This is a genomic window from Gordonia sp. SGD-V-85 (assembly GCF_001456905.1).
In the GTDB taxonomy this organism is placed as follows: domain Bacteria; phylum Actinomycetota; class Actinomycetes; order Mycobacteriales; family Mycobacteriaceae; genus Gordonia; species Gordonia hongkongensis.
In genome coordinates this window covers 1-56,892 of sequence record NZ_LNQO01000017.1, presented here as the reverse complement: position 1 = coordinate 56,892, position 56,892 = coordinate 1, and the positions used below count along the sequence as shown (strand labels likewise).

Sequence of the window (56,892 nt, the reverse complement as noted above, 5' to 3'; positions counted from 1 at the left end):
GTGTGCCGTTGGCCTGTCCACCCCGACCGCGATCAGCGGGGCCATCGGGAATGGCGCGCGGCGCGGAATCCTCATCAAGGGCGGATCGCATCTCGAGGCTTCGGGACGGATCTCGGCGGTGGTGTTCGACAAGACCGGCACGCTGACCGTCGGGCGCCCGGTCGTGACCAACGTCGTGTCCTTCTCCGACGACTGGCAGCCCGAACAGATCCTCGCCTACGCGGCCAGCTCCGAGATCCATTCGCGTCATCCGCTCGCCGAAGCGGTCATCCGGTCCACGGAGGAACGTCGCATCGAGATCCCGACGCATGCGGAATGCGAGGTCATCGTCGGACTCGGCATGCGCACCCGCGCCGAAGACGGGCGCGTGCTCCTGCTGGGCAACCCGTCGCTTCTCGACCGGCACGGCGTCGCGATCTCCGACGACGCCCTCGACTGGGTCGACAGGTTGCGGCAGGCGAGCGAGACACCGCTGCTGTTGGCCGTCGACCGCACGCTGGTCGGTCTGGTGAGTCTGTCCGACGAGCTGCGCCCCGAGGCGCGCGAGGTGCTCGACGCCCTGCGGGCCGACGGGGTCACCGAGATCGCCATGCTGACCGGCGATCACCCGGTCACCGCGGCGACCATCGCCGCGGAACTCGGCATCGAGCGGTGGGCTGCCGAGGTCACGCCCGACGACAAGCTCGCGGTGGTACGGGAACTCCAGGCGCTCGGCCACGTGGTCGCGGTGGTTGGTGACGGTGTCAACGACGCCCCTGCGCTGGCCGCCGCCGACATCGGCATCGCGATGGGGCTGGCGGGCACCGACGTCGCGGTCGAGACCGCCGACGTCGCACTGGCCGGCGACGATCTGCGCAAGCTGCTCGACATCCGGGATCTGGGCTCGCATACCGTCGAGGTGATCCGCCAGAACTACGGGATGTCGATCGCCGTCAACGCGCTGGGGCTGGTGATCGGCGCCGGCGGTGCGCTCTCGCCGGTCCTGGCTGCGGTGTTGCACAACGCCTCGTCGGTTGCCGTGGTGCTCAACAGCTCTCGACTCATCCGCTACCAGGTCGACGCGACCCCCGCGTCGGCCGCCGGAAAGACCGGCCCATGACCGAGGTGCCCACGACGACCGCGACCTTCGAGTGTCCCGCCGGGACGATCATCGCTCGTACCGACGGACAGGTCGTGCGCGCCACCGGTATTCGTTACGCACGGGCGGCACGCTTCGAGGTTCCGTCCCCGCAACCGCCGGCCGACGAGCCGATCGATGCGACCTCGTGGTCGCCCGCCTGTCCCCAGCGCAATGGCGAGGGGATCGTCCACGACACCTTCGGCGATGCCGCGCTGGGCGAGATGGTCGGCGACGAGCGCGCCCAGTACGTGTCGGTCACGGTGCCGGTCGAGCGTCGACCCGACGAGGCCCTCCCGGTGATGGTCTGGATTCACGGCGGGTCCTACATCATCGGCGCCGCCGACGCGCCCTGCCACGATCCGGCGGCGCTGGTCGCCGAGCAGCGGGTGATCGTCGTGTCGGTGACCTACCGACTGGGATTGTTCGGGTTCCTCGGCGACGGCATCAACCGTCCGGCGAACCTGGGCCTGCTCGACATGATCGAGGCCCTGCGCTGGGTTCAGCGGAACATCGCGTGCTTCGGCGGCGATCCCGACGCCGTCACCGTCTTCGGCGAGTCAGCCGGCGGCGACGCGGTTGCACAGTTGATGGCGGCCGACGGCGTGACGGGCCTGTTCCGCCGCGCCATCATCCAGAGTGCGCCGCTCGGCATCACCCGACGCCGCGAGCGGTTGCATGCGGACATGTTCGCTGCGTCGCACCACGTGTCGGCGTCGGCGACCGTCGACGAGGTCCTGGCCGTCCAGGAGTCGATGATGGGACTCAAAGCGGTTCTGCAACATGGCTTTCCGGCCTTCATGTCCTTTGGGCCACAGTATGGTCACCACCCGCTGCCACCCGAGAACGAGGTGGACGGGGTCTGGGAGAGTCGAGCGCGGGACGTCGAGGTCCTCATCGGCTGGTGCAGCCGCGAGGCCGCGTTCTTCACCGCGGCGATCGACGGGGTGTCGTCGCTCCCCGCGGTTCCGGTGGTCGGCACCCGCCTGTACGAATGTCTTGTCCAGCAACTCACCCGTGCCATCTACACGTCGGCAGCCGACCGCTTCGCCCGACGCCACCGACGCGCCGGAGGAAAGGCCGCGCAGTACGTCATCGACTGGGGCGCAGCAGATCACCCGCTGCGCGCCGTGCACACCGTCGACATCCCGTTGCTGTTCGGGACTCCGGAGATCTGGGCCGGTGCCCCGATCCTGGCCGGCCACGACGCCGCTCGGGCTGCCGAGGACGGCCGCACGTTGCGACGGATCTGGGCGGACTTCGCGCGAGACGGATGGACCGCGCCGGCTGATGTGCCGGGCCTGATCCGCTTCACCTGACCGCGGGATCGCGTAGCGCGAATGCGACTGTACCCGCGGTCACACCACGGATTGGGCGTCTGCAGCCGAATCGCGCGAAGCCGTCGACGCCCGGCGGTGGAAGCGCCGCGAGGTCAGTCGGCCGGTCGTTCGCCCACGGCAATCAGTGTGTCGCAGTCGACTTCGGTGATCCCCTCGTTCGCCAGCCGCTGTAGGAACCCGACTCGCACGTCCTCGACGGCGTCGGCGTCCAGGTCGGCGAGTGCGCCGCGCAACCCGCTGCCGAGGACCATCGACCAGGAGAACTCGTCGGTCCGTGGTACGCGCAGGTCGAGAACCGAAGCGGACACCTCTTCTGCGCCAAGCGATTCGAGCCACCTGACGATCTTCTCCTCGGTGTCGATCCGCGTGATGGGGTGAGGCGATCCGTCGGACGGGGCGCGCGGGCCGGGGGGCGGCGGCGTGTTCGTCACGCGGGCGACCTCGGCGAAGTAGGCGCCGGTGAAGTCGTAGAGTGCGTCGTCGTGCCACACCGCGACGGCGAGACGGCCCCCCGGGCGCAGCAGGGGCAGCAGATTGCGCACCGAGTCGTCCATGTCCGGCAGGAAGAACACGCCGAAACCGCATGTGATCACGTCGTATTCGCCGTGCCCTCGGCCGGGTAGCGCGGTCACGTCGTCGACCCGGAAGTCGATGTTGCGCAGACCGGCCGCATAGGCGCTGGTTCGGCCACGCTCCACCAGATCGGCGGCGAAGTCGACTGCCGTGACGTGCCCGTCGGGTCCGACGACCCGCGCGGCGGCGAGCGCGCTGGCACCGGTGCCGGAACAGATGTCGAGAACCTCATCGCCCAGCGAAACCCGTGCCCGAGCAACGAGGGTCTCGCCCGCCGGACCCCAGACGAGGGGAGTCACCAGGTCGAAATCGGGACTGGTCGAATTGAAGATCTCGGCGATGCTCGGTCCTGGCATGGATTCAGCGTAGACGTGTTGACAACGGTTCCCGATAAAGTGGCGGACGTCTCACCCTTCGCCTATAGAACGGAGCCGTCCTGATGGAACGCCTCGTCGCCGTCGGGATCTCCGTCGCAGGTGGGGTGCTGTTGCTGTGGGTGATCCTGGTGATCGTTCTCCTCGTCGCTCGCCCACCCGGTTTGCGGGCCAAAGACCTCCTTCGTCTACTGCCCGACACCGTCGTACTGCTGCGACGGCTGGCCGCTGACCGAGAACTCCCCCGCGGTGTCCGCGTCCGGTTCGTGCTGCTTTTGGTCTACTTGGTGCTTCCCATCGACCTGATTCCCGACTTCATCCCTGTCCTCGGTTACGCCGACGACGCGATCATCGTGGTGTTGGCGCTGCGCTCGGTCGTCCGCCGTGCCGGCCAAGATGCGCTCCGGCGCCACTGGCCCGGCAGCGACGACGGTCTGGTCGCGGTGCGCCGCCTGGCGGGCATCGACGACCCCACCAAGCCGATGGGCCCATAGCTCGCGTCGGCTGCCTCGGACGCGCTGGTGCATGTCCGACCCTCATGCGAACATGTGTTCTATGCGCATCGAGCGGCGGGAACGGCGGGATCCGTCGATCCTGCATGCCGATCTCGACTCGTTCTATGCCTCGGTCGAGCAGCGGGACGACCCTTCGCTTCGCGGCCGTCCGGTTCTCGTCGGCGGCGGCGTCGTCCTCGCGGCGAGCTATGAGGCCAAGGCCCGCGGGGTGCGATCGCCGATGCCGGGCCACGAGGCGCGGGCACTCTGTCCCGACGCGATCGTCGTCCGGCCGCGGTTCGAGGCCTACATGGAGGCGAGTCGGGAGGTCTTCGACATCTTCCACGACACCACTCCGGTGGTCGAGGGGATCTCGGTCGACGAGGCCTTCCTCGACGTCGGGGGGCTCGGCCGGATCAGCGGTACGCCGCACGACGTCGCATCGACGATCCGACGCCGCGTCCGCGAGCAGGTCGGTCTCCCCATCACGGTCGGCGGAGCACGCAGCAAGTTCCTCGCCAAGGTCGCCAGCGCCGTCGGCAAGCCGGACGGCCTGCTCATCGTCGAGCCGGGAACCGAACTCGACTTCCTGCATCCGCTCCCGGTCCGTCGACTCTGGGGGGTCGGTCCGGTCACCGAGGCCAAGCTGCACGACGCAGGAGTCGAGACCGTCGGCCAGCTGGCCGCCCTCGGGGAGCGGTCGTTGCGCGGCATCGTCGGGTCGGGTGCCGGCCGGCACCTCTTCGCGCTGTCACTCGCCCAGGACCCGCGTCGGGTGGAGACCGGCAAACGACGCAGCTCGATCGGTTCACAACGCGCGCTCGGCCGACGCCCGAAGTCCGAGGCCGACCTCGAGGCGACCATCACCGCGATCGTCGAACGATTGGGCAAACGACTCCGAACGGCCGAACGGGTCTGTCGGACAATCGTTCTGCGGTTGCGCTTCGACGACTTCACCCGCGCCACCCGGTCCCGCACCCTGCTGGAGTCCACCGACCGCACCGACCTCATCATGGCGTCGGCGCGCGGCCTCCTCGCCGACGCGATGCCGATCATCCGCGAACGGGGATGCACCCTGGTCGGGTTGTCGCTGACGAACCTCGACGACCACGACAGCATCCAGCTGACCCTGCCGTTCGACACCGATCACGCCGGCGCCGGGAGCCGAGCGAGCGGGCCGACAGCAACTGGAGCAGAACTCGACGCGACGATGGATCTGCTGCGGGACCGGTTCGGCCGCGACTCGGTCACCCGCGCGGTGCTCATCGGACGCAACCACGGCGACGACGCACCGATGCTGCCCGACTAGCGCGAAAAGCGCGAAACGCTACTTATGCGCTCAAGCGTGACTGTGATGCCGGTGACCCCAACACTTCTGATGTGACCACCCGATGTGGTCGCCCTCACATCCGCTGCAGAATCGAGTAAGACAATGTTGGTAGCCCTCGGCCTCGGGATGGTCGCCACCTTCATGGTGCTGATCATCACCAAGCGGGCCACGCCCGTGGTGGCGCTGATCCTCGTGCCCGTCGCCTTCGGCCTCTTCGCCGGTGCCGGCCTCGGCATCAGCGACATGATCACCGACGGCATCAAAGACCTCGCACCCACCGCGGCGATGCTGTTCTTCGCGATCATCTTCTTCGGCATCATGATCGACGTCGGACTCTTCGATCCGGTGGTCCGGGCGGTCGTCCGCGCGGTGCACGACGACCCGGCACGCCTGGTGGTCGGAACCGCGGTGCTCGCCGGCGTCGTGTCGCTCGACGGCGATGGTTCCACGACCTTCATCATCACGACGGCCGCACTGCTGCCGCTGTACCTGAAGCTCGGCGTCAGCCCGGTCGTCCTCACGGTCGTCGCCGGACTCACCAACGGCACGATGAACATCCTGCCGTGGGGCGGTCCCACCGCCCGCGCCGCAAGTGCGCTGAACATCGACACCAACGACGTCTTCGTCCCGATGGTCCCCGCGCTGGTGGCGGCGCTGGTCGTCGTGCTGCTCTTCGCCTATCACCTCGGTGTGCTCGAACGCCGGCGAATCGGCAAGCTGGAGATCCGGGATTCGATCCTCGCTCCGAAGGAAGAGGTGCTGGTCGGCGCCGGTGGCGGAACCGGCCTGCCGCCGAAGGGTCGTCGGGCAAGCAGTTCGGGTTCGAGGGGAACGGGCCCGGGCGCCTACGACGACGCTCCCACCGGCGATCACGATCTCAGCCGCCCCGTGGCGGGCGCCGATGACGACGACCGCGACGCATCCTTCTCGGGCGTCCTCGACCCCAATCGGGAAACCCTGCGCCCCAAGCTCTTCTGGGTGAATGCCGGACTCACCGTGGCCCTGCTGGCCATCCTCGGTGCCGACATCGTCGCCATCCCGGTGCTGTTCATGATCTTCGCCGGCATCGCCCTGGCCATCAACTTCCCGCACATCAAGCAGCAGCAGGAGGCCATCACCCGGCACAGCTCGAGCATCGTGTCGGTGGTCGCCATGGTCCTCGCCGCCGCCGTCCTCACCGGCGTGTTCAACGGCACCGGGATGGTCGACGCCATCGCGCACTGGCTGGCCGATGGCATCCCCGACTGGATGGGCCCCCACATGGCCATCGTGATCGGCGTGCTCTCGATCCCGCTCACCTTCCTGATGAGCAACGACGCCTTCTACTACGGGGTGCTGCCGGTCCTGTCCGAGACCGCGACCCGCTACGGCATCGACCCCACCGAGATGGCGCGGGCATCGATCACCGGCCAGACCGTGCACATGCAGAGCCCGCTGGTCCCGGCGATCCTGCTGCTGGTCGCACTGGCCGGGGTCACCCTGGCCGACCACCACAAGAAGGTTCTGTGGCGCGCCACGGTCGTCTCGCTGGTGATGCTCGCCGTCGGCGTCCTGGTCGGGGCCATCCCGTTCTGATCCGGCATCGATGACCGCGATCCAGGAGCGCAGGTGTCGGACACCCTTCGTGACGGCCCTCCGCAAGCTCCGGGCCTCCTCAGGGAGCGGGGCCCGGATCGCCGCGTCGGCGTGCCTGCCCCACAGCGAGCATTAGGCTGACGTCATGCGTTTGCGGACGCAGGTGCTGCTCCTGCAGCTGGCGGTGATAGCGGTCAGCCTCGCGGTCGGGTTCGGTCTGGTCATCGCCGGAGCCGACGACCGGGTGCGCGACGAGTACGCGCAGCGCGCGCTCGCCATCGCGCAGTCGGTCGCCGCCGACGCCGAGGTCCGCAGCGAGGTCGCCGCCCATCCCGGTGACCGGGTGGACGCGGCGGACCTGGTCGACGGCCCGCTGCAGCGGCAGGCGGCGGCAGTACGAGCCCGGACCGGAGCCCTGTTCGTCGTCATCGGCAACGACCGCGGCATCCGTCTGGCACACCCCGAGGTGACGGAGCTCGCCAGGACGGTCTCCACCGACCCGTCGAAGGTGCTGTCCGGATCGAACGAGGTGAACACCGACCGGGGCACCCTCGGCGAGTCGGTCCGCGCGAAGGTCCCGGTCCTGAACGCCGACGGCGCAGTCGTCGGGTTCGTGAGCGTCGGTGTCTCCACCGAACGCCTGGGCTCCGAGACCCGCACCGACATCGTCGCGATCGCGCTCCTCGCGCTTACGGCACTGGGTATCGGCGCGGTGGGTTCGGTGCTGCTGGCCCGTCGTTGGCGCCGACTCACCCTGGGTTTGGAGCCCGACGAACTGGCCGAGCTCGTCCGGGAACAGGGGGCCGTGCTGCACTCGATGGCCGACGGGGTGCTCGCCGTCGACGCCGACGGCATCGTGCGCGTCGTCAACGACCGGGCGCGTGCGCTGCTCGACATCGACGCCCCGGTCGGCACCCCCGCCGGCGACCTCGGCCTGACCCCGCGGGTGGCGACGGTCCTGGCGACGCCGACCGACGAACCCCTCGCCGCCGGTGTCGGCGAACGGGTGGTCCTGGTGAGTTCCCATCGGGTGCGGGCCGACGGTCGCGACCTCGGCATGGTCCTGTCGGTGATCGATCGCACCGACGTCGAAGCACTCAGCCGCGAGGTGGATTCGATCAGGTCGATGAGCACCGCCCTTCGCGCACAGCGCCACGAAACCGCCAACCGGATGCACGTACTCGCCGGCCTACTCCGGCACGGGCACGCCGACGAAGCGCTCGCCTACCTGGACGAGGTCACCGGAACCGGACCGGGAGGGGCGCTCCTCGGTGGACTCGACAATGTGCGCGAACCACACCTCCACGCGTTTCTCGACGCGAAGGCGGCTCAGGCGCGCGAGCGCCGGGTGGTGCTGCGACTCGGCGACCAGACCTGGATTCAGGGCGTACTCACCGAACCCGTCGTCGTCACCACCGTGGTCGGCAACCTCGTCGACAACGGGATCGATGCCGCGTCCGGACCGGACGGTGCACAGCCCGGTGAGGTCGAGGTCGAGGTCATCGCCGACGGCGACACGGTCCTGGTCACCGTCGGGGATTCTGGACCCGGCATCGCTTTCGACGACCCCGACGACGTCTTCGCCGAGGGCGCCACGACCAAATCCGGCGCGCACGTACCCGGCGGCCGCGGTATGGGACTCGCCCTGGCCCGGCAGATCGCGCGCCGGGTCGGCGGCGACGTGTGGGTCGCCGATGCGGGGGGTCGCGGCTCCGCGGATGATGACGAACCGGGCGGGGCCGTGTTCGTCGCCCGCCTGCCCGGCGTGCTCGCGCCGACGGACGAGGCCGAAGACGACTCGTACAGCCAGACCGACGAACCGGGAGTGACCCCATGACCGAGGACCACGGCGTCCTGATCGTCGACGACGACTTCCGGGTCGCGGCGCTGCACTCCGCGATCGTCGACGCCGTCCGGGGCTTCACCGTGCGAGCCCGGGCGGGCAGCATCAGTGCGGCACGTCAAGCCATCGCCGAACATCCCGACATCGATCTCGCACTCCTCGACGTCTACCTGCCGGACGGTTCGGGCATCGAACTGGTCGCCGAACTCGACTGCGACTGCTTCATCGTCGGTGCCGAGACCGACGCCTCGGCGGTACGAAGCGCGATGCGTGCCGGTGCGCTCGCCTACCTGATCAAACCCTTCGACGACGCCGACCTCGCGCGTCGGTTGGCCGGCTACGCCCAGTACCGGCGGATGCTGGCGGGCGAGAACGTCGACCAGCACGCCGTCGACGCAGCGCTGTCGGCACTGCGGTTCGGCACCCGCGCCGCGGACCGGGCCGAGGGGGGCTCGCCGACCGAACAGCGCATCCTGGCGTTGTTCGCCGAGGGCGCTCCGCTGTTCGCCGACGATGTGTCGCGGGAGATCGGCATCGCGGCACCGACCGCGCGGCGGCACCTCGCGAACCTCGTGGCGGCCGGACGGTTGACGATGTCGCTGCAGTACGGCGCCACCGGCCGGCCCCGGCAGGAGTACCGGCTGCCCGGGGCGTGACAGCGGGATCGGTCGGCACGGGACGCGGGGACCGGCCCGAGGATTAGAGTGGTGATCCATGACGATGCATGTCGAGACCGGGAATCCGGATCTGATCACAGTGGATGTCCCGACCCATTGGTACAACCTCGCCGCCGAGCTCGACTCGCCGATCCCGCCGCACCTGCATCCGGGCACCAAGGAACCGGTCGGGCCGGACGATCTCGCCGCGTTGTTCCCGAGCGGCCTCATCGCGCAAGAGGTGTCCACCGAGCCCTACATCGAGATCCCCGAACCGGTGCGCGAGATCTACCGGATGTGGCGGCCGTCGCCGCTGATCCGCGCGCGTCGTTTCGAGGAGGCGCTCAACACCAGGGCGCGGATCTACGTGAAGTACGAGGGTGTCAGCCCGGTCGGCAGCCACAAGACGAATTCGGCTGTCGCGCAGGCGTACTACAACAGCCTCGACGGTGTCACCAAGCTGACGACGGAGACCGGAGCCGGTCAGTGGGGAAGCGCACTGGCGTTCGCGGGTGCGCAGTTCGGCATCGACGTCGAAGTGTGGCAGGTCCGTGCGTCGTACAGCTCGAAGCCCTACCGGGGGTTCCTCATCCGCACCTACGGCGGGACCATCCACCCCAGTCCGTCGGAGCTGACCGAGTCGGGTCGAGCGATGCTCGCCAAGGATCCGAACACCACGGGCAGCCTGGGCATGGCCGTCAGCGAGGCCGTCGAGGTCGCGGCCGCGAACCCCGACACCCGTTACGCGCTGGGCAGCGTGCTCAATCACGTGGTGCTGCACCAGAGTGTCATCGGGCAGGAGGCCGTCGACCAGCTCAACGCGGTGGAACCGGGTGGTGCCGACGTTGTGTTCGGTTGTGCCGGAGGCGGTTCGAACCTCGCGGGGTTGTCGTTCCCGTTCCTGCGGGAGAAGCTGCACGGCCGCTCGGACCCGCGCGTCATCGCCGCCGAGCCCGCCGCGTGCCCGTCGATCACGCAGGGGGAGTACCGCTACGACCACGGTGACGTCGCCGGACTCACCCCGTTGCTCAAGATGCACACGCTCGGTATGGATTTCGTGCCCGACCCGATCCACGCCGGTGGTCTGCGCTATCACGGCATGGCGCCGGCGCTGAGCCACACGGTGGAGCTCGGTCTGGTGCAGGGTGTCGCCATCTCCCAGCACGACGCGTTCTCCGCGGGCGTGCAGTTCGCCCGGACCCAGGGCATCGTCCCGGCTCCCGAGTCGACGCATGCGATCGCGGCCTGCGCCTCGCACGTCGCCGACAGCGACAAGGACGAGGTCGTCGTGATCGGACTGTCGGGCCACGGGCAACTCGATCTGCCCGCGTATGCCGAGTTCCTCGAGGGCAACTTCTGACTCGACCCGGAACCGTGATCCCGGCGATGCGGACGGTCGGCATCGACCTGTCCGCATCGCCAGCGAAAACTGCTGTCGCATGCGTCGATTGGGATGCCGACAAGGCCGTGCTCACCGATCTCGTCGTGGGCGCGGACGACACCGCCGTCCGGCGCCTCGTCGAGGGGTCGACCCGCATCGGGATCGATTCGCCCTTCGGCTGGCCCGACGAGTTCGTCGACTTCGTCGTCGCGCATCATCGCAACGACTTGTCGAAGGGGCGAGAACTCGACGACATCGCCCGTCGACGACCACTTGCATTACGTCGCACCGATCTGCGGATCGTCGACGCCGGTGTCGGTCGCCCGCTCAGCGTGTCGGCAGACCAGATCGCGCACGTCGCGTTCCGATGCGCCGGCCTGCTCGCGGACCTGGGAGTCGACGACCGCGTCGACGGGTGGGCGGTCGAGGCGTACCCCGCTGGGGCACTCAAACGATGGGGACTGACCTCGCGCGGATACAAACGGGCCGCCAACGTTTCGGTGCTCGCCGGACTCGTCGTGGCATTCGAAGAAGCTGCGCCATGGTTGGATCTCGGCGATCATGCCGAGACCATGGCCCGTGACGACGACGCGTTCGACGCCGTGATCACCGCACTGATCGCGCGTGCCGCCGAGCTCGGCCGGACCATCTTGCCCGATGCCACCGACCGGCCGGTCGCCGCGCGGGAGGGTTGGATCCACGTACCCACCGCCGAACTGGCGGAACTGATCTGAGTCGTGGTCTCGATCAGTCCAGCGACAACCGCATGAGCACGCGTGGGAATCCGGCGAGGACGGACGAGGTGTCGGCCGCCTTGGTGAAACCGGCCTTCTCGAACAGGCCGCGGGTCCCGACGTAGGCCATCGTCAGATCGACCTTGGCGCCCTGATTGTCGACGGGGTAACCCTCGATCGCCGGCGCGCCGTTCGACCGCGCATAGTCGACGGCCCCGGCCAGCAGTGCGTGCGAGATCCCCTGCTTGCGATGACCGGGGCGGACACGGATGCACCACACCGACCACACCGGCAGGTCGTCCACGTGCGGGATCTTCCGGTTGCGTGCGAAGGTCGTGTCCGCGCGCGGCGAGACGGCTGCCCAGCCGACGACCTCGCCAGCGTCGTCGTAGGTGAGGACCCCCAGCGGAATGCCGCTGTCGCACAGCTCTTTCACGAACTCCCCGCGCTGCTCGCGGACCAGCTCCTGGTTCTGCTTGCTCGGGATGCGGTAGCTCAGGCACCAGCAGACGTTCGACGTCGGCTCCTTCGGACCGACCATCGTGGCGATGTCGTCGAAGATCGTCGCGGGCCGGACCTCGATGGGCATGCGTCCCATCGTCGTCGGCTCGGTCCGGGACGGCAAGGGGGTTGTGGTCAGTCCGCCAGTCCGGACCCGAAGACGGTCCGGTACCAGATCGCGGTGAGGATCTCGATGGCCGTGTCGTCGTCGGGTACGGGCCCGGCGGCGTCACCGCGGACCGCAAGCCAGGTCCAACAGGTGGATTCGAGGGTTGCGACCAGTGCGGACGCCAGCGGTTCGAGCGGCAGGCCGATGGAGTACCCAGCCCGCTCGGCACTGTGCAGACCCGACAGCACCTGCTTCACACCGGATACCCGGTTGGCCAGCCAGCGGTTGCGGAAATCGTCGTCGGTCATCGATATCTGGAACAGGCCGATGATCTCGGGCAGGTACTTCTTGTACGTCGTCCAATACGCGGTCACGGCCGCGCGGACGCTCGCCTCCGGCTCGGAGTGCCGGGTCGCGAGCGACTGCTCCACCACTTCGTCCGAGAACTGATCCAGCAGGGCTTCGAGCAGCCGGTCCTTGCTGTCGTAGTAGTTGTAGAACGAACCCGTCGAGCGGCCGGCAGCGGCCGAGATGTCCGAGATCTTGGTGTTCAGGTAGCCCTTTTCGGCGAACGTCCGGCGCGCGGCGTCGAGAAACGCGGCCTCGGTCTGGCGTCCTTTGTTCGTCGGCGGCACCGTGAGCTCCTTCCGCGGACCGATTCCTCATCGAACCACGTGGACGGTCGAAGACCGCACTCGGATCGATCGGAAGTGTGACCCTTGTCATCTTCTGAACCTGAATCTAGCATCAGAAAAACGCAGAGACAGGAGTTGGGCATGGAATCGTTCGTCCAGCACCGCAAGGGGCGCACGCCTCGGCAGGTGCACCGAGATGTCGCCGATCTGAAAGACGATGAACTCGGACGCTACGGTTTCACCGGCCGCACGGCACATCTGTATCGACGCAATGACCCGACGCAGTTCCGGGCGGTGGGCACCCACACCGGCGTCGATCGAATCGTCACCGACCTCGCGCCCACCGACCAGAACGACCCCGCGGGCGAGCCGCTGCTGATGTTCCATAACGAGGACTGCCGGATTTCTTTGAGTCGTCGGAAAGGGGCCGCTCCGTTCTGGTTTCGCCCGGTCGACGGCGACGAACTCGTCTTCGTCCACGAGGGCACCGGGTATTTCGAGACCGAGTTCGGTCGATTGCCCTACCGGCCCGGCGATTACGTATATCTCCCCAAGGGGTGCACCTATCGTCAGGTGCCCGACGGTGCGTCGTTGCTGCTCGTCATCGAGGCGGTCGACGAGTTCCGGGTGCCCGAGCCGGGCGTGCTGGGCAGGTTCTTCCCCTTCGACTCCTCGCTCGTCGTCGTTCCCGAGGCGGAGGCGTTCGACGGTGACGGCCGAGACGAGTACGAGGTGCGGTTCCGGCAGCGAGAGGGGCAGACATCGCTGTTCTACCCGTTCCACCCGCTCGACGTAGAGGGCTGGCGTGGAGACAATTTCCCGTTCACGTTCAACATCGAGGACTACGACGTCATCACCTCCGAGACGGTGCATCTGCCGCCCACGGTGCATCTGTTCATGCAGGCGACCGGGGTGTACGTGATGAACTTCCTGCCGCGCCCCGCCGAGGCGCGCAGAGGTGCCGAACGGCTGCCGTGGTACCACCGGAACACCGACTTCGACGAGATCGCGTTCTTCCACGGCGGCAGCATGTTCGGAGTCGGCATGCCGCCGGGCCTGATCTCCCACGCACCCCAGGGGATGCATCACGGCATCCCGGAGCGGGCGCGAGAGCGTTCCCGGCGCAAGTTCGACGAGTTCGACCGCGTGGAATGGCAGGTGATCTCGATCGACACTCGTCGACGGCTCATCGCCGCACCCGCACTACTCGAACCCGGGGTCGCGGACTCCGCACAGGCCGACGCCGGGTCACGAGTATGAGCGACCGGGGGGACGTGCCCCGTCACGACTACGACCGCATTCCCTATCTCGTCGTCTTCGACGATCTCTCGACATACCAGGACACCTACGGCGGGGTCACCGAGAGTGTGGTGCTCGAAAGCTATCTGCTTCGCCCCCGTGGCGTGCCGTCGAAGAACGTCATCGTCTTCATGCACCCGATCGGGGGCGGCGCCTACTTGCCGATGACCAATGCCCTCGCCCGCGCCGGCCACCATGTCATCTACTGCAACAGCCGGTATCGCGGCGTCGACAGTGCGTTGATCATGGAGAAGGTGGTGCAGGATCTCGGTGCGTGCGTAAAGGATGCGCGCGAACGCCTCGGTTACGAGAAGGTCATCCTGGCCGGGTGGAGCGGCGGCGGCGCCCTGTCGCTGTACTACCAGCAGCAGGCACAGCACGCCACGGTCACCGCGACCCCCGCCTGTGAGCCGCCGGACCTGACCGCCCTCGACCTCCCCGCCGCGGACGGCATGATGCTGCTTGCGGCGCACGTCTCGCGGCACGGGACCCTGACCGAGTGGATGGACCCGTCGATCCTCGACGAGTCGGATCCCGACAACCGCGATCCGGAGCTGGACCTCTACAACGCTTCGAACCCGAACCAGCCGCCGTACTCGGCGGAGTTCCTCGACCGTTACCGCGCGGCGCAGATCGACCGCAACCGGCGGATCACCGCCTGGGTGAAAGAGCGACTCGTCGATCTGCGCGGGCGTGGCGAACCGCTGATGGAGCGCGGTTTCATCGTGCACGGAACGATGGCCGATCCGCGCTGGCTCGACCTGACCGTCGACCCCAGCGATCGCAAGCTCGGTTGCTATCTGGGTGATCCGCGGATCGTGAACATGGGCCCGGTCGGGCTCGCCCGGTTCACCACCCTCCGAAGCTGGTTGTCGCAGTGGAGCTTCGACGACGCCAACGGCGACGGTCCCCGGTGTGCGGCCGATCTCGCGGTCCCGACACTGGTCATCGGCAACTCCGCCGACAACGCGTGCACGCCCAGTCACACGCTCCGCCTCTTCGACGCGGTCGGTCATCCCGACAAGACCCTGCACACCATCGTCGGTGCGACGCACTACTACTCGGGCCGAGACCAGATCCCACGCCTGAGTCAAGCGGTCGGGACCATCACCGAGTGGCTGGCCGAGCGGGGGTGGGCCAACTGACGGCCTGGGTTCGCTGAAAACCGCCCGGTGGAAAGTGCTCGGGGACGTAGCGTTCGGTGTCCATTTCTGGTGGGCGGTTATCAGCTGGGCTTTCTCCAGGCAGGCGACCGGCTGCGGTGGTACCCGTGAGCGATGATCTCGGCAATGTCCGCATAGGTGTTGGCCCAATCACCGAAAATCTGCGCATAGGTGACTCGCAACGGAAAGTAACCGCGTGAGATCAGCTTTCGGTCTCGAGTGCGATCCTCCTCGTACTTCTCGATCCCGGTGTGGTGTTCGACGCTGTCCAGCTCGAGCGCGAGCCGTTCTCCGACCAGCAGATCGACCCACCCGACACCGGATACGTGGTGCTGGACCGTGACTCGCAACCCGGCGCTCCGGAGACGTAGGCGGGCTGCTGTCTCGGTTCCGGACGCGGCGAGTTGGTGAGTCTTCTCGATGGCACGCTTGATGAACATCGGCGCGTCATCGAACTCGGTGCGGAGTCGTGCGGGCGTGATCTTGCCGGTGTTGAGTGCGGAGTCGCACAGGATGACGAATCCCTCGACGTCGAAGCACCGGGCGGCGTACTGCAATGCTGTCGCGACATCGTCGACGGCGCCGTTGGCCGGGGTCGGCCGGCCGTACCGTCGGCACCTGTCGTGGGATCGGCGTCGCTCGTGGCGCGTCACGCGCGAGTGCACTTGTTCGGGATGTTCAGGTATCCAGAGTCCGTGGCGTCGTAGCGCGGTCGCACAGGAGACAACGCCATGATCGGCGACTGCCCCGACCACTTCTGGATCGGCGGCCTCGGTCCGGTACCACCCGTGGCGTATCGACGAGAGCGTGCCGGAACGGCACGCTTCCCGGATCGATGCGGCGGTCTCGCCGGCGGCCAGGAGTTGATGGGTGGCGACGACGCCGCCGAACCGCTCGGTGAGCTCGTCGAAGGTCATGCGGGACAGTGTCTATCGTGGCGGTGGGCAGAACCCGGCGTCCGAGACGTCTGTGGATTACTACGTCAGCAGTGTGAAAACCGCCCGTGGAAAACGGACAGCCGGCAGACCGTCGTCGGGTCAGCTCCACCGGGCGGTCTTCAGACGACGGTCATTCCAACTGCTTCTTCTGCACCTTGCCTATGGCATTGCGCGGGAGGGACTCGACGAACCGGATCTCGCGCGGCCGCTTGTGATTCGACAGCTCGCCGGCGACGAATTCGATGAGCTCGGTGTCGGCGACCTGGTCGCCGACGACGTAGGCGACGATGCGTTGGCCCAGGTAGTCGTCGGGGACGCCGATCACCGCCACCTCGCGGACCGCCGGGTGGGCGAGCAGGACGGTCTCGATTTCACCGGCCCCGATGCGGAACCCGCCGGACTTGATGAGGTCGGTGGCTCGTCGGCCGACGATGCGGTGCATCCCGTCTCCGTCGATGACCGCGACGTCACCGGTCGCGAAAAAGCCGTCCGGAAGCCAGGATTCGGCAGTCGCTTCCGGACGATTCAGATACCCGGACGCCATCATCGGGCCGCGGACGTGGAGATCGCCCACGCTCTCGCCGTCGTGGGGTAGCGGCTCGCCGTTTTCCACCAGCCTTGTCTCCACGTGGGCGAGCGGGAGACCCACCCATCCGGGCCGGCGCTGTCCGTCGACGCGCGTGCTGACGGTGATCAGTGTTTCGGTCATGCCGTAGCGCTCGACGATCTCGTGGCCGGTGAGCTCGTGGATCCGCTCGAAGACCGGCACGGGAAGCGGGGCGCTGCCCGACACCAGGACTCGCGCCGACGACAGCGTCTGTGCCGCAGCCGGGTCGGCGGCGACGCGGTTCCACACCGTCGGGACGCCGAAGAACATGGTCGCGCCGGATCCGGCGGCACCGGCGTAGGTGTCCGCGGTCGGGGTGACGGTGTGGATCAGTCGCCCGCCCCGTCGCAGGGGACCCAGGACCCCCAGGATCAACCCGTGGACATGGAACAGCGGAAGGCCATGCGCCAGAGTGTCGTCGGCGGTCCACAGCCACGCATCGGCGAGTGCGTCGAGACCCTCGGCGATGCTCTGCCTGGTGATCGGAACACCTTTGGGGAGGCCGGTCGTGCCGGAGGTATAGAGGATCAGTGCGGTCGAATCGGCGTGCGGTTCCGGGTGACGGTGCCACGATTTCGCGTAGCGGCGGACCGGTATGACAGGAATGGTGGGTTCGGCGGGGGCCTGTCCGAGCCACGCCTGTGCCCCCGAGTCCGCGAGGATGTGCTCGAACTCGCGCGGCCCGGAGTCGGGCGGAACGGGGACGACCGGCACCCCGGCGATCAGCGCGCCCACCACCGCCAGCACCGTCTCCACCGTCGGCGTGGCCAGTACCGCGACGGTTCGGGCACCGGCGATCCGTTCGGCGACCGCCGTCGCGGCCCCGACGAGGTCCTCGCGCGACAGCTTGTCGTCGCCGACACGGATCACGGCGGGATCGTCCGGTGCGGTGGGGGTCAGGGTGGGCAGCAGCACGTGTTCACTGTGCCACGACGGGTCCATCCCGCCCGTCACCTGCGCAGATCGCCGAGGTCACACGGCGTGCGCCCCGCACGCCGACCGCCGTCGGCGGTGGGACACCCCAACCCGCACTCCTGAGCGCATGCCCTCGGCGCCGATGGCATGATCTCGTGACACGCAGCGACCGATCGGGGGCAACGATGTCTGAGCGCTTTCACCTGAGCACCGTGCGCCTACGAGACCCGGCCGAACCGGGCCGGACGGCCAGCACGCTCGAGCTCTTCTTCGATCTGGTCTTCGTGGTCGCGGTCAGCATCGCAGCCGTCCAGCTCCATCACGCACTCACCGAGAACCACATCGTCGACGGGGTCGTGTCGTACGCCTTCATCTTCTTCGCCATCTGGTGGGCGTGGATGAACTTCACCTGGTTCGCGACATCGTTCGGCACCGACGACTGGCTCTACCGGGTGCTCACCTTCGTCCAGATGGCGGGTGTGCTGGTGCTGGCCGCCGGGATCGAGCCCGCCTTCGTCGACCACGAGTTCACCCTGGTCGTGTTCGGCTACGTGGTCATGCGCGTCGCGATGGTCGCCCAGTGGTTGCGCGCTTCGGGCTCTGCCGGAGACCGCCGCCGGACGACCCGGCTCTACGCCGCCGGGATCGCCGTCGTCCAGATCCTGTGGCTGCTATGGCTCCTCGTACCGTCGGGAGCAGCCGCAACCATCGGGTTCGTGGTGCTCGTCGGTGCCGAGCTCGCGGTGCCGGTGATCGCCGAGAAGCAGGGGAACACTCCGTGGCATCCGCATCACATCACCGAACGGTACGGACTGTTCACGCTGATCCTGCTCGGCGAGAGCCTGTTGGCGTCGTCGAACGCCATCATCGAGGCCCTGCACAACGAACAGGAGCTCGCCCCGCTGATCTCGATCGCGATCCTCACGTTCATCGCGACCGCCGCGCTGTGGTGGATCTACTTCTGGCCGCCGCACCACCGGGCCATCGGGTCGCTCGCCGACTCCCTTCGATACGGATACGTCCACTACTTCGTCTTCGCCGCCGCTGGTGCCTTCTCGGCCGGTATCGAGGTCGAGATCGACGTCCTGACCCACCACAGCGAGCTGACGGAAACCCAGGCGTCGTTCACGGTCACGATCCCCATTGCCGTCTTCATCTTGGGCATCTGGTGGATTGCTCTGCGCGCCAACGCCGATCGCGTGGTGAACACCGTGGTACCGGTCGGTGCGCTCCTGGTCCTGCTCGACCCGGTCATCCCGGTTCCGTTCGCCTTGACCGCCGTCTTCCTCGTCGCGATCGTCGTCGTCCTGGTCCTTCGACCACCACTCACCACAACCGGTGACCCGCACGTGTGACTACCGCATCGCCGCCCTGATGCCGGTGAGCAGCCAGCTGCGTAATCGCGGGGTGCTCCAGTTCCGTTCGACGGTGAAGTAGCGATGGGTCGCCGGGCCGGTGAGATAGCTCAGGATGTCGGCGAATTCGTCGACCCGGGTGTCGGAGATCAGGCCCCGGTGGACGAACCAGTGGCAGCCGGTGTGCACGTCGTCGAGCCGGCGGAGCTCAGACCGCTCGAGCTGTTCGCCGATGGCCGGGTCGGTGTCGGCCGCCAGCGTCGCGGCATGCCATAGATCGGCGATCCGGCTGTTCGCGGCGACGACGTGGTCGACGTAACGCCCGATGGCGCGATCGGTGTCGGTGTCGTTCATGATCGCGATGAACTCGGGTCGCTCGAGCAGCGAGACGAACTTCTCGTCACCGGTGAAGGCGCGTTCGAGGACGGCCGTCATGAGGGACGCTTTCGACCCCGCCTGATGCACGGTGCCGACGGACACCCCGGCCTGCTGCGCGATCTGCTGCACGGTGGTCCGCGAATATCCCTGCTGGACGAACAGCGCCTGGGCGGCGTCGAGGATGCGTGTCCGCGTCTGCGCGGCGCTGATCGCGCGCTTACGCGGTGTGTAGGGGCGTCTGCTCACGCCGGCCTCCGGTCGGGTCGGACTCCAACGACAACGATAGTAGTGGCGTTGCTGGGTTTCACCCAAAGGTCGATCACGGTCCCCGAATTCACTTAGCCCGCTGAAGTGCAAAGATGGGACCGATCGCGCGAGAGCGCTCATCCGTCGTCCAATTTGGTTAGAGTCGAGCTCTATCCAAATGGAGGATCGATGTCGACCATTCTGTTGTGCGCCACGCCGCTGGCCGGACACGTCGGTCCGCTAACCGCTGTCGGACGTGTGCTCGCGGATCGGGGTCACGAGGTGATCATGCTGACCGGCTCGCGTTTCGCCGACCGGGTTGGCGACGCCGGGCTGACCGTCGAATCGCTGACCGGAGTCGCCGATCTGGACGAACGTGACCCCGACAGCTTCACCCCCGACCGGCATCGGTACCGCGGACTGGCGCTCTCGCGCTATCAGGTCGAGCGGACGTTCATCGCGCCGCTGCCGGAGCAGGCGACGGCGGTGACATCGGTCCTCGGCCGCCGGAGTGTCGACGTGATCGTGTGCGACGGAACCTTCGCCGGGATCATCCCCCTGTTGTCCCGGCCCTCGGGCCGGCGGCCTCCGGTGATCGGTGTCGGCACCATGCCGCTCGCTCAGTCCAGTCCCGACGTCGCCCCCTTCAACAGCGGCTTGCCGCCGATGTCCGGTCCACTGGGTCGGCTTCGTAACCGGTTGGCTCACATGGCAGTACGACGGGTGTTGTTCGCGTCCACGCAGTCCTCGGCGCGTGACCTGGTCCGACGGGCCGGGGGCTCGCTTGATCATTTCGTCCTCGACCTGTCCAGGGCGTTCGACCGTTTCGTCCAGTTGGGCCCGGCCGAATTCGAGTATTCGCGATCAGATCTCGCGCCGAACACGGTGTTCGCGGGGCCGGTGTTCCCTGGCGGTGCTGTTCCCCCGCCGCCGTGGTGGTCGGAGATGGTCGACGACGACCGCCCGATCGTCCACGTCACCCAGGGCACGCTCGACAACGACGACTTCTCCCAACTGATCGAACCCGCCGTCGCCGGGCTGGCCGAGATGGACGTCCAGGTCGTCGTGACAACCGGCGGTGCGGACCCGGATCCCGTGCCGCGGAACGACAACACGCGGGTCGCGCGGTTCCTCGACTACGAGGCACTGTTGCCGCGCACATCGGTGCTGATCACCAACGGCGGCTACGGCGGAGTGCTGCAGGCACTGCGCCACGGCGTGCCCGTCGTCGTCGCACCAGGGGGTGAGGACAAGCCCGAAGTCGCGGCTCGGGTGGCGTACTTCGGGGTCGGCGCAGATCTGGGGACCCGGCGACCCGCTCCTGCGGACCTCGCCGCGACGGTACGCCGCATCCTGGCCGACGACGACGTTGCCGTTCGGTGCCGGCAGATGGCGCATGCGATCGCCGGTTACGACTCGACCCAGACGATCGTGACCGAAGTCGATCGGGCGGTTCGTCGATCGACCCGCTCATCCTGACCCGCCGCGCGGTCTGTGTCATCCGGATAGCCGAATGTCGGCGCACCTGCCGACGACAACCGAGAAAGAGAGCCCGACATGAGTGATGCACGAGCAGTCATCGACGCGCACATCGATGCCTTCAACGACCGCGCACCGGAGAACGAACCATGGTCCGCCGATGCGGAATTGGTCTCGCCGGGTGGGGTGTTCACGGGACGGGAGGGCGTACTGGGTTTCCTGTCCGTCTTCCAGGGCGCCTTCTCCGACGGTCGCCTCACCGTCGGTTCGTATGTCGTCGACGGCGACAACGCCTCGGTGGAGGGCACGTTCGACGGTGTCCACGACGGAGTGTTGCAGAGTCCGTCGGGTCCGGTCGAACCCACCGGACGGCCTGTCTCGTTCCGATGGAGTGCGACCTACCGGATCGACGGCTCGGAGCTGATGTCCGAGCACCTGTACTTCGATCAGCTCGACTTCCTCGGACAACTGGGCGTGCTACCCGGATGAGTCGTGCTCGGCGCCGGTTGACCAGGGTCTTCGCGGCCGCGCTCGTCGCCGGTCCGATCGTCTCGGGTACGCAGGGAATCGTCTTGGCGGCACCGGTATCCGCGTCGGCGTCGGTGATCAGCAGTGTGGCGGTCGGGCCGCAGCGGCACGATCTGGTGATCCGTTCGGCTGCGATGGGCCGGAACGTGCCGGTGAGCGTGTTGCACCCGGCGCACTCCCGGTCGCGCGGGACGCTGTATCTCCTCGACGGGGGCGGCCACAAGACGGCGATCAGCGACTGGATTCGGGAAGCCCGCGCGGACAGGTATTTTCGTGACAAGGACGTCAATGCGGTGCTGCCCGGCGGCCAGGGGGCGTTCTACACGAACTGGCAGCACGACGACGCGACGTTCGGGCGTCCGCAGTGGGAGACGTTCCTGACCGTCGAACTGCCGTCGCTGATCGACGGCCGGTTCCACGGCAACGGGCGGAACGCGATCGCGGGCCTGTCCATGGGCGGCCAGGCCGCGTTCACACTCGCGACGCGCCGGCCGGGCCTGTACACGGGCGTCGGTTCCATCAGCGGTTGCCCGTTCACGACCGGCCCGGTGCACGAAGGGCAGATCCGAGCCGCGATCATCCGGGACGGTGGGGATCCCACCAATATGTGGGGTCCGTGGAACGCGCCGGGATGGGCCGACCACGACCCGGGTCGCCGCCTGCCGGCCCTCGTCGGGAAGCGCGTCTTCATCGCGTCCGGGACCGGCGCGCCCGGCCCCCTCGATCAACGCACCCGGCTCGACCCGGGCCGGCACCGTGGGGAGAAGATCGCGACGGGAGCGGTACTCGAGAACTCGGTCAACGCGTGCTCGAACGAGTTCGCCCGCCGGATGAGGTCCGAGGGGCTGCAGCCGGTCGTCCATTTCCGTGCGATCGGAACGCACGCATGGCCCTACTGGGCCGACGATCTGCCCGTGATGTTCGCCGCACTCGCACCCGGTCTCTGACAGCCCACGAGTGACTTCGCGCCATTCCGGGTACACCGCCCGTATGGCTGACAACGATCCCGCCCGCAAACCGTTCAACCCGCAGAACCCCGACCCGTCCAGCACGGCGGGACTCGAGCCCGGCGGCGGAGTGGCGCCCGGTGACACACCGCCGGCGGAATCCGCGGTCGGTGGAGAGGAGCACGAACCGCCGCAACGCAGGCGTGCCGGCGGCGTGATCGTCATCGCCGTCGCGGCGATCATCTTTCTCATCGTCGCGCTCGGTCTGATCGGCCGCGCCGTGGGGCTCTTCTAGGGTTCAGCGCCGTCACCCGGCGTCGACGGGCAGCGGACGCGCCGCCAGCGGATCGCCAGCGCGATCTCACCGATGCCGACGACGAAGAGCACGGGTTGTAGGAAGAAGAACACCTGCAGCAGCGCGATCTGGATGATGATCCAGACCATCAGCGACGACCCGGCAAGCAGGCCGCCGATTATGCCCAACCGCGCGGGCACGGACGGGACGGCGGCGACCACGGCAGCCACCAGGTGGGGTAACGCGACTACGGCGATCAGTGCGACACCGGGAGCGGTCCAGGTCTCGAACGGCGTGTGGGTGAGCCACTCCCGCGGCATCGACCACTGATCGGTCATGAGAGCCGAGCCGCCGGCGAGTGCCGACAACGACACGAACAGCTCCATCCCGGCGAGCGTCCACGCCGTGCCGGTCCGTCGGTTCCCGATCCCCCGTTCGTCGAGGGAGTCGGCAGGCGCGGTCATGGTCGGAAGTCTGCACCGTCCGAGAGCCTCTGTCGTGAGGCAAAGGACACCAACTGAGCCGCACGTCGGCCACGGCGGCGGTGTCAGGGGCGCACCCAGCCGTCGGCGATGAGCTCGACCAGCAACTGGGCCTTGTTCCCGATCGGCCGGCCGGCTTCCTCGTAGCGTCGGGCGACACGCCGATAGTGCTCGCGCACCGTGCTCTCGGCGATCTCGTGGACACGCGACGTCTGACGCAGCGTCGCACCCAATGTGTAGGTCTGGAGGATCTCCAGCTCCCGCTGGGTGATGCGTACCCGGTTCGCAAGTGTGGGTGCGGACGGCGGGGTCGGCGGCCCCACCGCAGTCTCGAGCGCCCGCTGCAGCTCGTCCTCGGCGGCCGGGGCCCGCGGTGAGACACGGATGTGATCGAAGCCCGCGACCCCGTTGCCCACGAAGATCACCTTGACGGTGCGCAGCGATGCCACCCGCCGGACGAACCCGAGCATCGCGGCCGACCGCACCAGAATCGCGCTCGGGTTCCGTAGGGCAGCGAGCTGGGCGGGTTCGACGACCGTCGCGTCGTAGCCGGCGCTCTCCACGAGAGCGGCCAGGGCGGCGTCGAAGATGTCGTGCTCGGCAACGACGGCCGTGATTCGCCGCTCCGGACTCGGCGCGGCAGTGGGCCCGGTGCCGGGGGTCGCCGACCGGGGGGCGTCGTTGAGGGGTACGGACACGTGCCGGGATCTCCTGTCGACTTCGATTCGGCCGGGAGCTGTGAGCCGAACAAACGGCGGGACTCTCTCGGATGATCGACATGGCTCGCGATCGGGCATCGAGAATTTATTTCACGAACGCCAACTTCTTCAGCCTTACGAACGTGAGACGATTTGTCAGCGGTATCTCGAACCCGATGTGGTGATTGCAGGGTAAATAACCACCCTCTCGTCCGATCGGATGCGTGATCGCGCACACCGCGGACATATCGGGCATGATCATGCCTGTGCCGACCGACATGCGGGTCCTTGTCGCCTCCCCGCTGGGACACGTGGTCGCGATGCCGCTGACCGAGGCGCTCGACCAGGCCACGGTCACCGTTGCCACCGGCCGCGACGAGTTCGTCCAGTGCATCGCCGGCAACGTGCGATTCGACGTCGTGGTGGCGGATCTGATCTGGAACCGACCTGACCTGGAATTGACCTTCGACGGACTCGACGTCATCGACACCCTCGACCACCATGACCGGCACGCGCCGGTTGTCCTGGCGACCCAGGGACACGGGCTGGAACAGGACCATCTCGACGAGGCGCGGTTGCGCGACGAGGTCGCGGGGGTCATCGCCAAATCGGACGGTTTCGCGACGCTGGTCGGTGTTGTGCGCTCGGTGGCGCTCGGCCAGGCCCTGCCCAGGGCCGCGTCGGCGCGCCGTCCACCGCTCTACGAGTTGTTCGATGGTCGGCGCGGCCATACCGCGGGCCGTCTCGCGGGGGCGATTGCGTCGGGCAGCGCCTCGGACAACGCCTCATTGGCCCGCGCCGCCAAGGTGTCGCCGAACACCGCGAACAAGGTGACGAGCCACTACCTCGGGCCCATCATCGTCGAGCGCGGTGAGCACGACGCATCGCTGCCGGTGACCCAGGCCGCCGTCTACCGGTGGTGCGGTCTACACGCGCGATACCTGATCAGCTGGTGCCGACGCCACGGGCACTCCGACGTCCTCGGATCGATGCCCACGTGATCAGTTCGGTTGATCAGTTCGCGTGAACCCCGACGGTCCGGTCTCGCGGTGTCGGCGTCGCGGATTCCGGCACGGTGATCCCGCTCCGCTCGCCGAACCACCGCAGGATCTCGACACCGGCGAGGGCCCCGGTGTCGGCGGTGATCGTGAGCCCGGGCGCCGACCAGCCGAGCGATTCCAGCTCACCGTGCCGCGGGCGGATCGCGTGATCGGCGGCGAGCAACAGGTCGGTGTCGAGCCAGCCGTCGCCGGCCGCGCAGAGCACTGCCGAGTCGTCGAGGGTGCCGTCAGCGACGAGCCGTCGCCGGACTTCGGCGATAGCTGCCGACTTCGTCACCGGCTGCGGGGTCGCATAGATCTTGCGACCCTGCTGGGATGCAGTCCAGCCCCGTGCGTCGCACCACTGCTGCCATTGTTCGAGGAACTCCGGCGGTTGGACCGCGGGGTCGACGACCAGGTAACAGAAGAGGTCGTCGGCGGTCCGCAGAGCGGTGACCCAGGAGTCGTCGATGCGTGTTCGGAGTTCGTCGCGGACCTCGTCGAGGGTGGCGCCCGCGCGGGTCACCTCGCGGTCGATGTGCGCACGCCATTCCGGATCGTCGGCGCCGTCGACGAGGATCCGGCCACCGTTGCTGACCACGGCGTGGCGAAATGGGCTGCCCGGCAGCTCGATCCGGGCAAACTGTGCCGGGGTGCGAGTGGTCGTCGGTACGACGACGACCTCACGTGCCAGACGGGTCATCAGTTCGACGGCGGTCGTGGTCATGTACGACAGCGGCGCGTCGCGGTAGATCTCGACGCACACGGTCTCCAGGGCCGCGAACTGCTCGTCGCCCATGGCGGCGCGTGAGTAGATCATGGTCCGGTCGAGATCGGTGGCGACCAGCGCGTTCACGAGTCCTCCTTGATGAGCCCGACACACGAGTACGCGAGATCGGGCGAGACCTCCACGGGCACATCTCGTTCGGCGGCGAGCAACCGGATGTGGCGATGTTCGGGCAGATCGTCGGCGCGCACCAGGATGCGCCACGGTACGCGACGCAGCAGCACCCGCGTCGTCTCGCCGACGCCGGGCTTGACCAGGTTGATCGACGACAGGCCGTACTCGGTCTGGATCTGCTCCACGGAACGCCAGCCGGACCAGTCGGGCCGGCGTGACTCCGGCGTCATCGCCGACACCGTCGCCCGAACTCGGTCGGCGACTGCATCGAACTCGGCGCTGACGGTGTCCAGGAACAGTCCCGAAACATCGAAGTCGGCGAGATGGCGGTAGAACTTCGCTCCGTGGAACTCGCCCGGACCGATGTGGTCGGCATTCAGGACGGTGCGCGAGACCAGTCCGGAGACAGTGGAATTCAGGCAGGCGGAGGCGATGAGGAAGTCGTCCCTGGTCCCGAACAGGGTCGTGCAGGAGCCGGGGTCGGCCAGCACCGCGAGTTCGTCGTGCAATTGCGGCCGCCCGGCGCGCGCGTACCCGTCGACAGCGGCGGTGAGTTCGCGCTGGATGGCGCCCTTGCCGGTCCAGCCGTCGACGAAGACGACCGACTCGGCCGGGTGCCGCGCCACGATGTGATCGAGTGCGACGGTGTCGATCCCGCGGGCGCGCACGATCGAGATCGTGTAGTGCTGGGGTTCGATGCCGTGGACGGCCGCCATCCACCGTCGGATCAGGATGCCGACCGGGGTGCCGGCCCGCGCCAGCGACACCAGCGTCGGCGTGGAATGCCGCTCGGCCAGAATGAGTTCGGACACCACCCCGACGGCTTCCGCGAGCCGCTGGGCGGAAGACCGTAGCGTCGCATGGAAGAGTTCCTGGTACTCGCGGCCGGGTTGATACTCGATCGGCAGCGACTCCGCGTAGTGGGCCTGACCGGACTGGATTCGACGTTCCCGTTCGCGCAGTTCACCTTCCAGCGCCACGTCGGACAGGTCTTTGAGCAGCCAGGTGACCTCGTCGGCCGCGTACGAACCGAACTCCGGTCCGCACAGCGGTGGTGTGGTGGTGGCGATGTCCATCAGCGCACCGCCTCTCGGGTTCGTGCCAGGGCAGGCTGGTCGGTGGCGGGCAAGACGGCCAGCACCACCGGGTGCCCGGCGGCGGTGAGGACGTCGACGAGTCCACCGGGCGCGCGCAGCTCATCGGTGTCCGCCGGCGAGTCGACGATCAGGACGACCTGCGGGTCCGGATGGTCGACGGAGGACACGTTGTAGACATAGCGCGGCGTCTCCGGATCGGGTTCCGGTGCGGTGAACCGGAATCCGCGCCGGAGCGGATACCCCGGGACGTCGTGCACCTGGGCCGGCGACCTCGTGGTGGTCTGGTATCCGGTGGCGAAGCCACGACGCTCCAGCGACTCGGCGATGCACAAGGGTGCGTACATCAGTTCCTCGTGCCCGATCACGACAACCGGGCGCCGCGGATCGAGTTGTGCCGCCACGGTGTCGGCGGCCGCGGTCGCCACTCGCCGGAAGCCCGTCGAGTCGGTGCGGAGAATTCCGTGCCTGCCGCCGTCGGGAACTGCCGCCGGCCAGTCGAGGGCCACCGCGACCAGGCCGCCGCGTCGGGCTGCCACCGGGTTGAGCTCGTCGGACCCGAGCTGCCACACCTCGTCGAGGAGGCCCGGGGGAAGGGTGATCGAGCCGTGCGCGAGCGCCACGTAGGCGACCTCGACGCCGAGTTTCGCTGCGAGAACATCGCATTCGGACTTCTGCGCGGGCGTGCGCATGTCGACCAGGGACGCCACGACGAACCGCTTACGGGGGCGGTCCGCGACGATGGTCTCGATGGCGCCGAGCGCGGTCTTGCCGGTGGAGATCTCGTCGTCGACCAGGATCAGCACCTCGTCCGGCGTCACGGGGTCGAGAAATGCGGGATCACTGGGCTGCAGCAGATGCGTCGTCGCGTGCGAGTGCCCCTCCTCGAAGGTTCCTGACACCGTCACGCCGGCTCGTCTGCGCCGCGTCGAGTGCAGATACCGGGATGCGGAAATGCGTTCGGCGACACAGTGTCCGAGACCGGTCGCGGTTTCGGCGAAGCCGAAGACGACGGCGTCGCGTGCCGCATTCGCACCGATCTCGGCGATGATCGCGGCGCCGAGATCGTCGGCGGCGCCACGGACGATGGCGGGCGAGGTCGGGATGTGCTTGCCCAGCACGGTCGAGACCAGCAGATGAGCACGGCGCCGGTTGTGGCGCAAGCCGAGTGAGACGAGGTCGCGGACCGTGTGACCCGGAGTGTCGCCGGCGTCGGCGATCTCGACGCCCAAACGTTCGGTCACCCAGTCGATGCCGACGGTGTCCGGATCGTTCACGAGGTGGCCGACCCGGGCGAGGCGAGCGCGGTGAGCAGGTCGACGAACGAGACCCCCTGGCGGGTCACGCCGAAGGCGGCAGCCCGATCGATGACCCGCAAGGCCCAGTTGCGGTGGGGCTTCAGCTCGTTCATCTTGTTGCGGTACGACGACGCCCGTACCCCGCCGGACTCACCGGCCAGGATGTCGAGTGCATCGTGATACTCCTCGTGGGTGACCGCCGACAACGCGTGCACCGCGGCGACATGCGCGGGGTGGATGACGGTCTTGCCGTGCAGGCCGTTGGCGCGGTCGAGGGTGATCTCGCGGAGGAGACCGTCCATGTCGCGGCTGACGAGCTGCTGCCGGAAGTAGACGGCGTCGTTCTCGCGGAACGGCGTGTGACGCAACATGGGCTGGAACATGCGCTCGTGGTCGGCGAAGTACTCCCACACCGGCCCCGTCACGACGAAGCCACTCTCGTCGCTGCGGCCGAGGTGGTTGACGATGCCGGCGATCACATCGGCCGCGACCCGGACGTCGTAGATGGTCAGGTCACGATCCCGGCGGATGCCGAAGTGACTACAGATGTCGGTGGCACCGATGCGCACGGCGAGCACGTGGTCACGGTGCGCGCTCAGGAGCGACGCGAGGGCGGTCAACTCGTCGTCGCGGGTCTCGCGGTGCACGACCGCGGCCGACTCGAGAACCGGCATGACCCAGAGGTGCTTGTCGAGGATCTGTCCGGCAGCGGCAACGGCGTCGAGGGCCTCGGGTGCATTCTCCGACGAGAACTTCGGGATGACGAACCCGGTCAGCACCGACGGGGTGTCGAGCGCGGTGGCGATCGGCACTATCCGGTCGGCCGACCGCGGACGGACGAACAGCAATATCGGCCGGCACGGGTTCGCGGCGATACCGCGCAACGCGGCCACGGCGTGCTCGATCGCCTCGGCCTCCTCGTCGTCGGCGACGGCGTCCTCGAGGTCGATGACCATCGAGATCACACCCTCGGCGCGGCGTCGGCGGATGACCTCGGCGAGATCGGGCCGGGTGGCCGGGACGTACAGGGTGGCGCCCAGCGCGACGGCGAGCCGCTGCGCGGACCAGGTCGGCTCGATCGGCTCGGGCTGCCGGTGGAACAGGGAGTTCGAGACCGACGGCTCCAGGTGGTCGAAGTGCCGGATCGTCCCGGGCTCGAGACCGGGGTCGTCGTGTCGTGCAGTGGTGGTCATCCTGCGGCCACCTGTCCTCTCATCCGCGAAACGATCTCGGTGATCCGGTCGTCCACCGCACGCAGCTGCGTCAGGTAGCTCCAGTAGTCGGGGTGGATGCGATCCAGAACCCCTTTGGCGCGCTCGATCCGGTCGGCCTGAGCATCGAGGACCGAGCCCCATTCGTCAACCAGACGGTGATTGACCGCAAAGAGCTGGGCGTCGCGCAGGCGAAAGCGCACGCGCTGCTCCGCGCCCCGCGGGTCGGCGCGCACCTCCCGCAGCAGGCGCAACCGGTCGAGCACGGCGTCGACGGCCTTCTCCGCGACGGCCAGGTCGTCGCGGGCGGCGTCGGCGCGGCCGATGGCCTGGTCGGGGGCAGCATCGACCATCGCGCGGGCGGCCGCGAGCTCGGCGTCGGCGTGTTCGAGCCGTTCGTCGACGACCGAGCCGTTGCGCTGTAGATCGAGGGAGCAATCGGCACTGAACTCCCGGCGCAGTGCCGAGAGTGTGTCGGGGAGTTGCGCGCTCCGGGTGGACACCGCGCTCCGTCGCGTTTCCACCGAACGGATGACCTGCTGTGCGCGGTCGGCGAAGGCGGGGGCCTCCGCGAGAAGTTGTTCGAGGCGGCGCGCCGAACTGAGTACGGCTGCCGCGGCGGTCTGCCGGTCACGCAGCCCCGCGCCCTGGTCGAAAGCCGTGAGCGCACGCGCGAGGTCGTCGGTGGCATCCGACACCGACTGCAGTCGTGCCACCGCCGGTGCGGCGTTCTCCAGGGCGGTCATCGCCCGGTTGGCAGCCACTCGGGCCTCGTGGTCCTGGGCATCGGCGGCACGCACCGCGGCCCGCGCCCGCTCGAGGGTCTCGGCGTTGGTTTGGGCGAAGTCGCGCATCGAGGCGGTGATCGACCGCAGCGCCTGCGTCGACCGGTCGAGATCCCGGGGGTCGACGCGTGTGCCGGCCGGCGGGGACACCAGCCGGAGGTAGTCCGACGTTGCCTGGGCGTGCTGCTCGCGGATGTCCGACCACGAGGCGCGCAGGCGTGACCGCGGGTCGAGGGCGGCGGTCACCGCGACGGCCGGATCGATCTCGGCCAGGACGGATTCGGACTCCAGGAACGCCGCCGTCATTTGTTCCGATGATGCAGGTGGCGCGGAATTCGTGCGTGAATCGTTCCCGAACCAACGACGTACGAAGTTTCCGGGCACCACTCGATGCTATCGGCTATTTTCATCTCGGTATGAGGCCGGATTCCCCGGCTCACGGCGAGCTGGGATGCCGAGATGCCGGCAGGTGCCGCGGTGCGGGGCTGGCGTCGGGAGACGAACGAGGGATGGTCGATCGGCGGCCTCCCCACGGCGCGAGAGAGGCACGTCGAATGCAGTTGGTACAACGGTCCAAACGCGTGGTGGAAGCCAGGCTGAACAACTCCGCGGTCCGCGCGATCAGCGGGTCGATGGTCGCCTACGAGGGACAGGTCACCTTCAAATCGGCGGGCTTCGGCGGCGGCGACGGCGTGCTCGCGGGCCTGAAGCAGCGGGCCACCGGGGAGGCGCTGTCGCTCATGGAGGCCTCGGGCAACGGCATCGTGTACTTCGCGCACAACGCCGCCGAGACGACCGTCATCGAGCTCAACAACGAGACCCTGCAGGTGGAATCCGAGCAACTGATGGTGCTCAACGGCAACCTGCAGACCAACGTCACCTTCGCCGGCCTGCGCGGAGCGTCGTCGGGTCAGGGTCTGTTCACCACGACGGTGAGCGGCCACGGGCAGATCGCACTGTTGTCCAACGGCGGCCCGCTCATCCACCTCGAGGTGTCACCGCAGTATCCGCTCGTGGTCGACCCGGACGCGTTCGTCTGCGCCCGCGGCCAGTTGAGTCAGTCCTTCGTCACCGATGTCTCCTGGCGGTCGGCGCTGGGACAGGGTGGCGGAGAGGCGTTCTCGTTGCGCTGGGATGGCAGCGGCGTCGTGTCGATCCAGCCGGCCGAGCGGTGAGGGTGAGGTAGCGAGAATGTTCACCAAGGTCAACAGCAAGGTCGTCTCCGTCGACATCGGCGGTACCGGGCCGGTCGTCGCGCGACGCGGGGCGATGCTCTTCTACAAGGGCAACGTGCATTTCCAGCCCCACCAGATCGCGGGGGCCGGCGGTATGGGCGGCGGGATGCCGGGACTGGGCGGCATGGGCGGGATGGCCGGCCGGATGCTCGCCGGCGAGCACGAGTCGACGATGATCGCGCAGGGGCACGGCGAGGTGCACTACGGCTTCCTCGGCATCGAGGTGCACGTCGTGGATCTCGCAGCGGTCGGCGGCACGATCCGGGTCGAGGCGTCGCGGCTGCTCGCCTACGCGGCCAACCTGCAGGCCTCCGTCGTCTCGGTCGCCTCACAGGGCGGCGGTGGCGGCGGTGGTGGCGGCCTGTTCGGTGCATTGCGGTCCGCTGCTGCCGGAGCCGTCACCGGTCAGGGCATGTTCACGACGCAGCTGTCGGGTCCGGGTTCGGCGGTGCTGCTCGGGCACGGCGGGGTCTTCGAGCTCGAGGTGTCCCCGGCCAAGCCGCCGGTGACCGTCGACCCGCAGGCGTTCGTCGGGTCGGCCGGTCAGGTCAACACCAGCCTGCGGTCGGCGATGAGCTGGCGGAACGTAGGCCGAACCGGCGGCGAGGCAATGCAATTGGAGTGCTCCGGACAGGGCATCGTGTACGTGCAGGCATCGGAGGAGAAACTGTGAGCCAACTCAACACCGTGTGGAGTCCGATGAACTTGCCGTCGGACGACAACGTGCCGGACAACAACTACTCTTTCTGCATCGACCTCAACCAGCCGTGGTTCATGTCCAAGGGCGCGATGATCGCCTACTACGGTCAGATGCAGTTCACCGCACTGACCCAGGGTCTGCAGGGGAACATGCTGCAGATGGTGGCGCAGCAGTTCTCCGCCCCGCTGTACCTCGGTGACTACGTCGTCGCGGAGGGCCACGGCAAGCTGATCATCGGCGACCGCGGATACGACATCAACGCCTATGACCTCGAAGACGGCAACCTCACCATCCGGGCAGCCAATCTCCTTGCCTTCCAGCCGAACCTGTCGCTGAACCAGTCCATCGTGCCCGGATTCCTGACACTCATCGGCACCGGCAAGTTCCTCGCGTCGTCGAACGGCCCGGTGATGTTCGTCGAACCGCCGGTGCGCGTCGACCCCGAAGCGCTCGTCGGATGGTCGGACTGCCCGTCGCCCAGTCATCACTACGACGAGGCGTGGGTCAACGGTTTCATCGCGGCCGCGGGCCGGCGGATGGGGTTGAACTCGGGCGAGGAGCGCCAGTTCGACTTCACCGGCGCGGGAACGGTTCTCGTGCAATCGAGCGAGAAGGTGCGCGACGACTCGTCGGTCCTGCGCACCATCCAGGGCCACCTCCCCGGCATGTCGGTGCCGAGCCTGCACCAGATCAACCAGCAGATCACCCAGCAACTCGGGCAGCAGCAGGGCTGAGTCCGGGTCGTCGAACCAACTGCGCCGCAGGACCTTCGGGGTCCTGCGGCGCAGCTGTTTCTCCGCTCCCTAATCCGAAGGGCGACATAGCCACTGCTCCTTGAGGTGCGAGGAGCGAAAGCCGCCGGGCCGAGCAAGCGACGAAGGAGCGCGTCGAGGTCGACGAGCCTCGAAGGGCCTGGCGACTCAAGTCACCAAACCCTTCGAGGCTCGCTTCGCTCGCACCTCAGGGGACAGGGGGAGGCGTTTCGCTCGTACCTAAAGGAGGGAGGCGTTTCGCTCGCACGTCCCAGGAGCGCGCTTCGCTCGCACCTCAGCTCAGCGAGCGAAGGGTCAGATGTTGACCTTCTCCTCTTCGCCCTTCGCCGCGAGGCGGTTGCGTCGGACGATGCTGGAGATCAGTGCGGCGATGATCAGCGCGACGCCGATCAGGCCGGTGATGATCTCGGGGACGTGGGTGCCGATGGAGTACAGCAGGATGAACGCCAGCGCGCCGATCGCCCAGTGCGCTCCGTGCTCGAGGTACACATACTCCGACAGCGTGCCCTTGCGCACCAGGTAGACGGTGAGCGAACGGACGAACATCGCGCCGATGAGGCCGAGGCCGAGGGCGATGATGATCGGATCCGCCGTGATGGCGAACGCGCCGATGACGCCGTCGAAGGAGAACGACGCATCGAGCACCTCGAGGTAGAGGAACAGGAAGAAGCCGGCCTTGCCTGTCGCCTTGGCCAGGTCTGACGGGCCCGACTTCCCGCTGTTCTTCTCGACTGCCGCATTCTCCGCGGCGTCAGTTCCGGGCTCGGCCGCTTCGTCATCTTCCGCGGTCTCGACGTTGAAGTACTCGCCGAGGCCGTTGACCAGGATGTAGGTGATCATGCCGAGTGAGCCGGCGATCATGACCGTCGACCGCTCGTCGGGCGCGGCGATGTAGGTCGCAGTGAGGACGAGAAGCGTCATGGCGATGACGACCTCGAGCATCTCCAACTTGCCGATCTTCTCGAGCGGCCGCTCGATCCAGGTCAGCCAGGTGAGCTCCTTCTGCTCGAAGACGAAGCCGAGGAAGAGCATCAGCAGGAACATGCCGCCGAACGCCGCGATCTGCGGGTGGGCGTCGGTGATGATCGTCTCGTAGCTGGGATCGCCGTTGGGGAAGTACGCCGCATCGTTGGGCGGTGGGTTCAGTGCGAGGTCGAGCGCCTCAACCGGGTTGAGACCCGACGCGAGCCACACGATGACCAGCGGGAACACCAGTCGCATACCGAAGACGGCAATCAGGATGCCGATGGTGAGGAAGATCTTCTGCCAGAACTCGCTCATCCGGCGGAGGATCGTGGCATTGATGACCGCGTTGTCGAAGGAGAGCGAGATCTCGAAGACGCCGAGGATGGCGGTCAGGATCAGCGCTTCGACGCCGCCATAGAGGAAAGCGATGATCAGCGACACGATCGTCACGACGACCGAGAGGCCGAAAATTCTTACTACCACTGGCTTGTGGCCTTTCTAGGGTGCGTGGAAACCAGCCGACCGCATTGTCGGAGAGGAGTGGTGACGCGCGGATGCCGCACCCGTTCGACAACGGGTGCGGCATCCACAAGCACGTTCAGGCGGACAGCCGGAGTCTACGAGAGACTCAGACGTTCACACCGAAGTCGCGGGCGATGCCCGCGAGACCCGAGGCGTAGCCCTGGCCGACCGCGCGGAACTTCCACTCCGACCCATGACGGTACAGCTCACCGAAAACCATCGCGGTCTCGGTGGAGGCATCCTCGCTGAGGTCGTAGCGGGCGATCTCGGCGCCGCCGGCCTGGTTGACGACGCGGATGAACGCGTTGCGGACCTGGCCGAACGACTGCGACCGTGCGTCCGCGTCGTAGATCGAGACGGGGAAGACGATGGAGTCGACGTTCGGCGGAACGCCCGCGAGGTCGACCTTGATGACCTCGTCGTCGCCCTCGCCCTCACCGGTCAGGTTGTCGCCGGTGTGCTCGATCGAGCCGTCGGGCGAACGCAGGTTGTTGAAGAAGATGAAGTGCTGGTCGGAGAGGACTTTCTTGTCCGCGCCGAGCGCGATGGCGCTGGCGTCGAGGTCGAAGTCGGTACCGGTGGTGCTTCGGATGTCCCAGCCGAGGCCGACGGAGACCGCAGTCAGGCCCGGAGCCTCCTTGCTCAGCGAAACGTTTCCGCCCTTGCTCAGGCTCACGCCCATGGTTTGCGCCTTTCTGTTGGTACAGGGTCTCGTGATGTCCGATGTGCCCGATACGGGCCACTCGGAGCAATCGACAACACTCTATGTGAAGGGTTTGGCGCGGTCACTGATTTGGATGGATGACCTGCGCGTTCGCCTCGCTGTGAGGCTCGCGGTGGCAGCAGTTCACCCCGATGCTCCATGTGTTCACGACGAAGACCGCCCACCGGCGGCATGGCCGTCGACTCGAAGTCGTCGGCCGCCTCCGATGGGCGGTCTTCGTCGGATCTGTCGTAACAGGGACTCGCCGAGGCTCAGGCCTCGATGATGAACTCCTCGAGCTGCTGACGTGCGACGTCGTCGGCGAGCTGCTTCGGCGGGGACTTCATCAGGTAGGCCGAGGCCGGGATGACCGGTCCGCCGATGCCGCGGTCCTTGGCGATCTTGGCGGCGCGCACGGCGTCGATGATGATGCCGGCCGAGTTGGGGGAGTCCCAGACCTCGAGCTTGTACTCCAGGTTCAGCGGCACGTCGCCGAAGGCGCGACCCTCCAGGCGGACGTAGGCCCACTTGCGGTCGTCGAGCCACTCGACGTGGTCCGACGGGCCGATGTGGACGTTCTTGTCGGCGATCTTGCCGGCCAGCGGGCCGTTCAGGTTGGAGGTGACGGCCTGGGTCTTGGAGACCTTCTTCGACTCCAGACGCTCACGCTCGAGCATGTTCTTGAAGTCCATGTTGCCGCCGACGTTGAGCTGGTAGGTGCGGTCGAGGGTGACCCCGCGATCCTCGAACAGCTTCGCCATCACACGGTGGGTGATGGTGGCGCCGACCTGGCTCTTGATGTCGTCGCCGACGATCGGGACACCGGCGTCGGCGAACTTCTGGGCCCATTCGGGGTCCGAGGCGATGAACACCGGCAGGGCGTTGACGAACGCGACGCCTGCGTCGATGCAGCACTGGGCGTAGAACTTGTCGGCCTGCTCGGACCCGACCGGGAGGTAGCTGACGAGGACGTCGACCTCGTTGTCCTTGAGGGCCTGGACGATGTCGACACCGGAGCCGTCGGCCTCGGTGATGGTCTCGAGGTAGTACTTGCCGAGGCCGTCGAGAGTGTGGCCGCGCTGGACGGTGACGCCGGTCGGCGGCACGTCGGCGATCTTGATGGTGTTGTTCTCGCTCGCGAAGATCGCGTCGGACAGGTCGAAGCCGACCTTCTTGGCGTCGACGTCGAACGCGGCGACGAACTCGACGTCGCGCACGTGGTAGGGGCCGAACTTCACGTGCATGAGGCCGGGAACGGTCGAGTTCTCGTCGGCGTCCTTGTAGTACTGCACGCCCTGCACCAGGGATGAAGCGCAGTTTCCTACGCCCACAATGGCAACGCGCACCTTATTGGGCTCACCCATGGTCGGGTTCTCCTTCTTCTCGCGGCATCGCAGTCGTTCGCTGCGCAACCGGTGTTTTCCGTTGCTCGGGTTCGTCGAGCTGTTCGTCCCGGCTCGGCGTCGAGTCCGGGTCTTGATGTTCGTCATCGGCTCGTCCGGTGGAGGCCGCGGGCCGCCCCGGATCGAACGGTGACCGTTCGCCGTCGGCGAGGTCGCCGTCGAACTGTCCGTCGAACGGGTCTGGCGACCCGTCCTGCTGGGAGCTCTCGGCCGCGATCAGCTCGTTGAGCCAGCGGACCTCGCGTTCGCTCGATTCGAGGCTGAGCTGGTGCAGCTGACGGGTGTACCGGTCGACGGCCCGGTTGGACCGCCCGACGATCTCCCGCAACCCTTCTCGACGCTCCTCGACCTGCCGCCGGCGTCCCTCGAGGATGCGCATGCGCGCGACCGCCGGGGTGCGGCTGAAGAACGCCAGATGCACACCGAAACCGTCGTCGGTGTAGTTCTGGGGTCCGGTGTCGGCGACCAGCTCCGCGAACCGTTCCCGGCCCGCGTCGGTGAGCTGGTAGACGCGCCGGCCACGCCGCACCTTCACGCCCAGGGGCGTCTCCGGTTCGTCGATGAGGCCGTCGGCCTGCATGCGACGCAGCGTCGGGTAGAGCGATCCGTACGAGAACGCACGGAAGGCGCCGAGCAGGCCGGTGAGCCGCTTGCGCAGCTCATAGCCGTGCATGGGGGATTCGAGAAGCAGTCCGAGAATGGCCAACTCGAGCACTTCGCCACCCCCTTCGCGGTCCTGCCGATGACTGTCACTACTTCCTCGGATCGATGTGCCGGCACGCTCTGACGAGCCGACACCTCGTTCCGATGTGTTTGCCAATGTATCGCACCGATATAACCGTGTCCACGAGCGGTCGGTCAGCGGGAGGACGGACACGCGACGACGCCACCACGCGGCGATCGACCATCCCGGGTGTGGGTCCATCGGACCCGCGTGCCGGACCCCGTCGGCCCGACGCCCCGGCAGAGACCACGTACCCTGAGAACCGTGCAACGCCAGATCGTCGACTACGCCCTGCAGCGGCGCGTTCGGCTGTCCTCGGTCCACGCGGGCCGGACCGCCGTTGCCGAGGTCTGCGATGCGAGCCCGTATCTCCTGCGCGCCGCGAAATTTCATGGTCGACCCAGCACCACGATGTGCCCGATCTGCCGAAAAGAACAGGTCACGCTGGTGTCCTGGGTGTTCGGCGACCGCCTCGGTCAGGTGAGCGGGTCGGCGCGCAGCAACGAGGAGATCGCCCGGCTCGCGACGACCGCCGAGGAGTTCTCGGTGCACGTGGTCGAGGTGTGCCGGACCTGCAGTTGGAACCATCTGGTCCAGTCGTACGTTGCCGGGCTGCCGCCGCAGACCACGCGTCGCTCCCGACGCGTGGCCAAGTAGCGCGCCGGCCTGCGGTTTTTTGCCCGGGGCGGTGGCCTGCTGTCACAGTGGAGCGGCACGAGGCCAGAGAAGTTGACCGTGCTCGCCGGATGACGAATGTCCGTGCGACCCGGTAGGAAGGTGGACGATGAGCGAGGCACGTGGTTCTTCGCCCACGCCGCGACGCACCGGAGTCCGACCCGGTCCGGGCGGCGGCGGTCAGAACAGAAATCAGACAGCGACACGACACCGACGGTTCGCGTGGGCGCTGGGGATCGTGGGCGCCATCGTCCCGGCGATCGTGCTGGTGCTCATCATCGCGTTCGCGGCCACCTACTTCACTGCCGAGATCCCCGAACCGGAGGTGAGCCAGAAGGCCACCATCGTCGACACGTCCGGGCGGACCCTCGCAGACGTCACCTCGCCCGACGGCAACCGCACGGTCGTCCCGTTCGACGAGATCCCCGAGACGATGAAGCAGGCGATCGTCGCCGCCGAGGACCGGGAGTTCTGGACAAACAACGGCTTCTCGCCCCGCGGCCTGTCCCGCGCCGCCATCGGTCAGATCACCGGCAACCAGACCGCCGGCGGTGGCTCGACCATCACGCAGCAGTACGTCAAGAACGCGATCGTCGGTGACGAGGTCAGCTACTCCCGGAAGTTCAAAGAGCTCGCGATCGCCGCGAAGATGAACGACCGGCACGGCTGGTCGAAGGAAAAGATCCTCGAGGCTTACCTCAACACGATCTACTTCGGCCGGGGCGCCTACGGCGTCGCGGTGGCAGCGCAGAAGTTCTTCAACAAGTCGATCACCGACAAGCGTCGCGCCGAGCGCAACCCGCTCACCTTCGAAGAGGCCGCGCTGCTGTCGGCGGTCATCCGCGCACCGTCCTACTACGACCCGGATACCAACCGTGAGGTCACCGAAGCGCGCTGGCGTTACGTCCTCGACGGCATGGTCGCGACCGGTGCGATCACCCGCGCGCAGGCCGACAACGCGATCTTCCCCAAGACCGTCAAGGCGCGTGTCAGCGACTCCGACGAGACCCCCGGGCCCAACGGTCTCATCAAGCGACAGGTCCTCGCCGAGCTCAACCGCATCGGCATCACCGACAAGCAACTGCGGACCGGCGGTCTCAAGATCAGCACCACGATCGACCCGCAGGTCCAGAACGGCGTCGTCCAGGCGGCCTGCCGCAAGAACCGGATCTACAAGTGCCCCGAAGGTGAGCTGAACGGCGAACCGGATGATCTGCTCGCGTCGGTGGTATCCATCGATCCGCAGACCGGCGGGGTGCGCGGTTACTACGGCGGCGACAACCCGGGCGGCTGGGACCTCGCCCAGGCGGGCCTGCAGACCGGGTCGTCGTTCAAGGTGTTCGCGCTCGTCGCGGCGCTCGAACAGGACATCCCGTTGTCGAAGACCTACAGCTCCGCGCCGTTCCAGGCCAGCGGCGGACTCACCGTCGAGAACTCCGACGGTGAGAGCTGCGGTACCTGCAACCTCGCGACGGCGATGAAGATGTCCCTCAACACGGTGTACTACCGCCTGATGATGGACCTCGACGGCGGTGCCCGGGCGGTCGCCGACGCCGCGCACCGCGCGGGTGTGGCCGAGTCCTTCGGCAACATCGAGCACACCCTGCAGGAGGCCAACGGCGAGCCCGAGGGCGGTGTGGTCCTGGGCCAGTATCAGTCCCGGGTCATCGACATGGCCTCGGCCTACGCCACGCTCGCGGCCTCGGGTGTCTACCACGAGCCGCACTTCGTCCAGAAGGTCGTCGACGCCAAGGGGCAGGTCCTCTACGAGCGCAAGACCGAGGGCAAGCGCGTCTTCCCCGCGAAGGTCGCCGACAACGTCAGCGCGGCGCTCGAACCGGTGGCGGCGTACTCCAACGGCAACTCGCTCTACGACTCCTCGCTCGGTTCGCGGCCGTCGGCGGCCAAGACCGGCACCGTCCAGCTCGGCGACACCGGGCAGAACAAGGACGCGTGGATGGTCGGGTACACCCCGCAGCTGTCGACCGCGGTCTGGGTCGGCACCAGCGACGGCACCGCCCTGACGAACTACAACGGCGCGTCGATCTACGGCAGCGGCCTGCCGTCGTCGATCTGGAAGTCGGCGATGGATGCCGCGCTCGAGGGCAAGGAGATCAAGCAGTTCCCCGAGCCGGAATCGGTCGGCGGCGTGGCGGGCGTGCCGTATGAGGCACCGGCCACCACGTACGCGCCGTCGCAGCCCCGGCGTGGGCCTTCCATACCGAACTTCGACATCCCCGACCAGGGCGGTGACGGCAACCTCACCCTCGCACCAGGCGTGACGATCCCGATCCCGGGCGCTCCGCGCAACGGCGGCGGTGGTGGCGCCGGCGGCGGGAACAGCCCCGGTGGTGGCGACGGTGGTGGCGACGCCGGCGGTGGCGACGGTGGCGACCTCGGCGGCATACCCGGCGGTGGAGACGGTGGGGGAGGAGTCCCTGAACCGCCCATCGGCTGACCCGGACCCGGCCGACTCCGCGGCGAGCGGCTCTGAACCCGTCTGGGACAGCCCTGCACCACTGGCGAGCGATCAGCGTGTCGACGATGCACGCATCTTGCCGACGCGCACGGACGGTCTGGTGCGAGAGGCGAGTTCGCTCGTCGGCGGGCCGGTCGGGGCGCACGCCGTCATCGGGCGCGGCCGGCATCTGACTCCGCTGCGGGTGCTCTTCGCGCTCGCGTTGTGCGGACTCGCGCTCGGCTGGTTCGGCAAGGCCGGGTGCCTGCAACAGGCGCCGGCCGACTCCGGGGCCGCCGGCGCGAGCGCCGAGATGCGGCTCGACTGGGACGATCAGCGTCAGTTCACCAACCTCTGCTACTCCGACGTGATCAGCCTGTTCGGGGCGGAACGCCTCAACCGGGGAGCGCTGCCCTACCGCGACTTCTGGTTCCAGGAGGGCTCCGAAGGCGAGACCATCAAGCGGTACATGGAGTATCCGGTCGTCACAGGGATGTTCATGTACGGCGCGGCGCAGCTGACGCAGGGCTGGGTCTGGGCCGAGGCCAACTGGGGTGTCCCCGGCGCGCTCGACGTCGTGCTGTTCTTCACCATCGCCGCCCTGGCGTTGGCGGCGTTCTGGCTCGTGACCGTCTGGGCGACGGCCCTCACCGCGCGAACCCGCATGTGGACGGTATGGCTGGTGGCGCTGTCCCCCCTCGTCGTCGTCCACGCGTTCACCAACTTCGACGCCATCGCCACCGCGGCCGTCGCGGTGGCCCTGCTGGCCTGGTCGCGGGAGAAGTTCTGGGTGGCCGGCCTGTTCATCGGGCTCGGCGCGGCCGCGAAGCTGTATCCCGCACTCCTGTTGGTGGTGCTGGGTGCGCTCTGTCTGCGCAGCGGGAGAGTCCGCGAGTTCGGGATCACGGCTGCGACGGCGATCGGCGCCTGGCTGGCGGTCAACCTGCCGATCCTGATCCCGTACCCGACGGGGTGGTGGGAGTTCTTCCGATTCAACGGCGATCGGTCGGCGGACCCCGACACCATCTACCGGATCGTGGCCGACTCGGCTGGTTTCACATGGAACATCGGTTATCTGAACGCGTTGTCGGTGGGTCTGACGGTCGCCGTGATCGCGGCGGTGGCCGCGATCGGAATCCTCGCGCCGCACCGACCCCGCGTGGCCCAACTGACCTTTCTCGCGGTGGCGGGCTTCCTGCTGGTGAACAAGGTGTGGAGTCCCCAGTACTCGCTGTGGCTGGTTCCGCTTGCGGTGCTTGCCATTCCACATACTCGACTGCTGCTGGCCTGGATGACGCTCGACGCCCTGATCTGGGTGCCGCGGATGAGTCTGTTCCTCGAGGCCGAACGTCGCTGGCTTCCCGACCAGTGGTTCACCGCAGCCGTCGTGCTCCGCGGACTGATGGTGCTGGTCCTCTGTGCCGTCGTCCTCTGGCAGATCTGGCATCCGCGCGACGACCTCGTCCGCCGCGGGAACGACGGCCGATGGTACGACGACCCGGCCGGTGGTGTCCTCGACGGTGCTCCCGACCGGATCGGCCGCCGGGCGAGGACGCTCGGCACGGCGGATGGTCCTCGGGAACCGGCCCCGGTGGGCGGATGACGGTCACCGAACGCGACGGAACCGAACCGGGCCCCGCTGCGTCCAAACGACCATGAAGCACACCACACTCGCTCTCCCCGACGATCTCACCGACTGGCTCTCGGCGGGCGACCGGGCCGCCGAACTGCACTCCGACACCGTCGCCGTCGACCGGCAGTGGTGGACGGACGCGCTCGCCGAACACGGGCTCCCGGATTCGTTGCTCGGCAACAAGATCAGCAGAGCAGACCTGTTCGCGCTGGGGTCTCGGGCCACCGACTCGCCCGACGACGCGATTGCGTTGCTGTGGAACGTCGTCGCGTTCTGTCTCGGCCGCCGCACCTCCGACGGCAAGAAGCGGATCGCCGCGGTGTCCGCCGACCGGAAGTACCTCGGCGGGCTGCTGAGAGACGCGGCCGAGACGGGCCGCGAGGAGCCCGGCGCGGCGTATGCGATGCTTCGGCCCGACAAGGGCGGCAACATGATCGAGCGCCTGGGTCCGGCCGGTTTCACCTGGTTTCTCTACTTCGCGGGCGCCGGGGAGCCGAAACATCCGAGTCCGGTCCTCGAGAGCAAAGTGGCCAGGTCGCTGCGCCGTGCCGGCTGGCGGGACCTTCGCGAGTCGACGTGGACCGCGGCCGACTACGTCGCCTACTCGAAGGTCGTCGACGGGTGGCGTGCGGATGCGGGCATCGACCGCAACGACGTCATCGTGCGGGGCCTCTTCGCCATCTCGCCGCCGAGCGGCTGGGATCATCCGTGGCAGGCATGGGAACGACAGACGTGGGAACGCGAGAACTGGGTGAGGGGACCGTTGACGACGGACGACCTGCGCGCCGTACACCGCTGGCTGTCCACGCTCGCCGCGCTCACCTCCAGATCGGCTGCCGCACACGAGGAGTTCGAGCGGCTGGGGCACAAGATCAACACCGCACTAGGAGGCGAGGTCGGTGAGATCAGGGCGTCGCTCGAGGGCGATCGCTACCGGCACTCCTACCACGGGGAGTACTGACGGTTGGGTGACCGCTCCGGTGGGTAATGACGGATCATGTCGGATACCGCACCACACATCTCGGACGACACCGCGGAAGCGGTCGGCAAGGTGGGGGAGGCGCTCGAGTACATCGAGCGCGCCCGCGGCCACCTCTATTCGTTCCACCAACTCATCGGACGCGGCGATCTGCTGCTCGGCGAAGCAGTGGACGAATTACGAAAGGCCGGACACGGGGAGTTTGCCGACGAGTTGTCCACCGAGTTGGTGGGTCGCAACGTTCTCGAGGGGCGCTGGACATTCCAGGTCGTCGAGGAATTCGACGACACCTACTGGGGCCCGTTGCGCGAGTACGTCAACCGGGTTCGAGCCGACCTGACCGACGGCCAGCGACACGTGCACGAGGCGCGGATGAAAGAAGACCGGCGCACCCAGGGCCATCCCGAGCACACCGCGAATCCCTAGGTCTCAGACAGAGATTCGTTGTAACAGGCGATCTCTCGCCGATGGCCACTCGTCGTCGGTCATCGCGTACAAGGCGGTCGTGCGCCAGCCGTCGCCGAATCGGCGGTGCTTGCGCAGCAGACCCTCGAAGTTGGCACCCAGTTTGGTGATCGCGGCGCGGGACTGAGTGTTGTTCTCGTGGGTGTGCCAGGTGAGGCGGACGGCGCCGCGCTCCTCGAACGCATGGCGCATCAGCAGGAACTTGGCGGTGGGGTTCACCGCGGTTCCCTGGACGCGTTCGCTGTAGAAGGTGTACCCGATGCACGCGGCCCGGTTGGCCTCGTCGATGTCGTAGAAACTCGTCGACCCGACGACACTGCCGTCGGTGTTGTCGACCACGGCGAACGCCACCCGGGAACGGAGCGCCGAGTCGACGAACCGACGGGCACTGTCCTCGTCCGTCGGCACTCCGGGGACCCACCGGAATCGGGCCGGGTCGTCGACCACGCGCGCCAACGGTCCGATGTCCTCGATGCTGATCGGTCGCAACGTGACTCGTCCGTGCACCAGGGGGCCGGTCGCCAACCAGGAACTCATGACGAGCCTTTCGCCATCGCGTCTCGCGGCGGGTGCCGGGGTGCGTCAGCGGACCCCTGATCGGTGGCATCGTGCACGTGTGCGGCCACCCTGGAGGCCAACGGTTCCCGGAGCGGGGTCCGCGGGAGGGTCACGATCAGGTAGGCCAGCAGGGCGGCGTGCACCCACACCGAACCGGCGACGCCGGTGACGATCCACCACGGCAGCGGCTCGCCGGCATCGCGGATCGGGAACAGCCGGAAAATCGTCAGGTCGAGGGCGAGGTCGGTGAGCAGATACGTCAGGATCACCGACCACCGCACCTTCATCAGAACGAAGAACGGCAGGATCCAGAGCGTGTACTGCGGGGAGTGGACCTTGTGGAACAGCATGAAACCCGCGAGCATCGCGCCGCTCACGCCGATCCAGGGGAAGGTGCCGACGCGGTCGAAGCGGCGCCACCCGAGGTACATCGCGACCGCGAACGTCGTGAGGATCAGCAGCGGCGACAGCACACTGACCAGCGAGTGGTAGGTGTCACCGGTCCCGGTGAGATAGCGCAGCCCCCAGTACCAGATGGAATTGGTGTCGACGTCGGCTCGTCGTCGACTCTGGAACGACAGCGCCGCCTTCCACCCGTCGAATCCGAGCACCATGAACGGCAACTGGATCGCGACCACGGTCACGACGGCAGCGCCCGCTACCCAACCGGCGCCCGTCCAGTCGAGACCGCCGCGGGCGTCTCGTCGTCGTTCGACCATGCGCGCTCCGCCGGCTCCGCGGGTGAGAACGTATGCCGCCAAAGGTAATACGAAGATCCCCGGGTAGAGCTTGAGGCAGAATCCGATCGCGAGCAGAACCGCCGCGATCACCGCGCTCGTACGAAGCGGCAGTCGTCGTCGACGGGTTACGGGGTGGACCGACGCGCCCCACGCCATCACGGCGACGGCCCCGACGGCGGTGGCGACGACCGGGAGCTCCCAGTTGTGGAAGGAGTACAGCACCAGAGGAGGCGTTGCGGCCCAGAGCAACGCCCACCAGCGCACCATCGATGCGAGCAGCACGGTGATCGCGAAACCGAACGGCGCCAACAGGAGCGCCGATTGGGTGAAGAACTCGGTGTCGGTGTCGGCGCCGACCGCACCGACGAACATGAGCACGCCGGAGAGCACCGGATATTCGACGACGCCACCGAACAGAGTCCCGTCCGATGTGATCCCACCGTGGATGTAGGGAAAGACGTGCGTGTTGATGTCGCGACCGAGCCAGAGATACATCAGGTCCGAGTAGCAGGGGACCACCGCGTCCGGATCGCCGGTCGGCCAGTTGTCGCTACGTCCGAGTGCATCGAACGGGGCGCCGCCGCACCGCAGCTTCGCCTGGAAACTCCAGAACATCGTCGCGGCTGTCGCCAACACCGAGACGAGGACGATCACGGCCGTCTCACCACGGCCGGAGAGCCGCGCCGACCACCGGCCCGGGGTTGTCCGCCGCTCCGACATGGGCAACAGCGTAGGTGGTCCCATGATGTGTCGCCGAGGCGGCCCGCGACCACGGATTTCTCTGCGAACGGGCAGGTCATGTATCTTGGACCGGTTGCCGACGCAGGCGACCCTCCTGCCACGGACAGTCCGTGGCCGACCTAGCCCATAGGAGGTGATGTGGTCTTATGCGTCACTACGAATTGATGGTCATCCTCGATCCGAATCTGGACGAGCGCACCGTCGCACCCTCACTCGATACTTTCCTCAACGTTGTCCGTAAGGACGGCGGTTCGGTGGACGGCGTCGACATCTGGGGCAAGCGCCGACTCGCCTACGAGATCCTCAAGCACAACGAGGGCATCTACGCCGTCATCGATCTCAATGCCGAGCCCGCCACGGTCTCCGAGCTCGATCGTCAGCTGAAGCTGAACGAGTCGGTTCTGCGCACCAAGGTCCTGCGGAAGTAATCCACAGGGTTTCTTGATCGTCTGAAGACGTCGGTACCGGGTTCTAGGGTTGAGCCCAGAATCCGGTGCATGTCGATCAGCGAGTGCCCACCAACGACCCGAGGGGAAACACACATGGCAGGCGACACGGTCATCACCGTCATCGGCAATCTGACCGCCGACCCGGAGTTGCGGTTCACGCCGTCCGGCGCAGCGGTTGCCAACTTCACGGTGGCTTCCACCCCGCGCACCTTCGACCGCCAGACCAACGAGTGGAAGGACGGCGAAGCGCTGTTCCTCCGCTGCAACATCTGGCGCGACGCCGCGGAGAACGTGACCGAAAGCCTGACCAAGGGCTCCCGGGTGATCGTGCAGGGACGGCTCAAGCAGCGGTCCTACGAAACCAAAGAGGGTGAACGACGCACGGTCGTGGAACTCGAGGTCGACGAGATCGGCCCCTCGCTGCGCTACGCCACCGCCAAGGTCAATCGGGCCTCGCGCGGCGGTGGCGGTGGCGGCGGTGGATTCGGATCGGGCGGCGGCGGTGGCCGCGGCGGCGGTTCGAACCAGCAGGTTGCCGACGATCCCTGGGGCAGCGCGCCTGCCAGCAACAGCGGGGGATCGTTCGGCGGCGGGGACGACGAACCACCTTTCTGATATCGGTCGGGGCTCGATGATCCGCCCCGAACAGCCCGGGAACGGCAGCGACCGTCCCCGACAGCATTGACTGGAGCAACACACACATGGCAAAGGCAAAGCCGAGCCGGAAGCCTCGCGTCGAGAAGGTCACCAAGACCAAGGCGTGCAGCTTCTGCAAGGACAAGAAGGCCGTCATCGACTACAAGGACACCGCGCTGCTGCGTCGTTTCCTGTCCGACCGGGGCAAGATCCGGTCGCGTCGCGTGACCGGTAACTGCGTGCAGCATCAGCGCGACGTCGCTGTGGCAGTGAAGAACTCGCGTGAGGTGGCCCTGCTGCCCTTCACCTCGACCAGCCGATAAGCGGAAAGGATCAGTTGACATGAAGCTCATCCTCACCGCCGCCGTGGAGAACCTCGGCGAAGCCGGCGACATCGTCGTGGTCAAGGACGGCTACGGCCGCAACTACCTGCTGCCCCGCGGCCTGGCCATCAAGGCCACCCGCGGCGCCGAGAAGCAGGTCGAAGGCATCCGTCGGGCACAGGAGGCCCGCGAGGTCCGCGGTCTCGAGCACGCCAACGAGCTGAAGCAGGCCCTCGAGGGCCTCGCCGACGTCTCGCTGGACGTCAAGACCCACGACTCGGGCAAGCTCTTCGGTTCGGTCACCGCGGCAGACGTCGCCGGTGCCATCAAGACCGCGGGCGGTCCGACCCTCGACAAGCGCAGCGTCGAGCTGCCCAAGGGGCACATCAAGGCCACCGGTAGCTACCCGGTCGTCGTCAACCTGCACCCGCAGGTCTCGGCGACCGTCCAGCTCGCCGTCGTCGCCGCGAGCTGACCTCAGCGTTCTACACACACAAGGCCGGGTGGAGATCCTCCACCCGGCCTTGTCGTGTCTGTTGAGCGCCTCCGCGTGAGCCCCTATTTCGGTGCAGGCGGACTGGCCGGCAGCTGGTTCCAGTACTGCAGTCGCGGCGGAAGGTACTGCGGTGCCGGGTTGGCGCTGTGGTCGACCGCGTTGTTGCCCGGACCGAGGGTGTCCCAGGACGGGAAGAAGAACTTGTGCCAGGCGGGCGTGAAGATGAGAGCGCGGTCGCCGGTGCGGCAGGCGACGGTGTCGCGACGGGGCACGGTGCACGTGACGCCTTCGATGGTGACCCGTTTGCCGACACCGAGGACCGGTGGCCGGAAGCCGCTCTCCGGGCCGAACCGGTAGGTCTGATCGGCACGCGCCCACCACGGGCCCTGCTGATCATCGGAGATCACCGCGCCGGTCGCGTTCGGCGGGGCGGTCGCGGGACGGCCCGCGCAGCCGACGTAACGGTAGCCGGGACCGATCTCGCACACCCACCTACCGGTGGTGAAGAAAGACCGTCCGTTGTCGACATAGGCCAGCGATCGGAAGGTCGTCGGGGCGACCGGCTGATAACGCGACAGATCGAACTCGAGGGCCATCGAAGGGCCTGGCGCGGCGGACGTCGGCGGGGCCACCGCCAGCCCGGCGGCAGCGGTCACGGCCGCCAGCACGGTGACCGCACGACGGACGACGACGGACCTCAACCCCAACCTCGACACGATCCACATTGCATCACACCCGCAGGGGCGTCGTTCGGCGATCGCCGCAGAATCGTGCGAACCGGCGTCGCCCGCCCGTCTGGCCAGGTGTAACGCAGACCACACCGGATGTTCACCCGAATATTCGCCACGGGGAGTTGAACAGGTGTCCGCAACACGCCCGCAAGACGACGCGCCGAAGAAGTCCAAAGGATTTCCAATTACTTGATTGTGGAAATTAGTGAGGGCGCTGACCTGCGAAAACTGTGTTGTTCACACCCTGATTCCTCAGGTTGTCCACAAAGCCTGCACAACTCGTCCCCCCGCAACTCACACACCGTCCACAAGTGTTCCCCAGATCCGTCAACAGGTCGGTTTGAGTAGCGGTCGCAGACGTCCTAGTGTCACGCCTCAGCGTCTCCGTCCGTCTCGGCGCACACGACACTTCGCTGTCGGTGCCACCCGATAGGAAGAGACTGACCAGAACACGACGTCGACACCGGGGACTCGCGACGTGGCCTACCGGGGCCGACACCAGACTCAGGGTCGTACTCATTCGATGTCGGGTGGGATCGAACGTTGCGAGAGGTTTGACACGCGTGGCTGTTGTGGATGACCGCGGGCGCGGCCCCGCCGCCGGAGGGCGAGGCCGGGAAGACGAGATCCCTGCCGAGGACTTCGGTAGGCAGCCCCCGCAGGACCTCGCCGCCGAGCAATCGGTGCTCGGTGGCATGTTGCTGTCCAAGGACGCGGTCGCCGACGTCGTCGAGAAGATCCGCACCGGCGACTTCTACCGTCCGGCCCATCAGGCGGTCTTCGAGGCGATCCTCACCCTGTACTCGAAAGGCGAGCCCGCCGACGCGGTGACGGTCGCCGCGGAACTCGAGCGGGCGGGCGAGCTCAAGCGCATCGGTGGTGCGCCGTACCTGCACACGCTGATCTCCACGGTGCCCACCGCGGCGAACGCCGGCTACTACGCCGAGATCGTCGCCGAGAAGGCGTTGCTGCGTCGACTCGTGGAGGCCGGCACACGCATCGTCCAGTACGGCTACGCCGGCGCCGACGGGCAGGACGTCGCCGAGGTGGTCGACCGCGCCCAGGCCGAGGTGTACGAGGTCACCGAGAAGCGCACCGCCGAGGACTACGTCCCGCTCGAGGATCTCCTGCAGCCGACGATGGACGAGATCGACTCCATCGCGTCGCGAGGTGGCATCTCGCTCGGTGTCCCGACCGGCTTCGCCGATTTCGACAAGCTCACCAACGGGCTCCACCCAGGTCAGATGATCATCGTCGCCGCACGTCCTGGCGTCGGCAAGGCGCTCGCGCTCGACACCCCGCTGCCGACGCCCACCGGCTGGACCACGATGGGCAAGGTCGGGGTCGGCGATCTCCTGCTCGATGCCCACGGCCGGCCCACCCGGGTCGTCGCCGCCACCGAGGTGATGACCGAACGGCCCTGCTACGAAATCGAATTCAACGACGGCGCGACGATCGTCGCCGACGAGCAACACCAGTGGGCGGCCGAGATCGACGGCGAGCGGCGGGTCGTCACGACCGCCGGCCTGCGGGCGCACGTCGGCTGCGCGGTCGTGCGCAACACCGCGCCGCTCGAGTTGCCGCGCAAGCGGTTCGCGTACGGCCCGTACACGGTGGCGGCGCTGGCCGGGATGGCCTTCGACGATCCCGAGATCAGCATGCGCATCGACGCGGAGGGCCCGGTCGACGTCATGACGCTGATGGCGGACCTCGGTGGCCGGATTCCGTACGAGTATCTCCGTGGTTCGATCGCGCAGCGTCGTGCCCTGCTCGCGGGGTTGCTGGATGCCCGTGCCTCGGTGGACGACGACGGCTGGATCACCGTGCCCGCCGCGACGCGGCACATGACGGCGGTCGTCGCCGACCTCGTGGCCGGGCTCGGTTTCAACTACAAGCGGTCGGCCACGGGGTGGTTGCGCGTCGACGCCGACGAAGACGTGTTCACCGTGCACCACAAGGCGATTCGGCACAAGGAGCTGCGTCGCCGGGCCGGTGTCCGACGCGTCGTCGCCGTTCGCCCCGTCGATCCGGTCCCGGTGCGCTGCGTGCAGGTCGACAACGCCGACCACCTGTATCTCGCGGGTGAAGCGATGGTCCCGACGCACAATTCGACCCTGGCGATGGACTTCCTGCGATCTGCGGCCATCGGACACGGCCTGACCGCCGCCATGTTCTCGCTGGAGATGAGCAAGACCGAGATCGTCATGCGCCTACTGTCGGCGGAGGCGAAGATCAAGCTCGCCGACATGCGTGCCGGCACGATGAGCGACGACGACTGGACACGGCTCGCACGTCGAATGGGCGAGATCTCGGAGGCGCCGTTCTTCATCGACGACTCACCCAACCTCACGATGATGGAGATCCGCGCCAAAGCGCGCCGTCTCAAGCAGCGGCACGACCTGAAAGTCGTTGCGGTGGACTACATGCAGCTGATGACGTCGGGTAAGAAGGTCGAGTCCCGCCAGCAAGAGGTCTCGGAGTTCTCCCGCCAGCTGAAGCTGCTGGCCAAGGAACTCGAGGTCCCGGTGATCGCGATCAGTCAGCTCAACCGTGGTCCCGAGCAACGTACCGACAAGAAGCCCCAGGTGTCGGACCTCCGTGAGTCCGGCTCGCTGGAGCAGGACGCCGACATGGTCATCCTGCTGCACCGCCCCGACTCCATCGAGCGCGACGACCCGCGCGCCGGCGAGGCCGACATCATCGTCGGCAAGCACCGTAACGGGCCGACCGCCACCATTACCGTTGCGCACCAGCTGCACCTGAGCCGGTTCGTGGACATGGCGCGGGGGTAAGGGAATCGCTCCTGGTGAGCCGCGAGTGGAAACCTCGCGCAGAACGCCCGGCCCAACTCAAGCCACCGCAACTCGCGGTCTTCGTCCCCTCCGGGGATCTAGATGTTCTCTTCGATCAATTCGAAGAGAAAGGCCATCGCCCAGGAGGTCGTCCTCGGACCGCAGGAACGCGGGTGACAGGACTGGAACTAGTCGAGAAAATAGGCGATGACTTTCTCGTTGGTATTCAGCACCTCTTCGGACGACACCCCGAGCTCGAGCGCAAGGGTGACGGAGCCGAGTAGGGCGACCTCCACGTCGGGGGAGAAGGCCCGCTCGAGCACCTCGAGGAAGTCGGACATGCTTGCATCGAGCTGGTCGATGAGTTCCTGATAGTCGGCGGCCAGGTGCTTGTCGAGCATCCGTTGCTCTTCGGCGTACTGCGCGATCAGCGACGCCTCCCGCTGGGAGAGCGACGACGAGACGGCTTTGTACATGATCATGCCTACGGTGTTGCCGATCACGGCGCCGAGGACCGGCACTGGGATAAGAGCCTGTCCGACAAAGGAAGACAGCGCACTGACTGCGGTTTCGAGACAAACGAGTTCCGCGTTCTCGATGAACTCCAGCTCGTCGATCTCGCCACGTCGAAACTTGTTCGCTTGCTCCGCGACACCGAACGAAGCCGTGACGATTGAGCTGGCGACGGCCGCCGATGTCGCGGTGAAGTTCGTGAGTCCGTAGACACTGAGCCCTCGGACACCACCTTTGACAACGCCGAAGCCTGTCTCGGCAGAGATTTCCGCCCAGTCCTCGCCAGTGAAGTGTCTGAGCTGCTTACCGGTACGGCGCTTCTCGACCACGGCCAACACCAAAGCTGTACCGCCTTCGATTGCGGCGGCGGTGAGCGGGACCTTCGTACCCTCGCGCAGCGTCGGCCGACTCTCCTGGTAGGCATCGGCCCGCCGGGACTTGTCGGTGGCGCGCAGCGAGTCCTTCTCCGCCTCCATCGTCGAGCCGTAGGCGCCCCTCTGAACCTCGGAGTAGTCCAGGTGCGAGGGCTCGATGGACTCGATTCCGACAGAGCCTTCCTCGAAGAAGGCGTGGACTCGCTTCCAGTCCTTGAACGACGGCCCGTCGGCGCCGAGCGTGAGGAGCTTGCCTGCTTCCTCGCGCGGCATGGCGTGCAGTTTCTTGATCAGCTCGAAGTGGTCGCGAGGAATCTGATACTTGCCGCCGTTCTCGACGAAGTCGGGATACTTCTGAAGGTGGTCGGCGATCGCACCGAGGCCCAAGCGGCCACCGGCAGCGACGAACTTCTGCTGGATCTCGACGCCACTGCGAACCAGGTCCACCGGGCCGTTGTCGTTGACCCACTGGTAGACAGCGTCCCCACCGCGGATCTGGCTCCGAGCATTGCCGACGCCCACCTCGGCAACTTCGGCGATGAAGCCATGAATGCCCTTGACACCACCGCGGTTGGCGGCGATCACTTCGAGATCGATCTTCCGGATCGCTTCGTCGACGGTGGTCAGAGCGTCCTTCAAGTTCGTGTTCTGCTGGCTCAGAGAATTCAGCAGGTTGTCCAGCCGGAGCTGGTTCAGGTGGTTCACCCAGGCGGCGACGGCTTGTTCCTGGTTGCTCTTGCTGAGCCTTGTTGCGTCACTCACCGTCCGGGCCTTGCTCGACGCGTTTGCTCAACAGTGCCGCGCACGCCTTGGTGTTGTTCACCAACGCGACAAGCTGGGACTGGTACAGCACAGGCAGCCCGCGGAAGTCAGCGCCGTAGCATCGCAGTGCTTCGCCATAACTCGTCGCGAGCAACTCGCGGAGGGAAGTGGTGCGCTGGAGGATGTCGCAAACTTGGGCGTCCATGCCTTCGACGAGCGCGGTGTTGTGTTTGACCGCAGTCAAGGCCTCCTGCTTTGCCTCGCGGTTCTCGAATCTGTTCTTGGCGAAAAGCGCGATTGACGCAAGGAGCGTGGCTCCTGCCACCGTCCAGCCGATGGGCCCGGCAAGTGCGAGGAGTGCACTGCCCGCAGCGGTTCCGCCGCCGCCGGCCGCAACAGTTCCGCCGCCGAGCCATGCAAGAGCTGCGTTGCTCGCGGCGGCCCCCGAAAGTGTGGAGATCGCAGTGCCGGTCGAGGCCGTGCCAAAGGTGGTCGCCACCCACATCGCAGCTGTCGGAGCCATGCTGGCTACGGCAGCACCAGTCATGAAGCCGGTGCCGGCGCCGGCCGCTGACCTTCGCGCGGCCTCGAGGTCCTTGCGAGCGAACTCTTCCGCCGCCAAGAACTCCGCTTTGTGGAAGTCGATCTCGTCGAAGTCGGTCGCGAACGATTTCGGTGTGTTGACGATGCTGTTCACGAGTAGCTCTACAAACTCGATCAGGTCCGTCGAGCGTTCTCGCTGGCGCAGGAGAGAAACACCCGTATCGTTCATCGCGGTGAACGCGCCGTTGTACGCGGCGATGGCTTCCTCGTACGGGTCGAGCTTCTTCGCGGTCAGGTTCTCGAAGGAATTCGCCGCGGCGTCCCTGAAGTCGCCGGTCTGCGCGACGATTCGCTTGGAGCGACCCCGCGCAAAATTGCCGAAGTCGTCGACAGCCCTCCCAAACCCTTGCCTACCTTCGTCGATCCTCGGCGGTTCAACCATCGGTACTTCCCCCTCCGCACACGTTCACCCTCACCACAGAAGAGTATCGGCCGCCACTGACAAGGTGGTCCTACTCGAACGCAGGTCGACACCGGCCGATCCCCGACCGGTGGGACGCCCTCGGCTATCGGTGACAGGCCACACCGGCAGAATGATGAGAGTCCTTCGACCTGACCCGGAGAGGTGTGAAAAGTGGCGGACGTGGGCACTGATGTCGGCACTGAAGTTCGATTGACCGAACAGGAAGCGCTTGCCAATGTGCGCGCGGTCTTGGAGTTGTGCGCGTCGGGGCAACTCAAATGCAGCGCGAAGACAGCGCGCCCATCGGCGGCAACGGTGAGGACAGTCGCCGGCCACCTTGTCAACGGAGACTTCTATGGCGACGAGGCGATCGCCGCTTTCGCCTGGCCATTACTTGTCCAGTCCGCCGGGCTGGCCAAACTAGACGGCACTCGCCTCACGTTGACACCGAAAGGTCGTGCAGCGCTGCGTAATTCTCCGGAGGAGGTCATCCTCGGCGTGTGGCGCAGATGGCTCACGCACGGGGCGATCGATGAGTTCAGCCGAATCGAGGCGGTCAAGGGGCAGCGCGGCACCAATGTGCTCAGTGCGGCGAAGCGGCGCCGTACGACCGTCGCTGATGGACTGGCCACCTGCCCTCCGGGCGAGTGGATCGAGATCGACGACCTCTTCGCGACCATGCGGCGCAAGCGACTCAGCCCGACCATAGCCAGAAGTGAACGGGCACTGTGGCGGCTCCACATTCTCGATCCCGAGTACGGGAGCTTCGGATACGACGGGCACCACGGTTGGTCACTGCTCGAAGGCCGGTACACGATGGCGGTGACTTTCGAGTACGCCGGCACACTGGGCCTGTTCGATCTCGACTACCGAGATCCCGTCGGCGCCCGCACGGACTACCACCGCAATTGGGGAAGCGACGACCTCGACTCCCTCAGCCGATACGACGGTCTGCGACGAATCCGGCTGACACCGCTCGGCGCCTATGCGTTGGGCCTCACCGACACCTTCACGCCGACTGAGGATCTCGACGAGATCTCACCGTTGACGGTGTTGCCGAACCTCGACATCGTGGTTGCCCGCGGCATCACCCACACCGAGAGACTCACCCTCGCCGCCTTCGCCACCCAAACCGCCGACCACACCTGGAACGTGTCGCCGACCACCCTGACCGCAGCCCTCGGGGCAGGGCGCGACCTCACCGAGTTCACCGACTACCTACACCGTCGCGCTGAACACGAACTGCCTTCGACGCTCACCACTCTGATAGAAGATGTCCGCCGGCGGGGAGCGCAACTCATCGACCGCGGACCTCTTCGCGTGATCGAGTGCGTCGATCCGGCCACCGCGATGCTCATCGCCCATGACCGCAGGCTCCGCCCGCTGTGCCATCTGCTCGGAGACCGATTCTTGGGTGTCCAACCCGAGCATGAGTCGAAGTTCCGGACCGCTCTGCTCAAGCTCGGGTTCGGCCTACCCGCGGAGTGATGGCGGCAGTTCCGAGGGCGCCCGCGATCTGTTCGCGCCGTGCCCGACAATAGTTAGGTGATCGAAAGAGTTTCCCGGGTTCGGCCCGACGGCGAGGTCCACAGGTGACCTCGCCGGTCGGTTCGCGACAGGCGATGACCATCTGGGTCGTCGGGGTCGCGGTCTACTTCGTTGCGGTGCTGCAGCGCTCCTCATTGGCCGTTGCCGGCCTGCTGGCTGCCGAGCGTTTCGAGATCAGCGCTTCGCAACTGTCGACCTTCGTCGTGCTCCAGCTGCTGGTGTACGCGCTGATGCAGGTGCCGGTCGGGCTCGTCGTCGACCGGTTCGGTCCGCGTCGGGTACTTCTCAGCGGAACGCTGATCCTCACGCTTGCCCAGATCAGCTTCGCGTTCGCGGACAACTACACGTGGGCGCTGTCGTCGCGGTTCTTCGTCGGGGTCGGCGACGCCATGACCTTCGTGTGTGTCCTGCGACTGGTGACGAGCTGGTTCCCGGCGCGGCGGATCCCGCTGATCACGCAGCTCACCGGCGTGCTCGGCCAACTCGGCGCGGTCACGGCCGCCATACCGATGACCTGGGCACTGTCCACCTTCGGATGGAGTCGCGCGTACCTGGCCACCGCTGGGATCGGCGCCGTTCTGCTCGTGGTCGCACTGGTCGTCGTGCGCGATTCCGCGGCGGTCCGGTCGGTGTCGGGACCGATGCTGGGGTTGGCCGGAATCCGGCGAAACCTTCGCGCGTCGTGGGATCACCCCGGCACCCGACTGGGTTTCTGGATGCACTTCTCGACCCACTTCAGCGCCACCGTCCTGGGCCTGTTGTGGGGCTACCCCTTCTTCGTCGAGGGCGAGGGGATGAGCGCCGGTGCGGCGGGTCTGCTCCTGACGATCATGGTGTTCGCCATCATGGCGTTCGGCCCGATCTTCGCGTGGCTGATCACCCGGTGGCCGTGGCACAGGTCGACGCTGGTGTTGGCGGTGCTCGCCGGAATCGCGGCCACCTGGACGGTGGTACTGGCGTGGCCCGGCGGCGCGCCGTTCGCGCTCCTCGTGCTCTTGGTGGTGGTCTGTGGAATGGGCGGTCCGGCGTCGATGATCGGTTTCGATGTCGGCCGCACCTCCAATCCGGCATCGCGGGCGGGCACGGCCACCGGGATCATCAACCAGGCGGGGTTCATTGCCAGCTTGATCCTCGCAGGGCTCATCGGTCTCATCCTCGACTGGCGAACCCCGGACGGGGTCCAGGGATATCCGCCGGAGGCGTTCACCTGGGCGATGTCGGCGCAGTTCATGCTCTGGGGGCTGGGCGCGGTCCAGATCTACCGCTATCGCCGCAAGGGGCGTGCGCGTCTGTTAGGCGAGGAGCCGGAACGGTGGTCGCGCTAGTGGTGTGTCTCGCAATTGTCTAGCTCGTTGTTCGGTAGGCTGGGTTGATGAGTGCACCGGCAGCGTGTTTGCGGTTGACGAAAGCCGAGCGGGAGACGTTGGAAACGTTGGCGCGGGCGCAGACCGCGCCGCACCGTGAGGTGTTGCGGGCCAGGGTTTTGCTGATGGCCGCCGACGGCGAAGCGAATCGGGTGATCGCCGAGGAACTTGGGGTGACCGCGGTGACAGTGCGGGCGTGGCGCACACGTTTCGCCGAGGACGGGTTGACGAAGTTCGGGCAGGTACGAGCTGGTCGGGGCCGTAAGTCTTCGATCAGTGAGGAGAAGGTCGCCGAGATCGTG

At 67.3% G+C, this 56,892-nt stretch carries 55 protein-coding genes (1 of these 55 only partly in view); 33 read left to right on the top strand and 22 right to left on the bottom strand.

Translation table 11 applies throughout. From position 1 onward, the window contains the following. Positions 1–1,099, top strand: the 3' portion of a protein-coding gene (locus tag AS181_RS18050; RefSeq protein ID WP_058252968.1) for a heavy metal translocating P-type ATPase. The gene continues 1,043 nt to the left of window position 1, outside the view; 1,099 of the gene's 2,142 nt are visible here — the last part of the coding sequence; the start codon falls outside the window, past its left edge; the stop codon is at positions 1,097–1,099. Next, positions 1,096–2,436, top strand: coding sequence for a carboxylesterase family protein (locus tag AS181_RS18045; RefSeq protein ID WP_058252918.1), 1,341 nt, complete (start codon positions 1,096–1,098; stop codon positions 2,434–2,436). The genes AS181_RS18050 and AS181_RS18045 overlap by 4 nt, the downstream gene beginning before the upstream one ends. 113 nt (positions 2,437–2,549) lie before the next feature. Here the strand turns inward: AS181_RS18045 and AS181_RS18040 are convergent, their stop codons facing one another. Then, positions 2,550–3,386, bottom strand: a complete 837-nt coding sequence (locus tag AS181_RS18040; RefSeq protein WP_058252917.1) for a class I SAM-dependent methyltransferase — start codon at positions 3,384–3,386, stop codon at positions 2,550–2,552. Positions 3,387–3,469: 83 nt separating this feature from the next. Between AS181_RS18040 and AS181_RS18035 the strand changes: the two genes are divergently transcribed. From AS181_RS18035 to AS181_RS18005, 7 genes are all read left to right on the top strand, one after another. After that, entirely contained in the window at positions 3,470–3,898 is a 429-nt protein-coding gene (locus AS181_RS18035) for a YkvA family protein (RefSeq protein ID WP_058252916.1), read from the top strand. Between the two features lie 61 nt (positions 3,899–3,959). Continuing rightward, positions 3,960–5,207 (top strand): DNA polymerase IV, encoded by a 1,248-nt coding sequence (gene dinB / locus AS181_RS18030; protein ID WP_058252915.1) that lies wholly within the window; start codon positions 3,960–3,962, stop codon positions 5,205–5,207. A gap of 123 nt (positions 5,208–5,330) precedes the next feature. After that, positions 5,331–6,803 carry a CitMHS family transporter gene (locus AS181_RS18025; protein WP_058252914.1) on the top strand — a complete coding sequence of 491 codons (1,473 nt, stop codon included), beginning with the start codon at positions 5,331–5,333 and terminating at the stop codon, positions 6,801–6,803. Positions 6,804–6,948: 145 nt separating this feature from the next. Further along, on the top strand, positions 6,949–8,640 hold the full coding sequence (locus AS181_RS18020; RefSeq protein ID WP_058252913.1) for a sensor histidine kinase: 1,692 nt from the start codon (positions 6,949–6,951) through the stop codon (positions 8,638–8,640). Further along, positions 8,637–9,302, top strand: a complete 666-nt coding sequence (locus AS181_RS18015) for a response regulator (protein ID WP_058252912.1) — start codon at positions 8,637–8,639, stop codon at positions 9,300–9,302. Before AS181_RS18020 ends, AS181_RS18015 begins: the two co-directional genes overlap by 4 nt. 58 nt (positions 9,303–9,360) lie before the next feature. Then, positions 9,361–10,662, top strand: a complete 1,302-nt coding sequence (locus AS181_RS18010) for a TrpB-like pyridoxal phosphate-dependent enzyme (protein ID WP_058252911.1) — start codon at positions 9,361–9,363, stop codon at positions 10,660–10,662. A gap of 26 nt (positions 10,663–10,688) precedes the next feature. After that, positions 10,689–11,417, top strand: a complete 729-nt coding sequence (locus tag AS181_RS18005) for a DUF429 domain-containing protein (protein WP_058252967.1) — start codon at positions 10,689–10,691, stop codon at positions 11,415–11,417. A gap of 13 nt (positions 11,418–11,430) precedes the next feature. Here the strand turns inward: AS181_RS18005 and AS181_RS18000 are convergent, their stop codons facing one another. Together AS181_RS18000 and AS181_RS17995 are read right to left on the bottom strand one after the other, a co-directional pair. Then, positions 11,431–12,006 (bottom strand): GNAT family N-acetyltransferase, encoded by a 576-nt coding sequence (locus AS181_RS18000; RefSeq protein WP_058252910.1) that lies wholly within the window; start codon positions 12,004–12,006, stop codon positions 11,431–11,433. A gap of 47 nt (positions 12,007–12,053) precedes the next feature. Further along, a complete protein-coding gene (locus tag AS181_RS17995) occupies positions 12,054–12,662 on the bottom strand; it encodes a TetR/AcrR family transcriptional regulator (protein ID WP_058252909.1) in 609 nt (202 codons plus the stop codon). Between the two features lie 141 nt (positions 12,663–12,803). Between AS181_RS17995 and AS181_RS17990 the strand changes: the two genes are divergently transcribed. After that, on the top strand, positions 12,804–13,922 hold the full coding sequence (locus tag AS181_RS17990; RefSeq protein ID WP_058252908.1) for a homogentisate 1,2-dioxygenase: 1,119 nt from the start codon (positions 12,804–12,806) through the stop codon (positions 13,920–13,922). Continuing rightward, the gene (locus AS181_RS17985) at positions 13,919–15,106 is read left to right on the top strand and encodes an alpha/beta fold hydrolase (protein ID WP_058252907.1); all 1,188 of its coding nucleotides are present in this window, start codon (positions 13,919–13,921) and stop codon (positions 15,104–15,106) included. Before AS181_RS17990 ends, AS181_RS17985 begins: the two co-directional genes overlap by 4 nt. 80 nt (positions 15,107–15,186) lie before the next feature. Here AS181_RS17985 and AS181_RS17980 read toward each other — a convergent pair whose 3' ends face one another. Both AS181_RS17980 and AS181_RS17975 read right to left on the bottom strand, forming a co-directional pair. Continuing rightward, positions 15,187–16,041, bottom strand: a complete 855-nt coding sequence (locus AS181_RS17980; RefSeq protein ID WP_058252906.1) for a hypothetical protein — start codon at positions 16,039–16,041, stop codon at positions 15,187–15,189. Between the two features lie 151 nt (positions 16,042–16,192). Then, positions 16,193–17,584: an acyl-CoA synthetase gene (locus AS181_RS17975; protein WP_058252966.1), complete on the bottom strand. Its 1,392-nt coding sequence runs from the start codon at positions 17,582–17,584 to the stop codon at positions 16,193–16,195. 185 nt (positions 17,585–17,769) lie between these two features. Here AS181_RS17975 and AS181_RS17970 point away from each other — a divergent pair, with 185 nt between their 5' ends. Then, the gene (locus tag AS181_RS17970) at positions 17,770–18,939 is read left to right on the top strand and encodes a low temperature requirement protein A (protein ID WP_058252905.1); all 1,170 of its coding nucleotides are present in this window, start codon (positions 17,770–17,772) and stop codon (positions 18,937–18,939) included. Here the strand turns inward: AS181_RS17970 and AS181_RS17965 are convergent, their stop codons facing one another. After that, positions 18,940–19,563, bottom strand: coding sequence for a TetR/AcrR family transcriptional regulator (locus AS181_RS17965; protein ID WP_058252904.1), 624 nt, complete (start codon positions 19,561–19,563; stop codon positions 18,940–18,942). Between the two features lie 189 nt (positions 19,564–19,752). Here AS181_RS17965 and AS181_RS17960 point away from each other — a divergent pair, with 189 nt between their 5' ends. From AS181_RS17960 to AS181_RS17945, 4 genes are all read left to right on the top strand, one after another. Next, positions 19,753–21,042, top strand: a complete 1,290-nt coding sequence (locus AS181_RS17960; RefSeq protein ID WP_058252903.1) for a glycosyltransferase — start codon at positions 19,753–19,755, stop codon at positions 21,040–21,042. A gap of 78 nt (positions 21,043–21,120) precedes the next feature. Next, complete coding sequence (locus AS181_RS17955; protein WP_058252902.1) at positions 21,121–21,531, top strand: ester cyclase; 411 nt, start codon at positions 21,121–21,123, stop codon at positions 21,529–21,531. Continuing rightward, positions 21,528–22,517, top strand: a complete 990-nt coding sequence (locus tag AS181_RS17950) for an alpha/beta hydrolase (protein ID WP_231742534.1) — start codon at positions 21,528–21,530, stop codon at positions 22,515–22,517. The genes AS181_RS17955 and AS181_RS17950 overlap by 4 nt, the downstream gene beginning before the upstream one ends. Before the next feature lie 43 nt (positions 22,518–22,560). Beyond that, positions 22,561–22,812 (top strand): DUF6480 family protein, encoded by a 252-nt coding sequence (locus tag AS181_RS17945; protein ID WP_058252901.1) that lies wholly within the window; start codon positions 22,561–22,563, stop codon positions 22,810–22,812. On the opposite strand, the gene AS181_RS17940 is transcribed toward AS181_RS17945, so the two are convergent. Together AS181_RS17940 and AS181_RS17935 are read right to left on the bottom strand one after the other, a co-directional pair. Then, positions 22,809–23,276: a hypothetical protein gene (locus tag AS181_RS17940; RefSeq protein WP_058252900.1), complete on the bottom strand. Its 468-nt coding sequence runs from the start codon at positions 23,274–23,276 to the stop codon at positions 22,809–22,811. The genes AS181_RS17945 and AS181_RS17940 overlap by 4 nt on opposite strands. Before the next feature lie 83 nt (positions 23,277–23,359). After that, positions 23,360–23,992 carry a helix-turn-helix transcriptional regulator gene (locus tag AS181_RS17935; protein WP_231742531.1) on the bottom strand — a complete coding sequence of 211 codons (633 nt, stop codon included), beginning with the start codon at positions 23,990–23,992 and terminating at the stop codon, positions 23,360–23,362. Positions 23,993–24,252: 260 nt separating this feature from the next. Between AS181_RS17935 and AS181_RS17930 the strand changes: the two genes are divergently transcribed. After that, positions 24,253–24,993: a response regulator gene (locus AS181_RS17930; RefSeq protein WP_058252963.1), complete on the top strand. Its 741-nt coding sequence runs from the start codon at positions 24,253–24,255 to the stop codon at positions 24,991–24,993. A gap of 13 nt (positions 24,994–25,006) precedes the next feature. Here the strand turns inward: AS181_RS17930 and AS181_RS17925 are convergent, their stop codons facing one another. Genes AS181_RS17925 through AS181_RS17905 form a run of 5 tightly spaced genes read right to left on the bottom strand, consistent with a single transcriptional unit; the run spans position 25,007 to position 30,627 of the window. Further along, complete coding sequence (locus AS181_RS17925) at positions 25,007–25,888, bottom strand: hypothetical protein (protein ID WP_058252899.1); 882 nt, start codon at positions 25,886–25,888, stop codon at positions 25,007–25,009. Continuing rightward, entirely contained in the window at positions 25,885–27,009 is a 1,125-nt protein-coding gene (locus AS181_RS17920) for a cysteine protease StiP family protein (protein ID WP_058252898.1), read from the bottom strand. The genes AS181_RS17925 and AS181_RS17920 overlap by 4 nt, the downstream gene beginning before the upstream one ends. Then, on the bottom strand, positions 27,009–28,304 hold the full coding sequence (locus AS181_RS17915) for a phosphoribosyltransferase family protein (RefSeq protein WP_058252897.1): 1,296 nt from the start codon (positions 28,302–28,304) through the stop codon (positions 27,009–27,011). Before AS181_RS17915 ends, AS181_RS17920 begins: the two co-directional genes overlap by 1 nt. Further along, a complete protein-coding gene (locus AS181_RS17910) occupies positions 28,301–29,518 on the bottom strand; it encodes an HpcH/HpaI aldolase/citrate lyase family protein (protein WP_058252896.1) in 1,218 nt (405 codons plus the stop codon). Before AS181_RS17910 ends, AS181_RS17915 begins: the two co-directional genes overlap by 4 nt. Beyond that, entirely contained in the window at positions 29,515–30,627 is a 1,113-nt protein-coding gene (locus tag AS181_RS17905) for a hypothetical protein (RefSeq protein ID WP_058252895.1), read from the bottom strand. Before AS181_RS17905 ends, AS181_RS17910 begins: the two co-directional genes overlap by 4 nt. Before the next feature lie 248 nt (positions 30,628–30,875). On the opposite strand from AS181_RS17905, the gene AS181_RS17900 reads away from it, so the two are divergent. The 3 genes from AS181_RS17900 to AS181_RS17890 are packed head-to-tail and all read left to right on the top strand — an operon-like array spanning position 30,876 to position 32,990. Then, on the top strand, positions 30,876–31,496 hold the full coding sequence (locus AS181_RS17900; protein ID WP_033204169.1) for an AIM24 family protein: 621 nt from the start codon (positions 30,876–30,878) through the stop codon (positions 31,494–31,496). Positions 31,497–31,512: 16 nt separating this feature from the next. Beyond that, the gene (locus tag AS181_RS17895; protein WP_058252894.1) at positions 31,513–32,229 is read left to right on the top strand and encodes an AIM24 family protein; all 717 of its coding nucleotides are present in this window, start codon (positions 31,513–31,515) and stop codon (positions 32,227–32,229) included. Next, complete coding sequence (locus tag AS181_RS17890; protein WP_058252893.1) at positions 32,226–32,990, top strand: AIM24 family protein; 765 nt, start codon at positions 32,226–32,228, stop codon at positions 32,988–32,990. The genes AS181_RS17895 and AS181_RS17890 overlap by 4 nt, the downstream gene beginning before the upstream one ends. Before the next feature lie 333 nt (positions 32,991–33,323). Here the strand turns inward: AS181_RS17890 and AS181_RS17885 are convergent, their stop codons facing one another. The 4 genes from AS181_RS17885 to AS181_RS17870 form a co-directional block, all read right to left on the bottom strand. Beyond that, a complete protein-coding gene (locus AS181_RS17885) occupies positions 33,324–34,478 on the bottom strand; it encodes a DUF475 domain-containing protein (RefSeq protein WP_058252892.1) in 1,155 nt (384 codons plus the stop codon). A 145-nt stretch (positions 34,479–34,623) separates the two neighbouring features. Further along, positions 34,624–35,199, bottom strand: a complete 576-nt coding sequence (locus AS181_RS17880; RefSeq protein ID WP_058252891.1) for a TerD family protein — start codon at positions 35,197–35,199, stop codon at positions 34,624–34,626. 293 nt (positions 35,200–35,492) lie between these two features. Beyond that, on the bottom strand, positions 35,493–36,584 hold the full coding sequence (locus AS181_RS17875; protein ID WP_058252890.1) for an inositol-3-phosphate synthase: 1,092 nt from the start codon (positions 36,582–36,584) through the stop codon (positions 35,493–35,495). After that, the gene (locus AS181_RS17870; protein WP_058252889.1) at positions 36,577–37,338 is read right to left on the bottom strand and encodes a PadR family transcriptional regulator; all 762 of its coding nucleotides are present in this window, start codon (positions 37,336–37,338) and stop codon (positions 36,577–36,579) included. The genes AS181_RS17875 and AS181_RS17870 overlap by 8 nt, the downstream gene beginning before the upstream one ends. A gap of 273 nt (positions 37,339–37,611) precedes the next feature. On the opposite strand from AS181_RS17870, the gene AS181_RS17865 reads away from it, so the two are divergent. The 5 genes from AS181_RS17865 to AS181_RS17845 all read left to right on the top strand — a co-directional run bounded on the left by AS181_RS17865 (position 37,612) and on the right by AS181_RS17845 (position 43,518). Next, the gene (locus AS181_RS17865) at positions 37,612–38,004 is read left to right on the top strand and encodes a DUF5318 family protein (RefSeq protein WP_058252888.1); all 393 of its coding nucleotides are present in this window, start codon (positions 37,612–37,614) and stop codon (positions 38,002–38,004) included. A 127-nt stretch (positions 38,005–38,131) separates the two neighbouring features. Then, positions 38,132–40,480, top strand: coding sequence for a transglycosylase domain-containing protein (locus AS181_RS17860; protein ID WP_058252887.1), 2,349 nt, complete (start codon positions 38,132–38,134; stop codon positions 40,478–40,480). Then, on the top strand, positions 40,446–42,083 hold the full coding sequence (locus tag AS181_RS17855; protein WP_058252962.1) for a glycosyltransferase family 87 protein: 1,638 nt from the start codon (positions 40,446–40,448) through the stop codon (positions 42,081–42,083). Before AS181_RS17860 ends, AS181_RS17855 begins: the two co-directional genes overlap by 35 nt. A 52-nt stretch (positions 42,084–42,135) precedes the next feature. Continuing rightward, positions 42,136–43,074 carry an 8-oxoguanine DNA glycosylase OGG fold protein gene (locus AS181_RS17850; protein WP_058252886.1) on the top strand — a complete coding sequence of 313 codons (939 nt, stop codon included), beginning with the start codon at positions 42,136–42,138 and terminating at the stop codon, positions 43,072–43,074. A 36-nt stretch (positions 43,075–43,110) separates the two neighbouring features. After that, positions 43,111–43,518: a hypothetical protein gene (locus AS181_RS17845; RefSeq protein ID WP_058252885.1), complete on the top strand. Its 408-nt coding sequence runs from the start codon at positions 43,111–43,113 to the stop codon at positions 43,516–43,518. Between the two features lie 3 nt (positions 43,519–43,521). Here the strand turns inward: AS181_RS17845 and AS181_RS17840 are convergent, their stop codons facing one another. Then, positions 43,522–44,094 carry a GNAT family N-acetyltransferase gene (locus tag AS181_RS17840; protein ID WP_058252884.1) on the bottom strand — a complete coding sequence of 191 codons (573 nt, stop codon included), beginning with the start codon at positions 44,092–44,094 and terminating at the stop codon, positions 43,522–43,524. Continuing rightward, on the bottom strand, positions 44,091–45,575 hold the full coding sequence (locus AS181_RS17835; protein WP_058252883.1) for a hypothetical protein: 1,485 nt from the start codon (positions 45,573–45,575) through the stop codon (positions 44,091–44,093). Before AS181_RS17835 ends, AS181_RS17840 begins: the two co-directional genes overlap by 4 nt. A gap of 167 nt (positions 45,576–45,742) precedes the next feature. On the opposite strand from AS181_RS17835, the gene rpsF reads away from it, so the two are divergent. From rpsF to rplI, 4 genes are all read left to right on the top strand, one after another. After that, positions 45,743–46,024, top strand: coding sequence for a 30S ribosomal protein S6 (gene rpsF / locus AS181_RS17830; RefSeq protein ID WP_058252882.1), 282 nt, complete (start codon positions 45,743–45,745; stop codon positions 46,022–46,024). A 114-nt stretch (positions 46,025–46,138) separates the two neighbouring features. Further along, positions 46,139–46,660, top strand: a complete 522-nt coding sequence (locus AS181_RS17825; RefSeq protein WP_058252881.1) for a single-stranded DNA-binding protein — start codon at positions 46,139–46,141, stop codon at positions 46,658–46,660. Between the two features lie 86 nt (positions 46,661–46,746). Continuing rightward, a complete protein-coding gene (gene rpsR / locus AS181_RS17820) occupies positions 46,747–47,004 on the top strand; it encodes a 30S ribosomal protein S18 (protein ID WP_004020662.1) in 258 nt (85 codons plus the stop codon). Between the two features lie 19 nt (positions 47,005–47,023). Beyond that, the gene (gene rplI / locus AS181_RS17815) at positions 47,024–47,479 is read left to right on the top strand and encodes a 50S ribosomal protein L9 (RefSeq protein ID WP_058252880.1); all 456 of its coding nucleotides are present in this window, start codon (positions 47,024–47,026) and stop codon (positions 47,477–47,479) included. A gap of 83 nt (positions 47,480–47,562) precedes the next feature. Here rplI and AS181_RS17810 read toward each other — a convergent pair whose 3' ends face one another. Then, on the bottom strand, positions 47,563–48,225 hold the full coding sequence (locus AS181_RS17810; RefSeq protein ID WP_058252879.1) for a hypothetical protein: 663 nt from the start codon (positions 48,223–48,225) through the stop codon (positions 47,563–47,565). Positions 48,226–48,794: 569 nt separating this feature from the next. Here AS181_RS17810 and dnaB point away from each other — a divergent pair. After that, complete coding sequence (dnaB, locus tag AS181_RS17805; RefSeq protein WP_058252878.1) at positions 48,795–51,023, top strand: replicative DNA helicase; 2,229 nt, start codon at positions 48,795–48,797, stop codon at positions 51,021–51,023. A 188-nt stretch (positions 51,024–51,211) separates the two neighbouring features. Here the strand turns inward: dnaB and AS181_RS17800 are convergent, their stop codons facing one another. Both AS181_RS17800 and AS181_RS17795 read right to left on the bottom strand, forming a co-directional pair. Continuing rightward, positions 51,212–52,672 carry a hypothetical protein gene (locus AS181_RS17800; RefSeq protein WP_058252877.1) on the bottom strand — a complete coding sequence of 487 codons (1,461 nt, stop codon included), beginning with the start codon at positions 52,670–52,672 and terminating at the stop codon, positions 51,212–51,214. Beyond that, entirely contained in the window at positions 52,665–53,657 is a 993-nt protein-coding gene (locus AS181_RS17795; RefSeq protein WP_058252876.1) for a hypothetical protein, read from the bottom strand. Before AS181_RS17795 ends, AS181_RS17800 begins: the two co-directional genes overlap by 8 nt. 336 nt (positions 53,658–53,993) lie before the next feature. On the opposite strand from AS181_RS17795, the gene AS181_RS17790 reads away from it, so the two are divergent. From AS181_RS17790 to AS181_RS17780, 3 genes are all read left to right on the top strand, one after another. Continuing rightward, positions 53,994–55,166, top strand: coding sequence for a helicase-associated domain-containing protein (locus tag AS181_RS17790; RefSeq protein WP_223259026.1), 1,173 nt, complete (start codon positions 53,994–53,996; stop codon positions 55,164–55,166). Positions 55,167–55,270: 104 nt separating this feature from the next. Then, the gene (locus AS181_RS17785) at positions 55,271–56,551 is read left to right on the top strand and encodes an MFS transporter (protein ID WP_058252875.1); all 1,281 of its coding nucleotides are present in this window, start codon (positions 55,271–55,273) and stop codon (positions 56,549–56,551) included. A 47-nt stretch (positions 56,552–56,598) separates the two neighbouring features. Next, the coding region (locus tag AS181_RS17780) for a helix-turn-helix domain-containing protein (RefSeq protein WP_139114216.1) at positions 56,599–56,892 on the top strand (294 nt) is incomplete at its 3' end.

Excerpts from the sequence above, each read along its gene's own strand:
- AS181_RS18035 (WP_058252916.1), top strand. The coding sequence starts at position 3,470 with ATGGAACGCCTCGTCGCCGTCGGGATCTCCGTCGCAGGTGGGGTGCTG.
- AS181_RS17960 (WP_058252903.1), top strand. The coding sequence starts at position 19,753 with ATGTCGACCATTCTGTTGTGCGCCACGCCGCTGGCCGGACACGTCGGT.
- AS181_RS17880 (WP_058252891.1), bottom strand. The coding sequence starts at position 35,199 with ATGGGCGTGAGCCTGAGCAAGGGCGGAAACGTTTCGCTGAGCAAGGAG.
- AS181_RS18020 (WP_058252913.1), top strand. The coding sequence starts at position 6,949 with ATGCGTTTGCGGACGCAGGTGCTGCTCCTGCAGCTGGCGGTGATAGCG.
- AS181_RS17825 (WP_058252881.1), top strand. The coding sequence starts at position 46,139 with ATGGCAGGCGACACGGTCATCACCGTCATCGGCAATCTGACCGCCGAC.
- AS181_RS17840 (WP_058252884.1), bottom strand. The coding sequence starts at position 44,094 with ATGAGTTCCTGGTTGGCGACCGGCCCCCTGGTGCACGGACGAGTCACG.
- AS181_RS17950 (WP_231742534.1), top strand. The coding sequence starts at position 21,528 with ATGAGTCGTGCTCGGCGCCGGTTGACCAGGGTCTTCGCGGCCGCGCTC.
- AS181_RS17940 (WP_058252900.1), bottom strand. The coding sequence starts at position 23,276 with ATGACCGCGCCTGCCGACTCCCTCGACGAACGGGGGATCGGGAACCGA.
- AS181_RS17945 (WP_058252901.1), top strand. The coding sequence starts at position 22,561 with ATGGCTGACAACGATCCCGCCCGCAAACCGTTCAACCCGCAGAACCCC.
- AS181_RS18005 (WP_058252967.1), top strand. The coding sequence starts at position 10,689 with ATGCGGACGGTCGGCATCGACCTGTCCGCATCGCCAGCGAAAACTGCT.
- AS181_RS18045 (WP_058252918.1), top strand. The coding sequence starts at position 1,096 with ATGACCGAGGTGCCCACGACGACCGCGACCTTCGAGTGTCCCGCCGGG.
- AS181_RS18000 (WP_058252910.1), bottom strand. The coding sequence starts at position 12,006 with ATGCCCATCGAGGTCCGGCCCGCGACGATCTTCGACGACATCGCCACG.
- AS181_RS17900 (WP_033204169.1), top strand. The coding sequence starts at position 30,876 with ATGCAGTTGGTACAACGGTCCAAACGCGTGGTGGAAGCCAGGCTGAAC.
- AS181_RS17930 (WP_058252963.1), top strand. The coding sequence starts at position 24,253 with ATGCCTGTGCCGACCGACATGCGGGTCCTTGTCGCCTCCCCGCTGGGA.
- AS181_RS17845 (WP_058252885.1), top strand. The coding sequence starts at position 43,111 with ATGTCGGATACCGCACCACACATCTCGGACGACACCGCGGAAGCGGTC.
- AS181_RS17980 (WP_058252906.1), bottom strand. The coding sequence starts at position 16,041 with ATGACCTTCGACGAGCTCACCGAGCGGTTCGGCGGCGTCGTCGCCACC.
- AS181_RS17985 (WP_058252907.1), top strand. The coding sequence starts at position 13,919 with ATGAGCGACCGGGGGGACGTGCCCCGTCACGACTACGACCGCATTCCC.
- AS181_RS17795 (WP_058252876.1), bottom strand. The coding sequence starts at position 53,657 with ATGGTTGAACCGCCGAGGATCGACGAAGGTAGGCAAGGGTTTGGGAGG.
- rplI (WP_058252880.1), top strand. The coding sequence starts at position 47,024 with ATGAAGCTCATCCTCACCGCCGCCGTGGAGAACCTCGGCGAAGCCGGC.
- AS181_RS18025 (WP_058252914.1), top strand. The coding sequence starts at position 5,331 with ATGTTGGTAGCCCTCGGCCTCGGGATGGTCGCCACCTTCATGGTGCTG.
- AS181_RS17860 (WP_058252887.1), top strand. The coding sequence starts at position 38,132 with ATGAGCGAGGCACGTGGTTCTTCGCCCACGCCGCGACGCACCGGAGTC.
- AS181_RS18015 (WP_058252912.1), top strand. The coding sequence starts at position 8,637 with ATGACCGAGGACCACGGCGTCCTGATCGTCGACGACGACTTCCGGGTC.
- AS181_RS17920 (WP_058252898.1), bottom strand. The coding sequence starts at position 27,009 with ATGGACATCGCCACCACCACACCACCGCTGTGCGGACCGGAGTTCGGT.
- AS181_RS17810 (WP_058252879.1), bottom strand. The coding sequence starts at position 48,225 with ATGTGGATCGTGTCGAGGTTGGGGTTGAGGTCCGTCGTCGTCCGTCGT.
- AS181_RS17850 (WP_058252886.1), top strand. The coding sequence starts at position 42,136 with ATGAAGCACACCACACTCGCTCTCCCCGACGATCTCACCGACTGGCTC.
- AS181_RS18040 (WP_058252917.1), bottom strand. The coding sequence starts at position 3,386 with ATGCCAGGACCGAGCATCGCCGAGATCTTCAATTCGACCAGTCCCGAT.
- AS181_RS17955 (WP_058252902.1), top strand. The coding sequence starts at position 21,121 with ATGAGTGATGCACGAGCAGTCATCGACGCGCACATCGATGCCTTCAAC.
- AS181_RS17910 (WP_058252896.1), bottom strand. The coding sequence starts at position 29,518 with ATGACCACCACTGCACGACACGACGACCCCGGTCTCGAGCCCGGGACG.
- dinB (WP_058252915.1), top strand. The coding sequence starts at position 3,960 with ATGCGCATCGAGCGGCGGGAACGGCGGGATCCGTCGATCCTGCATGCC.
- AS181_RS17875 (WP_058252890.1), bottom strand. The coding sequence starts at position 36,584 with ATGGGTGAGCCCAATAAGGTGCGCGTTGCCATTGTGGGCGTAGGAAAC.
- rpsR (WP_004020662.1), top strand. The coding sequence starts at position 46,747 with ATGGCAAAGGCAAAGCCGAGCCGGAAGCCTCGCGTCGAGAAGGTCACC.
- AS181_RS18010 (WP_058252911.1), top strand. The coding sequence starts at position 9,361 with ATGACGATGCATGTCGAGACCGGGAATCCGGATCTGATCACAGTGGAT.
- AS181_RS17970 (WP_058252905.1), top strand. The coding sequence starts at position 17,770 with ATGTCTGAGCGCTTTCACCTGAGCACCGTGCGCCTACGAGACCCGGCC.
- AS181_RS17990 (WP_058252908.1), top strand. The coding sequence starts at position 12,804 with ATGGAATCGTTCGTCCAGCACCGCAAGGGGCGCACGCCTCGGCAGGTG.
- rpsF (WP_058252882.1), top strand. The coding sequence starts at position 45,743 with ATGCGTCACTACGAATTGATGGTCATCCTCGATCCGAATCTGGACGAG.
- AS181_RS17835 (WP_058252883.1), bottom strand. The coding sequence starts at position 45,575 with ATGTCGGAGCGGCGGACAACCCCGGGCCGGTGGTCGGCGCGGCTCTCC.
- AS181_RS17905 (WP_058252895.1), bottom strand. The coding sequence starts at position 30,627 with ATGACGGCGGCGTTCCTGGAGTCCGAATCCGTCCTGGCCGAGATCGAT.
- AS181_RS17895 (WP_058252894.1), top strand. The coding sequence starts at position 31,513 with ATGTTCACCAAGGTCAACAGCAAGGTCGTCTCCGTCGACATCGGCGGT.